Below are 57671 nucleotides of genomic sequence, written 5' to 3'. Positions count from 1 at the left end.
TGAAGGAGCAAAGGCTACAGTTAGTTAAACAGCCTGACCATCCCCCAAGCTTCACAACATCTTCTTAAAAGCCCGCAAATCGATGTGATATGCAGGCTTTTATATTTAGTAGGCTGTATTAAGCCATGGTGTATTCCCCCGGTCTTCAGGAAAAACGCATCTGATTGGGTTAACATAACTTAACACATTTCGAATAAAATATTTATAAATATTTGATAATCAATATATTGTATTTTATCATGATTAACACTAAACTGATCGCACAATTTAGGCGCATCCAAATACTTGTGCCTGTTGTTGGCCAATACAAATCCCTTCGGTAGCCGGATCATTTAACCAGGATCAGCCAATAAAAACAAGGCGTTGTTTGATGCTTATATCGCTCATTCCATTAGCTATTTAGATGCGTTCGCCCTGCCGGGTTAGTAAGAAGCCAGGCTACAGCACTAAAGATTTGCTATTTTACTCCAGTCAACAACACCCACTTTTGCTGCCCATTGAAGATACTCGTCCTTAAGCTGATTGACTAATGCCGGATATTTATCCGCTAAATTATTTATTTCAGAACGATCCGCATTTAGGTCATATAACTCCCAGGGCTGTCCCGGTTCGGCCACTAATTTCCATTTGCCTTTCCTTATGGCCCTGCTGCCTTCGTGCTCCCAAAACAGTGTTTTATTACCGGTGAAAGGTTTGCGTTTAAATGCATCAACCAAACTAACACCAGCCGGCGGCGTTAACTGCCTGTTTTTAAATTGAGCCGGATATTTTACACCTGCCAGATCAAGACAAGTGGGCATCAGATCTATCAGGTGACCGGGACTATCATTGGTACTACCTGCCCTGATGTGCCCCGGATACCAGGCTATGAGTGGTGTTGCTATACCCCCTTCGTGCGTATTTCGTTTAAACAGTTTAAACGGCGTATTACTTACATTGGCCCAGGGTATCTCATAACTATCTATAGAGTTTACCGAGCCGGGTACACCAGATTTTTGGATAACCGTTGATAAACTTTTTACTTCATCGGCGCTGCCGCCGTTGTCTGAGGCGAAAAGGATGATGGTGTTTTTATCCTTTCCCAACTGCTTCAATTTAGTCATAATTTCGCCGATACAGGCATCCATCCGGTAAACCATGGCTGCGTAAATGGCCATGCGGGTGTCCCATTTATCTTTTTCTTCAGGAGACAAAGAGTCCCAGGCCGGTGCACGCTTATCACGTGCAGATAATTGCCATTGTTTTTTAATGATACCCGCTGCCAATTGTTTTTCGTAGCGCTGCTTTCGCAACACATCCCAGCCTTTAAGGTACTGGCCCTTATATTTTGCAATATCCTGGGGCATGGCCTGGATAGGCCAGTGCGGGGCATTGTAGGCTACGTACATGAAGAAAGGTTTTTGCTGCGCTTTGATCTCATCTAAAGATTTGATAGCAAAATCTGTAATGGCCTGCGTAAGATATTTTGAAGTGTCGTTCCTGGTTACTTCTTTATCATTGAGCATAAAAGTAATCTTGCTGCCATCGTTATACAGCGGCGCCGAATTAAAGTAGCTGCTGCCGTTGTTCAACATGGTAAACGACCTATCGAACCCCCGATTATACGCCAATGCGGATTGTTGCAAACCTACATGCCATTTTCCCGAGACTATGGTATTATAACCGCCTTCATCTTTTAGCAACTCGGCAATAGTGGCGCTGTTTTCATTTAAAAATCCCTGGTATGCGGGCGAGCCTTTGTATTTTATCATATCGCCAACGCCTGCCTGGTGTGGGTACAAACCGGTTAACAGTGCCGCGCGCGACGGGCAGCACCGGCCGGCATTATAAAACTGGGTCATTTTAAGGCCTTCGCGAGCCAGCCTGTCGATATTTGGCGTGCTGATTTCGGAACCAAAACAGCCGATATCAGAAAAGCCCATATCGTCGGCCAAAATGATGACGATATTGGGCTTTTGTTTAGGGGCCTGCCCAAATGCAGGCCCCATATACAATATAGTGAGAAGTAAGCAGCAGATTCGTTTTAGCATAGCTTTGCCTTATTTACCATTGGCAGCCAGGCCTGTTTTCGCCTGTTCGGCAACGGCGGCTATTTGGGTGGTTGATGAAAAGCCCTGCTTTTTCCAAACTTCCTTTCCGTTTTTATACAGTACCAATGTTGGCAGCACGTTTACTTTTAACTCTTTGGCAAGGGCGGTGTTGTCATAAACTTCAATACTGATTACCTTGGGTGTAAAGGCAGCGTTGGCTTTCAATGAATCGAGAACCGGCACAAGTTTTTTGCAGGCGCCGCAATACCTCGATCCAAAATCAACCAAAACCAATGGCGACGAAGCGGCCAATTCGGTAAACTGGGCACTGGAAAGCGACACGCCTTTTTTTGTTGTTGAAATGATAGGGTAACCCGAGCCAATCCAGTTGGCCAACCCGCCGGGAAGCTCTTCTACATCTTTAAAGCCTTTGGCCCGCAACTCGCGCGAGAGCACAGCACTGCGGCCATTGGCTATCGAATAAACAAATGTTGGTTTAGCCTTATCCAGCCCGTCAAGTTTTTGCTGATAGTCGGCAGCTTTGGCATCAACATTTGTAGCGCCTTTAATGTGGTTTTGCGCAAACTCCTCGACAGCACGGGCATCAAGTACCTGAGGATCTTTAGTCTGCTTCAATTTAGCCGCAAAAGCCTCCAGCGATAACAAAGCAGGCGATTGCGCTTTTACCTCGCCGGTAAAAATTACCAGCAGGGCCAGTAAAATAGTTTTTAAGTTTTTCATGATGTTAATTTTTAAATGCTATCATTTTAATTGTTGTTCTCAAGGTGATGGATCCTTTTGTTGTTAATATCATCCCTATCGATAAATGGATACACGTGGTTCTTCTTAGCTTCGGCATCAAACAAATCTTTCAGCTCCTTTAGCTTTTCCGGGTATTTCTTAGCCAGGTCAACACGTTCGTTAAAATCTTCGTTCAGGTTATACAGTTTCCAAACGTCTTTATCATAATTACGCTCGGGGATAGTTTTCTCTTTCGGAAAGTTTATCAGGTCTACATTATCGGGGCGGTGCGCAGCCTCGGCCTTCCAGCCATCTTTATAGATAGACCTTGAAGTAAAAATGTAATAGTACTGTTGGGTATGCAACGATTTTGCCTGGGCGTTATTAAACGAGCTAAACAGCGATTTGCCTTGCAAAGTATCCTGTTTAATGCCCTTGATATAACCGGGGAGTTTTAAACCGGCAGCTTCGATAGTAGTAGGGAAAATATCCGAAACATGCCCGTATTGCGTACGGATACCACCCTTTTCGGTGATTCCCTTTGGATAGTAAACAATCAGCGGGTTGTGGGTTCCTCCCTCGGCATCAGCATCCGATTTCCAGTATTTAAATGGCGTGTTAGCTGCTTGTGCCCAACCCAACGGATAATTTGTTGAAGCTTCGGGTGTACCGATAGTTTCGTAATCGCTTTCGTTCTTTTTAATATAATCAGCCTCGGGAGTAGTAAGGGCGGAGTTTTTAGGGTTGATAACACCATGAACAGTTCCTTCCTTACTTGCACCGTTATCGCCTATCATCACAAAAACCAATGTATTATCAAACTGGCCCGATGCTTTCAGGTAGCTGATAACCCGGCCAACCTGGTTGTCGATATAGGTAAGGTACCCCGCATAAACTTCCATAAAACGGGCATACAGTTTCTTTTGATCGGCCGGCAGGCTGTTCCAGGCCTGGATGCGCTCGTTACGTTCGGGCAGTTTGGCATAAGCGGGGATATAGCCTGCTTTTTTCTGGTTGTCAAAAACCCGTTGACGGTATACGTCCCAACCCTCATCAAATTTGCCTTTGTAAAGGTCGCTCCATTCATGGCTTACCTGGTGCGGTGCATGTGTGGCGCCAGGGGCGTAATACAAAAAGAAAGGCTGATCGGGCGCGGCTTTATGCGCGGCATCGATATAAGCGATGGCTTTGTCGGTAATCTGCTCGTTCAGGTTACGGCCATCCGGTTTAATGTGGAAGTTATCCTCTACCAAATGCGGCGGGTTATACTGGTCTGTTGCCGATTCCAGGAAACCAAAATGATGGTCAAAACCTTTACCCGTAGGCCAGCGGTCAAACGGGCCAACTGCCGTGGTATCCTCATCGGGAGTTATCCCCCATTTACCCACCGCGAAAGTGCTGTACCCGTTGGCGCGAAGTGCTTCGGCAATGGTGCCTTTATCAGCAGGGATACGGCCATCATAACCGGGGAAACCAGCCGCTGTAGAGGCGTGTGCAAAGTTACCCATGTGTACATAATGATGATTGCGCCCGGTAAGTAATGACGACCGTGTTGGCGCGCAGATACCAGCCGTGTGGAAATTGGTATACCGCAGGCCGTTATTGGCCAGCGTATCAAAATTTGGTGTGCTGATAAGGCCGCCGAAAGTACCGGATGCACCAAAACCAACGTCATCCAGCAATATCCAAACAATATTGGGTGCGCCTTTTGGGGCTTTGAGGGGTTTGTTCCACCATTCTTTTGATTCGGCAAGCGTTTTTCCCTCCACGCCTTTGTAGGTGGAAGGGTCAATAGGTGCTATGTTTTGCGGCGTTACTGGGACCTGAGGCAACTGCGCAAAAGCAGGCACGCTAAACACAACAGCTATGGCCGATAGGGCTATAATTCGATGATAGGCGTATTTCATAATCGTACGATTTAGTTTTACTTTTTGTAATTTTTGTGGATGCGCTGGTGGTAAACATCGTACCAGTCGATAAACGGATACAGGTTGTTCTTTTTAGCCTGCTGGTCAAAAACCGCTTTAAGTTCCTTTAGCTTTTCAGGGTATTTTTTTGCCAGGTCAATGCGTTCGTTAAAATCCTGGTTCAGGTTGTATAGTTCCCATACATCTTCGTCGAAGCTTTTATCGGGCACGTTCTGGCCCACTTTAAAATCGCCCAGCTCTACATTGTCCGGGTGGTGTGCCGCCTCTGCTTTCCAGCCATCGCTGTAAACCGACCGTGAGCCAAAAATGTAATAGTGCTGCAAAACATGGCGTGTGGGCGCTTCGGGATGATCAAAGGAATATACCAGCGATGTGCCCTGCAAGGTATCCTGTTTAATACCCCTGATATATTCCGGTAGTTTGATACCTGTAAACTCCAGCGTGGTAGGCAGCACATCAATCACATGGCCATATTGAGTACGGATAGTCCCTTTATCTTTAATGCCTTTTGGATAATACACAATAAGCGGATTGCGTGTGCCGCCTTCTGAGTTGGCGTCCTGTTTCCAGTATTTAAATGGTGTATTAGCGGCCTGTGCCCAGCCCAGGGGATAATTGGTAGTGGCCTGCGGCGTGCCTATATCGGTAATATCCTCAATGTTGGTTTTCAGGTAAGTATCTTCCGCAACCAGTTTGGCCGAGTTCTTTTTAGGATTGATAACACCGTGAACCGTACCTTCTTTACTGGCCCCGTTATCGCCAATGATTACAAATACCAGGGTATTATCCAACTGACCGCTTTGTTTTAAGTGATTAATAAGCCGGCCAACCTCATGATCGGTGTAGGTAAGGTATCCGGCGTAAACTTCCATGAAACGGGCATACAGCTTTTTCTCGGCTGCAGGCAATGAGTTCCAGGCCGGGATGCGTGGGTTGCGCTCGGGCAGTTTGGCATAAGCCGGGATAATACCTAATTGCTTTTGCCTGGCGATAACTTTTTCCCTAAAATCGTCCCAGCCGCTATCAAATTGGCCCTTATATAAGTCGCTCCATTCGGTAGCTACTTGGTGCGGCGAATGGGTGGCACCCGGGGCATAGTATAAAAAGAACGGCTTATCGGGCGCTGCTTTATGCTGGCGGCTTAAGTAAAATATGGCCTTATCGGTTATCTGGTCATTAAGATGGCGGCCATCCGGTGTTACATGGGCGTTATCTTCTACCAAATCGGGCTTGTACTGATCGGTAGCCGATCCTAAAAATCCGAAGAAATGATCAAAACCTTTACCTGTAGGCCAACGGTCAAATGGGCCTGCATCGGTAGCGTCCTCATCAGGCGTAAGCCCGTATTTGCCTACTGCAAAAGTATTGTAGCCATTCTCGCGTAATATTTCGGCAATGGTTCCCTTGTCTGAGGGGATACGACCATCATAACCCGGGAAACCGGCTGACAGGGTTATGTGGGAAAAACCGCCCTCATGAACATAATGGTGGTTGCGGCCGGTAAGCAAAGCCGACCGTGTTGGCGCGCAAATACCAGCCGTATGAAAGTTGGTATAACGCAGTCCATTACTGGCCAGCGTATCAAAATTGGGGGTTTTAATGATGCCGCCAAAGGTGCTTGTTGCACCAAAGCCAACATCATCTAAAATAATCCACAGTACGTTTGGGGCGCCGGCGGGTGCTTTATGAGGCTCGGGCCACCACTCCTTTGAATCATCAAGCGTTTTGCCCACCACGCCGCCATAAGGTTGATTATTTTGGGCCTTTGCACTTTGCAACCCAATTAAACCAATGACCATTATAGCAGGCCATATCTTTTTATAGTAACCGGTTTTGGAATGCTCCGGTAGTTTTTGAATGAATTTGTTTAATATCTTCATGATATGGTTATGTTATGGTTTAAATTGAGCCTGTTGGGCAGGGAAGCCAACCTTTGTTAAGCTATCAATGGCGCCAATATTGTAGCCCAAACTATACCCCAGCGTTGCCAGGGAATCTGCGGCTCTGCCGCTGCGGTTACCAGAATGGCAATACAGGTATATGTGCTTTGTTTTGTCTAACTTTTTGACCTGATCGGCAAAATCAGCACCCTTGATATTGATATTGGCCGCATACTTTAAATGCTCCTTGTTATATTCATCCGGGGTGCGTACATCTACCAGGTAGGCTTTACCCTGCTCTACCTCGACAAGCAGTTTTTTACTTATTTCGGGTGTTACTATAATTTTAGCCGATTTTTTTTGCACGTAAGTTTGAGCCTGTATCCCTGTAACCGCCAGGAGCAGCAGAATAATGATGTTTAGTTTTTTCATAGTATTAATTTGATCTTGATATTATTCGGCATAGCTGGAGCGAAGTTTTACGCCCCAGCGACCGTTTTCTTTAGTTAATATGTACAATGATTCATATTGCCCTATCAGGCTGCCATCGGCCCGGAAGCGCGAAAACCGGGTATCCACATGCACCTTATCGGCCGATGCCTGCACAATGTTGCGATGGTCCCATTGGCTATGGTCCCAGCCTGCCTTTTGCAGCTCGCCAAAAACTTTGGCTGAGTCGCGTAAGCCGGCTTTCTCTAACACCGACATTTTTCCACCGGCCAAGCGGTAATGCGGAAACTGGTAGGTGGCCTCCCAACCCTTCAAATCTTTGGCATTAAAGGTGGCCATATACTCATCAAGCACCTGCAGCACGGCAGCACTAACCCTTGGGTCGATGCCGTGCGAGCCGCTTTCGATAGGACCGGACTGCGAGAATGCCCGGCCCGCAAAGCCTGTCAGCATCAAAAGGATAACGGTTACTTTTTTCATCGCTATTGTTTTATTGCCAGCCAGGGTTTTGGGTGAGTTTACCGTTGCTATTGTCTATTTCCTGCTGCGGTATCGGGAACAGGTAAAATTTACCCGCTGCGCCCTTGGTTACATTGGTTTTGCCAACTTTAAGCAAGCTTGCCTCCAAAATGCCCTTACCCGATGCATCCCGCTCGCGGATCAAATCAAACCAGCGTTGGTATTCAAATACAAATTCCAGTCTTCGTTCTAAATAAACCGCATCCCGGAAAGATGCCTGATCGAGCTCCGAAAGATCATCAAGGCCGGCACGTTTGCGTACCCGGTTAATTGAGGCGTAAGCTTTAGCCGTTGGCCCGTTCAGTTCATTCTCAGCCTCGGCATGAATCAACAACACCTCCGAAAAACGGATAATAGGCACATTAGCCCCCGATTCGGCTTCGTTGGCAACCACGTTTGGATCAAAGTATTTATTGAAAAAAGGGATTGAATCCTTAGCGATGGTAGCGTCATTCAGCTTACCATAATACAGGTTGGTTGTAGGGCTTTGAAAACGTGTTACAAAGCTTACCCGCTTGCGTTTATCATTGGCCGGATACAGTTTATAGATGCTAAAAAACTTATCTACGCCATTTGGTTTGGTGGCGTCAGGTACCGAATAAAATACCACCTGGTCGGCATAACTGCCTACAATGCCGGGTATGCCGTTCAGCACAGACCGCGGTGCCTGATTATTGCCCTGCCCTTGCGAGTTTGATTTAAACTGGGCCGAGAAAATGTGTTCTTTACCGTTTTTGCTTCCGGGCAAAAATACATCGGCATAATTGGCAAACAAATCGTATCCATATGGGCCGCTGATCACGGCTTCGGCCTGGGTTACGGCCTTGTCCCATTTACGCTCGGTAAGGTAAACTTTGGCCAGCAATGAATAAGCTGCGCCTGCAGTGGCCCTGCCAACATCGGCACCGGTATAGCTATTCGGCAAATCAACAGCGGCGGCAGTCAAATCGGCCTCTATCTGGCTATAAACTGTGGCGGCAGGTGTTCTTGCAACCTGCAGATCAGACAGGTTGATAGACGTTTGATCATGAAGTACCAAAGGCACATCGCCATACAAACGCACCAGGTTAAAGTAATACAATGCCCTTAAAAACTTTGCTTCGGCAACAAGCCTTTTGTTGAGCGCAGCATCAAATTTGATATGCGGTATGGTGTCAATGGCAATATTGGCCTTTTTAATACCCGCGTAATGCTGTTGCCAAATTTGCAAAACACGCAAACCCGATGCCGAATGCCCAAGTACAGCCTGCGAACGTACATCGGCATTTGTAGCGCCAGGACCGGGTCCTTCGTCATCGGCCATAAAATTCATACCGGTATTAAAAAGGGTATTATATGGCGTTTGTACACCATTTGCACCGGCATTTAACAACGAATAAGCAGCTGTAACCGTAGCCACGGCATCGGCCTGGGTTTTATAAAACTGGTTTGCCGGTATAAATGACCGGGGATCTTCATTAAGCTTGGCGCATGAAACGGCACCAAACGCTATCAGTAAGATCAGGTATTTAATATTTTTAGTTTTCATTTTTTAAAATCAAAAGTTAACTGCTACAGGGTAATCCCTATACCTACAATAAACGACTTGTTGTTTGGATACGCCCCGTTATCGACACCCGAAGTAATGGCCGACTGCTCATTACTGCTCACTTCCGGGTCGTAGCCGGTATACTTAGTCCAGGTAGCCAGGTTTTGCGCGTTTGCGTAGATCCTGATTTTCTTGATTGGCGATTTGGAAAGTACCGATTGCGGGAAAGTATATCCTAAACTGAGGCTTTTAAGGCGCAGGTATGAACCATTCTCCACAAACCTGTCAGATATGGTTGCCGCGGGGTCCTGGAAAGCGCTATGCACATCGGTATTGGTGTTTGTTGGTGTCCAGCGGTTAAGTAAAGTGGTGGTGGCGTTGGTATAACCAGTGCCCAGTTCCAATACATTACGTTGCTGATTATAAATTTTATTACCGTATGAGCCTTGCAGGAATACGCTCAGGTCGATGCCTTTATAGGAAAATGTATTGGTAATACCTCCTATAAATTTAGGTTGCGCGTTACCAATAATCACCCTATCGGCCACCTGTGTTATTTTGCCATCTCCGTTGATATCCTGGTAGTTTTGGGCTCCGGGAGCTGTGTTGGCCGCCGGGGTAAGTACCGGCCCGCCCGCCTGGATTAAACCATTGGTTTTGTAGCCGATGAATGAACCAATAGGCTGGCCAACCTTAATGATAGACGGCAGGGACGAATCTGGAATGAACTGGTTAACGCCGTTGCCGCCAAGGCTTAATACTTTATTCCGGTTAACGGCAAATACCACGTTGGTATTCCATACAAAACCGCCGGTTAGGTTATGGGAGTTTATGCCTATCTCGAACCCTTTATTTTGCACCGAGCCTACATTTTCATACTGTTGCGGGTTAGTGATTGAAGTATTGGTGATGACGGTTAAACCACTTGTTGCAGGCAGCGGCAGGTAAAGCAACAGGTTGGTAGTTTTTTTGTAGTACACATCGGCAGTTATGCTAATGCGGTCTTTAAACAGGCCCAGATCGAAACCAAAATCATATTGAGCCGTTTTTTCCCAGGTTAAGTTGGGATTATATTGGCTGTTTGGCGCAAACCCGGCAACAGTAGTATTGCCAAAGTTGTAGCGATAGTAACCCAATTGCGAATATGACTGGTATGCCGGGATATCGCTGTTGCCGGTTTGCCCGGCGCTCAGGCGTAGCTTTAACTGGCTGATGGCGGTCACGTTTTTAAGAAAATCTTCGCTCGACGCATTCCAGGCCACAGCTGCCGAAGGGAAGGACGCCCATTGATGACCTGGCGCAAATTTTGACGAACCATCGGCACGCAAGGTGAGCGTTAACAGGTATTTGCTGTTAAACCCGTAATTCACCCTGCCCAGGTATGATTTTAAGGCCCATATATTTGACGATGTAGAAGGCGCTATGGCAAAGCCGCTTCCGGATATCGAAGTAATACTACCCGAACCAAGGTTGTTATAAGTATCATAATCGCTAACAAAACCCGATGCGCCGTTGATAGAACCTTCGGCCTTGAATTGCTGCTGCGTAAAACCAGCCAGCACGTTTAAGGAGTGCTTACCAAATTTTTTATTATAGGTAAGCGTGTTCTCGTTAAGCCAGTTGAAGGAGTTAAGCGTACCTGTTTCGCCAAGGCCCGAATATCCGGAACCTTCATATACTGATGCAGGCAGGTAACGGTTTTGTTTATTGTCGATAATATCTATACCTGCCAACACCCTTGCGGTAAGATTTTCGGTAATCTTATAATCGCCTGCTATATTGCCTAAAATACGGCTTGTGGTAGTGGTGTTAATTTGGTTATACAGCGTATTGATAGGGTTGCCGTAAGTACCTTCAAATACATTTTTGATAAAAAAAGATCCATCGGTATTATAAATGGGCGTTGTAGGGGTCATCAGCAAAATAGCAGGTACCACACCGGCGGGCGCTACCTGGGCTGTAGTGCGGCTACCTGTTATAAATGACGAGATCTTAAAATTATCATTATAGTCGTGCTCAACATTTACACGGCCGGCATATCGCTCAAAGTTGGTACTTTGTAAAATACCGTCCTGTTTAAAATAGTTGCCAGAAAAGGCCAGGCGGGTTCTTTCGGTACCCGACAGTATTGAAAGGCTATGGTTTTGCGAGTTCCCTTTGCGGAAAGCAGCGTCCTGCCAATCTGTATTGGCATTGTAAGGATTAAGCTGCGCCTCGGTCTGCGTGGTTTTCCCGGTGTTGGTCAGTGCATCGTTACGCAAAGCCTCCCATTGCGGTGTGTTAAGCAGGGATAAGGTTTTTACCACTTCCTGCCTGCCGTAGCTGCCATCGTAGTTAATGGATGATACACCGGCCTTACCTTTTTTTGTGGTGATGATGATAACACCATTTGCACCCCTTGTACCATAAATAGCCGTAGCCGAAGCATCCTTTAAAACCTCGATGCTTTCAATATCAGAGGTATTGATAGATGCCAACGGGTTGATTTTAGGGCCATTGGTTACGCCCGCGTCGGTTAATGAATTACTGTTTGATGTTGGGAAACCATCTATTACATACAAAGGCTCGGCAACGGCATTAATGGAGTTTACACCACGCACCTGCACGGTAACGCCGGCACCGGGCTGCCCGGTAGCCTGCGTAACCTGTATGCCCGAAACGGCACCCTGCAAAGCCCTGTCGAGCGAGGGAACGGGTTGCTTTAAGGCCAGGGCCGGTACCGAAGCTACCGAACCGGTAATATCCTTGCGCTTTTGTGAGCCATACCCCACCACAACTACCTGGTTTAACTGGGTTTGGGCATCTTTCAGTTGTATTTCTACCGGGCTGCCATCGGCAATAAACTCCTGTTTTTCGTAACCGGTAAAAGTAATAATGAGTTTGTAAGGGAATTTTTGCCCGGTTACAAAGCTAAATTTACCTTCAATGTCGGTTGCTACTGCGTGGGTGGTGCCTTCGATACGTACCACCGCACCTGGCAGGGGTTCTTTGGTAGCACCATCAATAACACGGCCAACCAGTCTGGAGTTTATTATTGGCTCCGTTTGCTGTGCAAAGGTTAACAGCGGGGCCACAATTAGTACTAAGAGCGCGATTATTAAAGTTTTTTTCATGTCGACAGGCTTTTAAGAGATGAAAAACCGGACGACTGGGTAACCGCATAAAACGAGATGTATGAGTGCTGTTGACGAAAAACGTGGTCAACTACCTGCAGCATAAAAGATGCCGCGGGCCGGGGAGAAGGCAACGTATAGCCTTTCCCTGCTTTCGCAATATTTTGCATAAATTTGAATAGTTAAAATGACACAATTGAAACAGGCTCAACGCCAATCGATCCCTGTTTGGTTGTTTTAATGACTGGGGAAAGGCTTTGCTTTTCCCCTATTTGCTTAAGTAATAGTTCTATTTTTTCATGTTCCTTTCTCGTTTTGCCTGTTAAACAGGCAGATTATTTATTTAGGGGGTATTATTTTTCTAAGGAATCCCACGTCCACTCCATCGCACTGATTAACATTGTATTTTGTGGACATGAGCCTAAGGCCGGCGACAGCAAGTGATTTGCCGATACCTACATCCATACCAACTCCGCATAGTTGGCATGGATGTAGCCTTTGTTGGCACTAATATTATTTTATTTTTAAGCTTTTACCGGTTGCAACCTGAATGAAGCTTCGGCCGGTTCTGTTTCTGGTTCAACCAACGAGTCAGGCCTGTACAACTGGTGTGGCTGCAACGGAACATCTTGCTTAATCATGGGGCCATCCGCAGCAAGCTCGCTACCGGGTACTTTTGATTTAAATATAGGCCAGGCCAGCTGTGCGTACCATTGATCGCCTTCGTAATGTGAAATGCCGTAAGCTTTAGGGTACTGGCGAGAGATATGTGCCGTACCAAAAATAATATCCCACAAAAAGAACATGTTGCCAAAATTGCCTTTGTAGTAGCCTACCCCATCATCGGTAGTAGCCGCGTGGTGGGCGTGGTGCGTTGCCGGTGTTGATATGGTACGCTCCAAAATCCAGGCCAGGGGATGTAATATTTTGTATTGATAAAACGGCTTATCCCATGGGATGCTTGAATGAGCCAGCGTGGTAATGGTGCCTTTAATACCTTTAACAACAACAGCCGGGATACCTAAGCCGAGGTAAACCAAGGCGGTTGTTAAATAAGTTTGCGAAAAGAAAATAGTATAAATGATATTTTGCCTGCTGGCCATTGCCATACCCATGTATGACGCAGAGTGGTGCGTACGGTGAAAACGCCATAACCATGGCACTTCATGATGCAAACGGTGGTACCAGTACTGGGTAAGATCATCTGCAACTGCTATGATAGCGCAGCCCCAGAAAAACGGCACCCAGCTAAAGGTATCTTTAAAGCCTGGTAGTATGGCTGGCAGTACCTTAAGCCCGTAATAGGCAACCAGGGGTTTTACCACAAGCTTGGGAACAGTAAAGCAGGCAATATCCACCCACTTTTCGTTTTTGTTCCAACGTTTTTTATACAGGCCGAATGAAAATTCGAGTACGCCGAGCACCAGTACCAAAACGGAAAAACCATAGCCGTTAAGGTTTTCTATTACTTGTTTTATCTGTTCAATCATTGCTTTGTGGTTGTGTGTTTACATTATTGTTTTTTATTGCTTTTTGCTCTTTACGCTGCTGTTTCTTTTCCCAGGGGCGCTGGCCTGTAATATAAAATGTGGCAAACATGAGCACAATGGGCAGCGCGTAAAGTAGCAGGCTTAACAAAGCGTTTTTAACTATCCGTGTTTTAGTAGCTTGTTCCAGTTTCATAATCGGTTGCTTTTGGGTGAATCGTGAATGCTATTTTAGTTTTGGAGCTCCGCTCCAGCAGCTTGCGGGTAAGCCACAGGCCGCCGAAAATGATGATAAAAGGTATTAGTGTTACAATAACGCCAACCAATATCTTTTTCCCAAGCAGGGAAACGTCGTTAATGGTCATAATGAAAATATTAAGTGGTGAATAGTATCTGATACCGCATGATGATGTTCATACTGCCCAGGCACGTGTTAGTTAAAAAATGAATTCTGCAGTCAGCGAACCGTGTGTAAAATAACGGGGGCCGGAGGAAGGATTAAATCCTTATGATGCTATATCAACAGCTACAACAAGAAGTACAACAGCAGGTAAAAGCAATAACTGTCGATGGGTAATTAGCAAGGCCGTATTTGGGTAAAAGTTCGGGTTGCATGGTGGTTGCTTTTAATGATTTAATTGTTTGTGATTTAATTACAGGGGCAAATATAAAAAAGGATTTGATATATACTACTATTTCTATAGAAATTATATAATATAATTATTTATTTGCGTTAAAGCCCCTAAAACCAAGTATAAGCTTAAGAATATTACTCTTTCGGTCTATCGCATTCGCTCATATTAGCCAACTCCTGATGCAGGGATGGCAATGCGGCGCATCCCCCATGATAATCGTTATGAATATTACCGGAAAATAGCCACATGTTGACTGGAGCCCCTGGCATCCAAAATTGCCTTAAACAAAATTGTTTTTTTTGGGTTATTTTGGTTCACACTATAAAACATCCAGGGCCCCTCATGCAATTAACTGACGGAGAAGATTTACACAATGCTGTGCTCCATGCGCCTATTGGAATTTGCATATTAAATGCAAATTACCTTGTTGCCGAAATTGTCAACAAGAAATTCCTGGAAGTGGCCGGAAAACCTTACGAAACTATTTTCGGTCAGTTTTATTGGGATGCCTTTGCCGAGGCCCGGCCTTATTACGAAGCCGCTCTGGCGGGAGTAGTTAAAACCGGCGAGGCTTATTATGCAGATGAAGTGGAAATTATGCTGATTAGGCATGGCCGCGAGGAAATGATCTTTGTTACTTTTGTTTATGCTCCAATAAAAGATAAAGCGGGTAAAGTAAAAAAAGTAGCGGTTTGGGTGCTTGAAAATACCAAACAGGTAAATGAACGGCAAAGGATAGAAGCAGCGCGGACAGCTTTTAAACGGGAGCGCGACCGCCTTAAGAACTTTTTCATGCAGGCCCCGGCAGGTATTTGCATCCTTGACGGTCCGGACTTAGTTTACGAATTGGTTAACCCCGCATACCAGGAATTATTGCCCGGCCGAGAATTATTGAACAGGCCTATTTTTGAAGCGTTGCCGGAGTTGGTAGGCACTCCATTACAGGAGGTGCTATTGAATGTTTACCGTACAGGAGAAGCCTATGAAATAAACGAACTGCTGATACCGGTAGCAGAATACGAAGGCGGACCTACAAACGACCGTTATTTTAGTTTTATTTACCAGGCACGCCGCGATGAAAATGAGCAGATAGACGGCATCATGGCTTTTGTATTCGAGGTAACCGGGATGATAAAAGTACAGCAGGGTTTGCGGCAGGCAAGGGAGCAATCCGAGCAGCAAAAAAGGGTATATGAAACAATCACTTCTGGTACACCCGACCTGATATACGTATTTGATTTAAACTATCGCTTTATATACGCAAATCAGGCTTTGCTTTCCATGTGGGGCAAAACCTGGGAAAATGCTGTAGGCAAAGGCCTGCTCGACAATGGCTACGAACCCTGGCACGCCGAAATGCATGAACGGGAGATAGACCAGGTTAAAGCAACCAAACAACCTATACGCGGCGAGGTATCTTTTCCGCATGTTATCTTAGGCCGCCGGGTATATGATTACATTTTAACTCCGGTAATTAATGCATATGGCGAAGTAGAAGCGGTTGCCGGCACCACCCGGGATGTTACAGAACGCAAACTTACAGAGCAACAGCAAGTTGAATATACCAGTAAACTGCAAGCGGTAAACGAAGAAATAGCGGCATCAAACGAGGAACTCATTACTACCAACGAGGAGTTAATGGTGACACAGCAACGGCTGGAAGATACCAACCAGGAATTGGCGGCCAGCGCCCAGCGCCTGCGTATGGCTATTGAATCAACCAGCCTGGGCACCTGGGATTATAATCCGCAAACGGGGGAACTTTACTGGTCTAAAGAATGCCGCGACATCTATGGTGCGCCTCCGGATATACCGGTTACTTTCGCTTTATTTTCGGAACACATCCACCCAAACGACCGTGATTGGGTGCAAAAGGAGATAGAAAAAGCCATCAATCCTGAAAAGGGCGGCCAGTATGACATCAATTTCCGGATCAATCGGTTTAATAATGGTGAAACACGCTGGGTGAAAGTACACGGCTCGGTTTATTTTGGATCGGGCCTGGCGATCCGTTTTATTGGCACCGTTCTGGATATTACAGATATGAAAGATGCTGAAAAGCAAAGCGCCAGGTTGGCCGCCATCATCCAGTCTTCAGATGATGCCATCATCAGTAAAACGTTGGATAGTGTAATCACCAGCTGGAACGCAGGTGCCGAACGTATATTTGGTTATCATGCCGAAGAAATGATTGGGGAAACCATTTATAAACTGATCCCGGAAGACCGGCAGGATGAAGAACCGCAGATTCTTGCGCGCTTAAAATCCGGTGAACGCGTGCAGCATTTTGAAACAAAACGGCAAACCAAAGATGGCCGCCTCATTGATGTATCCCTGACCATCTCCCCCGTCAAAGACCCGCAGGGCAATATCATTGGCCTATCAAAGATTGCCCGGGATATCACCGAAAAGAAACTGGACGAGACCCGTAAGAGCGATTTTATAGGCATGGTTAGCCATGAGCTAAAAACACCATTGACTTCGCTGGGCGCCATTATACAGGTAGCCAACGCCAAACTCGGGAATAGCGAAGATAGTTTCCTGGTGGGCGCCATGCAAAAGGCAAACCTGCAGGTAAAGCGTATGACGGCCATGATCAACGGCTTCCTGAACGTCTCCCGGCTGGAGTCGGGAAAAATCCACATCGAGAAGCAGGATTTTGATATGGAAACGCTCATTGCTGATGTGATTGAAGAAGCTAACTTAACAACGAGCACGCATGTAATCAATTTTGACCAGGGCCAGCCTGTACCGGTGAGCGCCGACCGGGACAAAATAGGCTCTGTGATTTCGAATTTTATCAGCAATGCAATCAAATATTCGCCAGGGGGTAAATATATTGAAGTTGCCTGCACTACAAAGGACGGCGAAGTTATGGTCAGCGTTAAAGATGAAGGCATGGGCATTAAACCGGAGGATCTCGGCAAAATTTTCGATCGTTACTATCGTGTGGAAACCAACCATACCCGGCATATATCCGGTTTCGGGATTGGGTTATACCTGAGTTCGGAGATTATTGAACGTCATGGCGGGAAGGTTTGGGCAGAGAGCGAAAGCGGAAAGGGATCTACTTTTTATTTCAGTTTGCCCCTGGAAACTTCCTGATGCGTTTAATGTGATAGAAGCCAGGCATCCTTAAATCATGAGATATGGGAATGAATTTAACCAATGGTTGTAGTAATATAAAAAGGAGAGGTTTTACCCCCTCCTTTCTGTTTTTATTAATAACCCGGATTTTGGTACATCTTAACAGGGTTAAGTTTATACTCATCAAACGGAATAGGATAATAACGGTCTTTTGTACTAAAGTTGGCTAGCTGGGCCAAACCAAAATCGGTTTGTTTTTTGGCTTTAAAGTAAGCTACCAACTCATCTGTAGTAAATGTACGCAGCAGATCAAACCAGCGGTGATGCTCAAAGGCCAGTTCAACACGGCGCTCATGTAAAATAGCCAGCTTAAGTGTTGGGTATCTTGAAGCGTAATCGCTATTGGTCATTGATACGGCATAGGTTGGCATACCTGCACGGGTGCGCACCTGGTCTAAGAAACTTGTAGCAGTTACTGCATCACCCAGGTAATTGTTTACTTCGGCAAGCGACAGGATCACATCAGCATAACGCATCAAAATCCAGTCGTTACCACCATAGCCATTAACACCTGCAGCGTTACTAACATCCCTGAATTTGGTAACAAACCAATCTTTAACAATAGGGTCGTTAGCGTATTTAACAGAGAAGGTCATACGCGGATCGTTAGTTTCGTACTCATTGATCAAATCATGGGTAACATTATAACCCGCGCCAGATGATGGTTTTTGCGAGTTGATGGTTTCGCCTTTCGCCTGGAAATTGGCAGCTATTGCTGAACTGTAGTTAAGATCACCCTGGATGTTCACAATCTGGAAGATCAGTTCCGGGCAGGTTGTTTTCTTGCTTACATCAAAAACATCGGTGTAAGGAATGCTGTTTAGCGCGCCAAAATTACGCATGTTGTAAGCAGCCATTAAGGCTGTTTTGGCGTTGTTTAAATTAGTGGTGCGGTTAGCCTGATCTAAAGTAGTAGCCATGGTAAGGTATGCCTGGCCCATCAGGAAATTAGCCGCTGCTTTTGATGCCCTGCCGGTTGATGCCTGCAAATTTGGAAGCGGGCTGTTAACAACGTCTGTTAAATCGGCTATTATTTGCTGGTAAACCGCATCCTGCTTTACCCTGAAAGTTGATGCCGCCACATTGGCTGCAGATGACAGTTGTTTGGTTACCAACGGCACATCGCCCCAAAGCCGCACCAATTCAAAATAAGTAAAGGCACGCAAAAATTTAGCTTCGGCAGCGTATTTCAACTTTAAGTTATTATCCGGAAAGCTAACCTGGTCAATGTGCGATAATACCACATTGGCGCGGCTAACTGTAGTATACAATGATACCCAGTGGCTTTTAAGATAGGTATTGCTTGGCAGGATAGAAAAGTTGTTGAACTGGAAGGGCTCGCCGGCGTTTGACTGGTTGTCGTTAGTACCGGTATCATCAGAGCGTTGATCTGTCCACAAATCGCTTCCCTCGCCAACATTGTTACCGCTGCGCATTGATTGATAAATGCCGTTTACAGCCAGCAACACGTCGTTGGGTGTTTTATAGCTTGCGTCAACGGTTACCGCGTTGGGGTCGCTTTCATTTAAAAAGTCTTTTTTACAAGACGGGCTTATGGCCACAACCGCAGCAAGGCAGGCAATGGCTAAAAATTTCTTATTCATTTTATATCTCTTAAAAAATTTATCAAAAAGTAACGTTTACACCTAAGTTGTATGACCTAACCAGCGGGTAGGTACCGTAATCGATACCAGGCGCAAGGTTGGCAGGCTGCGTGCTGTTTGATGCGGCACCAGAGTAGTTATAATCTACATCGGGGTTATAGCCTTTATATTTGGTTATAGTAAACGCATTAACTACGCTTGCAAAAACACGTGCCTTGGTAAGGCCCAAAGTATTTTGCAAAAAGCCCGGCAGGGTGTAACCTAATGTTAAGTTGGTACAACGCAGGTACGAGCCGCTTTGCAGGTAAAAGGTTGATAAACGGGTACTGTTACTTTGCGTACCGGCACGTGAAGCGCGGTAAAAAGAGCCATCGCCCGGGTTTTCTGCATTCCTGTACCTGTTGGCTACGTTGGCGTATTGATTGCCCGAGCCCTCGCCATTATACAGGTAATAGTCCTGTCCGTCCAGAATCTGGTTTCCGTACGATCCGTTGAAGGCAGCGCTTAAATCAAAATGTTTATAAGTACTGTTTAAGGCAAAGCCGTAAGTAAATTTGGCATATGGCGAACCGATAATACCTTTATCCGCATCGTTTACAATCCCATCGTGATTGGTATCAACAAACCAAAGGTCTCCTATTTTAGCAGGGTTGGTTTGTGAGGCAGACGGCGCGGTTTTACCTAAATTATCGGCAGTAATTATACCGCCAACTTTAAAGCCATAAAACATACCAATTGGCTGCCCTTGCGTAGTTATGCTGGTAAGGTATGAGCGCTCGGCACCGTTAATAATCAGGGTGTTGTTTGATGGCAGTTTAACAACTTTATTCCGGTTTAATGAAATATTACCGCTTGCACCAAAAGTAAAATCCTTACTGTTAATTATTCTGCCATCTACCTGGAAATCAAAACCGCTGTTACGGATTTTGGAATCGCGCAGGTTGGTTAGTATCGTTGTACTGCCCGATATTGCCGAAATTGGCTGGTTATACAGCAGGTTGTATGAATAACTCAGGTAATAGTTGGCAATAATTGAAAGGCGGCCTTTAAACAAAGAGATATCGGTACCAAAGTTATACTGCGAAGTAGTTTCCCAACTCAGCGTGTTATCTTTAATCCCACCCGGATAAGTTGCAGTTACGGCGCTGTTACCATCAAGCACTGTACCTGTTGGCGCTGCCAATGTTTGTTGTATGGCGTAGTTAGGGATATTGAAGTTACCGCTTTTGCCCCAGCTTGCGCGGATTTTAACAGTTGATTGATCGCCAAGGAAGTTATGGTAAAAGTCCTCGTCGGACAGGTTCCAGCCGGCAGCAACCGATGGGAAGTAACCATACTTATTTGCCGGCCCAAAACGTGATGAACCATCGGCACGGAACGATGCGGTTAAAAAGTATTTACCTGCGTAGTTATAGTTAGCACGGCCAAGGTATGATAACAGGGTATATTCACTCTTATAAGCAGAGTTTAAAGCAAAGTTAGCTGCCAGGGCGCCCCTGTTTGATATTTCGGGAATCGCATCATTTTGGAAGCCGTTTGCTTTTACGCTGATATAATCGGCAGAGGTAATTTGCGCGGTGTAACCTGCCAGGGCGTCAAAGTGGTGTTTGCCAATTTGCTTATTGTAATTTAAGGTAAACTCGGCAAGCCTATCAACAGTTACCAGGTTTGAAGCCTGCGCGTTAGCCGCCAAAATTGACTGCTGTGAACCCGGAGGGAAAGCACCACTGCTTAGCGTGGTGGGGTAGTAATAATCATACTTCTCTGTATAGGTTTCGGTACCCAGGTTAGTTTTAAAGTCAAGATCTTTCGATATATGGTATATAGCGGCCGCGTTGTAATGGCCACGGTACCCTTTCCTGTTAATTTTAATACGCTCGGCAAGTGCAACCGGGTTTTCAATACCCTGGTAACCATATTGGGTTGAGCCGGCAGCTTCGGCATTGGTTGCTAATGAACCATCGGCATTATAGGCGGGCAGGTAAGGCATATAAATAAGCGCGCCAAGAATTGGGCTGTGGTCAAAACGACCTTCCTGTATTTCCTGGTTGGTGTTTTGGGTGTAAGCTACATTGGCCGCTATGTGGATGCGTTTGCTTACATCGCCATCAATATTTGCACGGAAGTTATAGCGCTGCTGGCCGGTACTTTGAATAATACCCGGCTGGTTTTGGTATGAGCCGCTCACATAGTAACGGATATCGCTTGATGCGCCCGAAAACGACAGCGTATGCTTTTGCATAAATGTGTTGCGGTACAACTCATCCTGCCAATCGGTATTTACGGTTTGCTTAATAGGGGTTTGCGTAGCGAAATTATACAAGCCATCGGGGATACTTACGCTGCCGGTATTACCTACATTGGTTACACGGGTTGCATTCGGGTCAGAATACATGGCATCATTCCAGGTATGGCCGGTGTTTACCCAAAGGTCATGATAGGCGTTGTTACGGCCATCTATTACCAACTGGGCAGCCTGGTCGGCATTCAGCAGTTTTACTTTGTGGGCCAGCTGGTCAATCCCGGTTTGCACATCGTATTCAAAACGGCCTTTACCTAATTTACCTTTTTTAGTGGTGATTAATACCACGCCGCCAGATGCCCGCGAACCGTAAATAGCGGCCGATGCAGCATCTTTTAATACGTCGATACTTTCCACATCTTCCGGGTTAATGTAGATGTCATTTGATGGGTAACCGTCGATAACGTACAACGGATCAGAACTGGCATTAAACGAGCCTATACCCCTAACCCTGATTTTTGGGCTGGTATATGGCGCACCGCTCGTTTGCGATACCTGTACACCCGATACCTTACCAACAAGAGCCTGCCCCAATGAAGGAGAAGAAAGATTTAAATCGCTTGATTTTACGCTGGCAACCGAACCGGTAACATCGCTTTTACGGATGGTTTGGTAGCCAATGGCTACAACCTCATTAAGCATGTTGGCCTGTGGCACCAGTTTAACATTTATATTGGCCTGGTCGCCAACGGTTATTTCCTTTGGCAGGTACCCAATAAATTTAAAAACAAGCACAGCACCTGGTTCTGCTGATATACTATATTTTCCGCTCACATCTGTTGATGTACCTTTATTGGTGTTTTTGATCATTACTGATACGCCAGGCAGCGGTTGGTTGGTTTCATCGGTTACGGTACCGGATACTTGAGTTGCCTGGTTAACCGCAATTTTAATAAGGGTTGCAGCGTTTGAGTTAAACGCGGTTGCCATGATCATGAGGCAGGTAAAAGGTTTTAGCAAAAACCTTCCAAAAAGATCACGGATAATCTTTTTATTCATATTTTTAAAAGTTGATTGTTAGGAAATGACAGTAAAGCTTTCGACCGCTTTTTTAGTTTTTTGACAATTATTCCGGGAACCGTGTGAATGTTAGCGCATTCACCGGTTTCTATGTTTTATCGCCGGCTATCGATGTTAAGTTTAAATTAATGTTACATAGGCATTTAAATTAAAATACATGGCAGATTTTAATATTATCACAATAATTATTGCCTTGTGATAATATAATATTAATTATAGATTATTAATATTGCAGTAATGGCAACAAAATTAAACCAGCTATCTTAACACCGGGCTACTTAAACGTTAAGTTTGTATTAATAAAAAAGGCAACCGGGTGTATGCCGGCGCCTGTAAGCTGGTACATTTCACCGGTTTTTACCAGGTTGTTTTAGTGAAATTTACATTGCCTTTTCGTGATGATGTTACCGCAATTCCCCTTTCATCGTTGCCAATAAATGAAAATCCTTCCAGCTCATCGGCCCGGTTAATATCATCAACCTGGCTAATTACTACCTGCTTACCAGCTTCTATCGATTTTTTGAGGTCGACGTAGGTAAAACGCCATTGCCGTCCCTCAATTTTATTTTGGATAAGCACCAGCACGCCTTTATCGGCTATCCAGTGCAGGTTTTGCACCCAGGGCGTGCACGTAAATTTTTTGTAAAGCACACCCGCCTCTTTTGTGTTTGCTGCTTTTGCCAGCTTCTGCGGATCATATAATCTTACCTCGTTTCCATGGTCGCCATAATCGGCGGTGGCCACATACCACTTATTATTATATTTAACATACTCGGGGCGGGTGCCTTGTATACAGGCGTCATCATCAATGGTATTGAGCAGGCTGGCATCAAGCGTACCGGTGCTCAACAGTGCTTTCCAATCAACACAATAAATAACAGCTTTCCATTTGGTACCCTCGGCGTTAAGGCGGATGGAGTTACCTATAAAAGTTGGGCCCACGCCGTTATAGGCTATCCCGGTAGGGTGGTTAATTACATCCTGCCCGTTTTTGGTAAGCTTTACTTCTTTATGCTGATAAACCAGGCTATCGCCCTCCATTTTAAACTCACGGATTATGCCTGCTTCGCGGTCACCGTATAAAAATATGCGGCCGTTTTGGTACGATATCCCCTGACAAGCGCCCAAAGAATCGATAGTGATTGAGCGTTGGAACTGATGATCAATATTGCCGGTTGTCAGGCTCCCGATACCTAATATTACAGCAACTATGGTTAAAGTAATTTTTTGCATATGTTGAATGTTTATCGTGGGTCAAGTGGTTCGTCGGGATCGATTTGTTTGGCATCTTCAACCGGGTAGTATTCAACCTCGGTTTCCGAGTTACGTTTGGCCAGTTTGTAAGGCACGTAGTTCAGTTCCTTTTGACAGCGGGCATCCATCGTCATAATAAAATCGGTTTGCGATTTATCTGTTACCACAATACCGGGCTTATTGGCCGGAATGCCGTATTTATAAATAAGCCGGGCGCTGTTACGCATATTGGTAGTAGTATGGCGGGCGTGTGGCTCAATGATGATGGCATTTTCGGGGATGTGCAGGGTTTTCATCAGGTAAACCTTCATCTCCTCGGCCTCGTTATATTTTGTTTTGTATGGATGCACTTTGCCGCCAGATACGATGATGAACGGAGCTTTACCCAATTTATATTGCTGAACGGCCAGCCTGCAGCGCAGCATGCCTTCGCCGCTTAAAGGCGATGTTAAATTGTCGGGCCCTGCGCCGGGTACCAGGATGTTTGAGTACGGATAAGCAGACCATTTAATACTTTTTATCCTGTTGACTGCAGCCTTATTCGCCCCAAATTCCATAGGCTCGTAGTTGGCAGGATCCTGCCGTTCATTTATCTGCAGATAAAGCAGCGCAGCCTGCATCGACGGCTCAAAAAACAAACGCGTGTTTTTAACGTCACCAATCAAAGTAGTAGTAACATCATACATCAACGTACGATAAGCCTTTGCATGAACATTGTAACTGATAGAATCTATTTGCGGGTAGTTAGGTTTTTTGCCTTCGGCATATACCGCAATGGTATAATTAACACTGCCGGCATCCTGTTCCCAGGCTTTCTGCAAGAGCTCGACATCGGGTAGTTTTTTATATAAACTATACGCACCGGATGGAATCAGCTTTGTTTTTACCAACTTATCCAAAGCGTTGCCTGGTTTATAAAGCGCAGCAAGGCGTTCGGTAACTAAACTGATCTCTTCGTCTGTAAGTTTAACAGCAGCCGTTAAGCACGATGCATCGCTACAATCGGTAAGGGACGTATTGAGCTTGCTTAATTTTTGTTGAGTGAGCTGCGCCAGTTGGGCATCGCCGTTAAGTAATAAACCAACTTCGTTATCCTGCTCAAAAAGCGAGAGCAAGTAGTAATTTTTAACCTCCACATAGTCCGTTGATACTTTTTTTTCGCCGGCTGCCAGGGGCGCCTGGGCATAGTTGCTTAACCAACTAAGGCACAGCACCAATAATACTATAAATTTTTTCATAGGCGTTTTTTAACAAAGCGTAAAGAAACCCCTCTTAATTAAACTTAAGATTAACTCCAGGTAACAATCTCATAGATGGTGCGGCCACAGAAGGCAAGTAAAGTACTACGAATGTAAAACTTACCAGATTTGCGAGGCAGGCGATTGCCGGATAGCGCAAGTGAATCAACCGGTTTTCATTAAATTTTGGAACTTGATGGCGTAGAGCAGTAACCAGGTTTGGTTGCTGTTGATATGGAGAGACGGATATTAAAGAGAACCGGCAGTGGTTATTCATCCCCAATAAAACACTTTTAAAATTCAATGTGTTCACTTTTCAAGGGAACATCAGTTTATAGTATACTAATCGTTTAACCCCTTTCCATCCAGAATTTGGGGTATATATTTTTCAATCCTTGCATCGCGGGTTTTGGATTGTTTGGGTGCAGCAAAATATAACAGGTACGCCCTTTGCCGCCCGGGTGTTAATGCATCAAATGCCGTTTTCAGCATCGGCATTTCATCTAATTTATTTTTAAACTCTTCGGCCATTGCAAATTCGGTTGTCTTTTTCAAACTCACTTTCAAACCTGCTTTTTCGGCTTCAATGGCTTCATAAATGTAGGCTTTAAGGGTGGCTTTCAACTCTATTATTTCCCGCACGTTGGTAAACCGCACCTGGCGCGCTGCCTGTACATTTTCTGATTGCTGAATCAAAATAACGGTGGCATCATTAAGCAACGCTCCTTTGAAAAATAAAACCGCGCAGTATTCTTTAAACACATGTATCAGTACGATATTACTTTTCTGATAAGTATAACAAGGACAGCCCCACTTCAATTCTTCGGTAAGCCCGCAATCCAAAATAATCAATCTTAATTGTTCCAGTTCTTCGTGCCACTTTTCGGCCTTGTCAAAATAAAAATCAACCTTCGGATTCATGGTATATGCTCAATATTGGTTATCAGTTGCTATACAAAATTCACACCTTTAACGAGCTGCGAAAACCCCTTGCGGCATAGTAGGATTCGGCTCCGTTATGATAAAGAAACACGGTATCGTATCGCCGATCGCAAAATACAGCCCCGCCAAGTTTCCTGATCTCCGCTGGCGTTTTTATCCAGCTCGATGTTTTCAAATCAAACTTGCCAAGCTTCTGTAATTCTCTGTATTGGTCTTCTGTTAAAATCTCAACACCCATGGCAGCAGCAATGTCAATAGCAGTATTTTCCGGCTTAAATTCTTTCCGTGCATCATGCGCCGCTCTATCATAACAAAGGCTTCTGCGACCTTTAGGGCTTTCGGCCGAGCAATCGTAAAAAATGTATTCGCCTGTGTTTTTATCAAGGCCAATAATATCCGGCTCGCCGCCGGTTATTTCCATTTCATTAAGCGACCATAATTTCCCAGCATTAGCCTGCAGTTTTGCTTGCACAGCGCCCCATTCAATGCCTTCATGGCGGTTCATATTTTTTTCAAAGCGGGCTTTCAATAATGCGAGTAATTCATCGCTCTTTTCTGCTGATAGTTTAGGGTTCATACCATTCTTTTTTATGAGTTAACTGAAATCATCTTCCTATCTGCAGGCCTGAAATACCACGATACTATCGTTAACGCCAACAGTAGTAACGACGGGAATATTTCCTTAACAGTATCGCCAGATGCCACATGCGAAAATATTGCGCCTGTCATTACAAAAAAAAAGCCTGCATAAGCCCATTCCTTTATCAAAGGCAATTTAGGAATAAGCACCGTTACAACGCCCAAAAATTTCCATACGCCTAATATTGTTAATAAATAAACAGGATAACCCAGGTGTGTTATACTGTCTGCTCCCCCCTGCCCTTCTTTCATCTTAAATAACTGCACTATTCCGGTTGATATCATCCCTAATGCAAGCCAGATGGTAGCAACCCAATAGATAATTTTATTGCGCTTTGTCATGATATATTATTTAATTTTTTTAACGTGTCTTCTAACCGGTTATGCGCCATATTAAGGCCCTGGGCAAATGGCAGCTTTAGCATTTGGTCTCTGTCTTCAACTGATTTATATACAATACGTATGTTGATTTTACTGGTTGCACTGGTGAGTTGTTCAAATTCCAGAAACTCAAGCTGGACAGGGAAAGGCGTGTTTTCCATTTCAAAAGTCCGGGTGATTTTCTGGTTCGGCACAAACTCGTGAATTACCCCGTTGGCCCTAAAAACTACGTTTCCTTTTGCATCTGATGTTTCAAACTGCCAGCTGCCGTGCTTTTTTCCTTCGAGTTTCAGCACTTTAGTCCCCATCCATTGTTCCACTATTTCGGGCTCAATGTGGGCCTTAAAAAGCATTTCCAACGGTAAATCAAACTCCCTTGTAATTACCAGATACTGTTTGTCGTCTTCGGCGTTAATCTTCGTTTTAAGTTCCATAATATGCTATTTTTTTTGTTGATAGTTTTTCATGATCTCTTCCAGTTTGTTAAACCTGTCATCCCACATCTGGCGGAACGGTTCAATAAAATCGGCTATGGCTTTCATCTTTTTCGCGTTAATATGATAGTAAATTTCCCGGCCGGTTTGCTGCTGGCCAAGCAGTTCGCACTCGGTGAGTATTTGTAAATGTTTTGAAACTGTTGGCCTTGCCGTGTTAAAGTTTGAAGCTATTGCACCGGCAGTCATCGATTGTGTGGCAACCAACAAAAGTATAGCTCTTCTTGTCGGGTCGGCTATGGCCTGGAATACATCTCGTCTTAAATTCATTGCGTAGCTATTTGACTACAAATATAAGTGTAGTTATTTAACTACGCAAATTTTTCTCTTTTTTTTTGGTACTTGTTTGGGATAAAACCTGTTTTGCCAAAACATAACCTTGATAGCTCATTATGCGTTAAACACCAATAAGTTAAATAAGCACCGCTAATAAATTGGTTTATACATGGAAAATGTTTCTTTCGTAAATACGCCTATAGGCGATAATGGAATACAAACAACAATCAACGGTAGCCTGGAGATCAGGGATTCCGTAGAAATGAAAAATGAGTTTTTGTTGCTTCTTGCCAATCATGACCATGTTGAGCTACATTTTAAAAATATCGATAAAATAGACCTCACAGCATTACAACTGCTGATGGCCTTATCCCGGAGCGCATCTGACCAGGGGAAAAACGTTCATTATGTTTTTGAGCCAACGGCGTACATCAGCGAAGTGTTAAATAATTCGGGCTTTAATAAATTTATATCTGTTTAATGAACGGTGGAAGCAAAACAGTGTTATTGGTTGATGACTCTGAAATGGTGTTAAGGCTGATAAGCTCCATGCTAAAAAAAGCAGGCTACCAGGTTTTAACCGGTTGCGATGGCGAAGATGCTTTAACTCAATTTGATAAAAAAAATATCGACCTGGTTATTACAGATCTGAACATGCCCAATAAGGATGGCTTGCAGCTAATTAACGAGATAAGGAACATGCAGTATTATAGATTTTTACCCGTTGTGCTATTTGTTTCGGATAGTACGATCAGCATCCGGGACTACATCAAAACGTCTGGCGCAACGGTATTATTAAGTAAAGATGCTATTAAAGAAAAATTGGTTTCCACGGTTAAAAAAATGATAGGATAATGGACCAATACCAACAAAACTTTAGCGATGATGCCATGGAAGTGATAGCCGACATGGAAAAGAGCCTGCTTTTAATGGAAACCAGCCCCGGCGATCCTGCACTAATACAACAGGTTTTCAGGGCTATGCATACATTAAAAGGAAACAGCTCGATGTTTGGTTTTAAAGCAATTACAGAATTTACCCACCACCTTGAATCAATATACGAGCACGTACGCAGCGGGCAGAAAAAAATCACTAAAGAAATTATTGATGTTACCCTCGATTCGCTTGACCACTTAACTTACCTGGCTAAAAACCAGGGCGAATTGGATATTCAGCATCAAAAAACACACGATAGCCTTACTGCAAGGGTAGTGAAAATTTTGAAGGATATTTTGGCCGGAGTAAATATGGAAGGCAACCCCCTTGCCCCGGTTGCTCAAACAGCAACATATGAAAATAACGGGTTAAAAAATTATCACATCATTTTTGCGCCCGATAAAGAGATATTTTATAATGGCACTAATCCCGTTTACCTGTTAGAGGAATTGCAAACACTTGGTAACTGTACAGTTATTCCAAATATTGACCATATCCCTTCGCTGCAGGATATCGAGCCAACATATTGTTACACCTCCTGGGATATTTACCTGGCTACCGGCGTTGATATCGATACCATCAGGGAGGTATTTGTTTTCGTTGAAGGCCGGTGCAAGCTCGAAATTAATTTAATGCCCCAGTCCGAAGAGCCCCTGCCGCAGCAAAATGAGAGCGCCGGCTATGCCGAAGAAGCTAACGATGTTGCGCCGCAGGTTTCAAAAACGGGAGCCACAGAACCAGCCAAAAAAAATGTGATATCGAGCATCAGGGTGCCCTCCGAAAGATTGGACAACCTCATGAGCCTTGTAAGCGAGTTAATGACCTTACAGGCCAAACTGGGCACACTTACCGACCAAAACCCACAATCGGAGTTATTGGCGGTTACCGAAAACCTCGAGAAAATATCAACCAGGCTTCGGGATAACGCATTTAGTATGTGCCTTGTGCCTATTAAAAATATGCTCAACCCGTTTAACCGCCTGGTTAGGGACCTGGCCAGCGAGTTGAATAAAGAAATAGACTTTGTTACTGAGGGTACCGATACCGAACTGGATAAAAACATTATGGAGGGCCTGGCCGACCCAATCATGCACCTCCTCAGAAACAGCATCGATCATGGCATCGAGTACCCGGATGACAGGGTTAAGGCAGGTAAAAAAAGGCATGGCAAAATTTTATTCAAGGCCTTTTGTGCCGGGGTTAATGTTTACATCGAAATTCAGGATGACGGAAAAGGCATCGATCCGCAAAAAATAAGGGATAAGGCCATACAAAAAGGAATTATTGGCAAAGATGAAGTACTGAGTGAAAAAGAAATTTTCAACCTTATTTTCCTCCCCGGATTTTCAACTGCAGAACAGGTAAGCGAAATTTCGGGCCGGGGTGTGGGTATGGATGTTGTAAAACGCAGGATTGAAGATATCAGGGGGCAGATTAAAATAAGCTCTCAGCCAAATATCGGCACAACAATTACTATAAAATTACCAATCACCGTATCTATAATTGATGGCCTGCTGGTAAAAATTAACGATGTTTCATTTGTTATCCCGCTGGCCGCCGTCGATCGCTGTTTTGAAGCGCCTGCGGTTCAGCAACTAAACCGCTTCAATAACCTCATCATACTCGACGGTGAACAAATCCCATTCATCAGCTTAAGCGAGGAATTTGATGGCAAAGAAAACCTGTCGGGCTCGCAGGAAATCATATTGGTATACTACGATGAAAAAAGGGTAGCCTTAATTGTCGATAATATCGTAGGGAAATTTCAGGCCGTTTTAAAACCGCTTGGAAGATATTTCCAGAATATGGACCACATTTCGGGGGCAACCATATTGGGGGATGGCAAAATTGCCCTTGTGTTAGATACCAATAAAGTTGTTGAAGAATACTTACACCAAAAACGCCTTGCAATATGTCAATAAAACTGCAAACACAATCTTACTTAACGTTTAAGCTTCAAAACGAGCTTTTTGCTATCAACGTGGGCGATGTATTAGAAATTTTAGAAATGAGCCCTATTACCAAAGTGCCCAAATCGCCGGCATTTATGAAAGGGGTAATTAATTTACGGGGCAATATTTTACCCGTAATGGATGCCCGCAACAAGTTTGCCATGCCCGATGCCGAATTTACCATTGATACCTGTATTGTGGTATTGAATATCGATAGCGGAAAAGAACCATTACTGGTGGGCGCCATTGTTGATTCGGTTCAAAAAGTAATTGATATCCCCGATGAGGACATCCAGATTTCGGCAAGCATGGGTGCCATGTACCGCGAAGATTTTATAACCGGCATTGGAAAGATAGAGGATAATTTTGTCATGATATTAAATATCGATAAAGTTTTCTCGGCCGACGATGTGTATGCTATTACTGAAAGTTAATATTTAAACATGATATGATGTTACACAACATGAAAGTTTCAACCAAACTTTACATCCTGGTTGGCGTGCTGTTCCTCACCATTGGGGCAATAGGCATTACCGGGCAGCTTAATTTAAAAGAAGTAAACGGATCGCTCCAAACGGTATTTGAAGACCGGGTAGTATGCCTTAAACAATTAAAAATTGTTTCGGACATGTACCTAATCAATATCAAAGGTGTTAGCCAGCAAATAAAAGAGGGTAGTATTAGTTTTAAAGCGGGTAAAAAGAAAATTACCAGGGCGCAAAAAGAAATTAAAAGTAATTGGGCGGCCTATGTAGCTACCGGCGCTATTCCCGAAGAAAAAAAACTATCCGCCGAAACCGCTGAGCTGATGAGCAACACCGACGAATCGTTAGAGTCTCTTAAAGCGATCATGGACAAAGAGGATAAACCCGCATTCGCAGCCCTTGCCCTTAGCGATGTTAACCCCAAAGTTGATTCTATCCTCAACAATATTAACGCCCTTGTTGATATCCAGATTTCAGTGGCCAATGATGAATATAAAAACGGCGAAAACGTATATGCAACGGCTAAAATTCACGCCTATGTTGTTATATCTTCGGGCGTAATCATCTCATTATTATTGGCCTTCGTTATCATTAAAAACATCAACGGTATTGTTGCAAAGCTTAAAGACCTGGTTTCGTACGCTCAGGTAGCTTCAGAAAATATTTCATCGGCCAGCTCGCAAATGAGTTCATCGGCGCAGCAAATGTCTGAGGGCGCTACAGAACAGGCGGCATCGGCCGAAGAGGTTTCGTCGTCAATGGAAGAAATAGTATCCAGCATACAGCAAAACACCGAAAACGCTTTGCAAACCGAAAAAATAGCCCTAAAGGTTGTTGAAGATATTGTTGAAGGCAACAAGGCGGTTAATATTACCGTACAATCCATGAAAGAGATTGCAGACCGGATTTCAATTATTGGTGATATTGCCCGCCAAACCAATCTTTTAGCGTTAAATGCCGCAGTTGAGGCCGCAAGGGCCGGCGATAACGGGCGCGGCTTTGCAGTGGTAGCTGCCGAAGTAAGGAAACTTGCCGAACGTTGCCAAACAGCAGCCCATGAAATTAACAACCTGTCTAAATCGGGTGTAACTATAGCCGAAAGATCAGGAAAGCTGCTTGATATGATTGTGCCCGAAGTACAAAAAACGTGCAAGCTGGTGCAGGAAATTAGCATATCCAGTATGGAGCAAAATACCGGCGCCAATGAAATTAATAACGCCTTGCAGCAATTGAACCAGGTTATACAGCAAAATGCTGCAATTTCTGAAGAGATGGCTGCGAGCTCGGAAGAGCTTTCGGGCCAGGCAGATCAGTTGAAGGATATTGTAAATTTTGACATCGGAAACGATGTTAAATCAAACGCAGAAATACGGCGTATGCCGGCTAACAAGCCATATCAGAAAACATTTGCCGGGAGCCATCATCCTGTTAAGAAGAAACCTGTAACCGGGCGTTTTCCTAAAGGCATCAACATAGATATGAACGGGAAAGACCCAATAGACGAAAAATATGAGAAATATTAAACCGAACTTAAACGACCAAATGTTATGAACAATATTAAAATTTCGACAAAACTATTTGTCATGGTTTTCCTCACTTCATTTACCCTTGTGGCAATAGGTTTATATGGGCTGAACAATTTAAGCAACGTAAACGGATCGCTGGAAACAGTGTTTAAGGACCGCGTAGTATGCCTTAAACAGCTAACTTTAATTGACGAAATGTACGCTATAAATATTGAAGGCGTTACTCAAAAAATGAAGGACGGTTTTATTGATTTAAAAGCGGGTAAAAGAAAAATCATCAGGGCCCAGGAAGAAATTGATAACAACTGGAAAGCCTATAACGCCACGTATGCAACACCCGAAGAGAAAAAACTGGCTGCACAAACCGAAGAGCTGATGCGCAGTTCCGACGAATCATTGGAGTCGCTCCAGTCGATTATAGACAAAGAGGATAAAGTTGCCCTGTCAGCTTTTGCCCAAAATGAGCTATCTCAGAAAATAGATCCTATTATAAGCAATATCAACGCATTGATTGACCTACAGGTAGCGGTATCTAAAGAGGAGTATGACAAAGGCCAGGAAATATATTCAGACGCAAAAGTGCACTCTTATATTATTATATTATTTGGCATAGCCATTTCACTATCAATATCATTACTTATTGTATACAGCATCAAAAAAGCCATTTTAAATGCAACAACAGTAGTATCAAAACTTGCCGAAGGGGATTTAACCGTTGATATTAACGTGGCTAACAATGATGAGATTGGCTTTTTGCTGGAAGATTTAAAAGGCATGATCAATAAGTTTAAAAATGTTATTTCGTACGTAAGCTCGGCTTCTGATAATATTGTGGCGGCAAGCCAGGAGTTAAGCTCATCGTCGCAGCAAATGTCTGAAGGGGCTACCGAACAGGCTGCCGCTACCGAACAGGTTTCGTCATCTATGGAAGAGATGGTGGCAAGCGTACAGCAAAACACCAACAACGCCCATCAAACAGAAAAAATAGCCATTAAGGCCTCGGCCGATGCCCAGGATGGCAGTGTTGCTGTTAATGAAGCCGTTAGCTCGATGAAGCTTATTGCCGAGAAAATTACCATTATAAGCGATATAGCGCGGCAAACAAATATACTTGCCCTTAACGCTGCCGTTGAGGCCGCGCGCGCCGGCGACCAGGGACGGGGCTTTGCCGTTGTTGCAGCCGAGGTAAGGAAACTGGCAGAAAAATCGCAGGTTGCAGCAACCGAGATTAATGAACTTTCAAAATCGAGCGTTACCATTGCCGAAAAATCGGGCAGGCTCCTGGGCGAAATCGTGCCTAATATTCAGCATACGGCCAAACTGGTTGAAGAAATTAACGCGTCAAGTTCTGAACAGAACCTGGGCGCGGGCCAAATTAATAGCGCCTTACAACAGCTTAACCAGGTTACCCAGCAAAATGCCGCTACCTCCGAAGAGATGGCTGCCAGCGCCGAAGAGCTTTCATCCCAGGCCGATCAGTTAAAGGAAATTATCTCATTTTTCAGGTTCGAAAACGGCTCAAAATACAAAGCGTCAATTGCCCAGCCTAACTCATTAATAAGGCCCAGGCGGAATACGGCAAAGGTGAGCCATTTGCCAAAATACAAATCATCATCAAACGGGGTTAGCCTGAACATGGATAGCCTTGATGCCGATTATGAAAAATTTTAACATACTATCCTGAGTTACCCTGTTATGGTGTATTTTAACATTGATAGTTTTGATAATTCCAAAATGACCGACCTGGACTTTAACAGGCTAAGTACATTTATATATACCAATTATGGAATTAAGTTGCCGCCATCAAAGAAAATAATGCTGGAGGGACGTTTGCTTAAACGGCTCAGAACTTTAAATATGCCATCATATAAAAAATATTGCGAGTTTATATTCAGCAACGAAGGCCAGCGTTCTGAACTTATTCACATGATTGATGTGGTGACTACCAATAAAACCGATTTTTTCAGGGAATCTGTACATTTTGATTATTTATCAAATAATATATTGCCCGGGGTTTTTCGCGATTATTCCCCCGCAAAGCCCTTCAAGGTTTGGAGCGCCGGCTGCTCTACCGGCGAAGAGCCCTATACATTGGCCATGGTTTTAAGCCTGTTTGCCGAAACACATATGGGGTTTAGCTTTAATATATGGGGTACCGATATTTCGAGCAGGGTTTTGCAGGCTGCGGCATTAGCGGTATATACCGAAGATAAAGTGGCCCCCGTGCCAATTGCATTAAAACGCCAGTTCCTGCTTAAAAGCAAGGATATGCATAACAAAACTGTGCGCATTGTACCACAGTTACGGGAAAAAGTAAAGTTTGGCCGTTTAAATTTCATCGACGAAGATTTTGGTCCGATAGCAAATTTCAATGTCATTTTCTGCCGCAATGTTTTGATTTATTTTGACCGGCCAACACAGGAAAAAGTGATCCTGAAGCTATGTTCGAAATTAGAGCCGGGGGGGTATCTGTTCCTGGGCCATTCAGAATCCGTGTCGAATATGAATTTACCATTAACGCAAATACGGCCCAATATTTTTAGAAGAAAATAAACAGTCACTATTATTTTATAATGGACAGATATTATTTATACCCGGGGTCGATTTTTGCGAGCAGAAAGCCTCACATTGTCGATACTATTTTAGGCTCATGTGTAGCAGTGGCCCTTTGGGACCCCGTATTGGAATTTGGAAGTATTAACCATTATATGCTGCCGTACTGGAATGGCGAGGGCTCTCCATCAAATAAATATGGCGACATTGCCATACCGGCTATCATTAATAAAATGCTGGCCTTGGGCAGCAATAAAAGCAATTTAAAGGCCAAGGTATTCGGGGGCTGCGAAACAGGCGCCCCCAATGGCGTATTCCATATTGGCGAACGCAATATCGGGCTGGCTATCGAGGTGTTAAAAAAGGAGCAAATACCGATTTTAAGCCATAATGTTGGAGGATACCGTGGGCGGAAGGTTTTATTTTACTCGGAAAGTGGTAAGGTAATGATCAAATATATTAAACAAAACTTTCCTGATCAGCAAATAGATACCAAGGGCTAATACCTCACCCGTATGAAGAATAAAATTAAAGTTCTTATTGTTGACGACTCTGCCATATTCAGGCAATTGCTGGGCAAAATTTTAAGCGCCGACCCGGTAATTGAAGTTATGGCCACGGCAGCCGACCCATATATTGCAGCAAGCAAAATGACTATGCAGGTTCCGGATGTTATTACCCTTGATTTGGAAATGCCCCGCATGGATGGGATTACCTTTCTCAAAAAAATAATGTCCCAGCACCCAATTCCGGTCATTATCATAACCGGGCGCAGCGGGAGGGATATGGAAGTAACGCTGAAAGCGTTAGAATATGGCGCTGTTGAGGTACTTACAAAAGAAATGTTTGAAGAGTCGGCACTTACAAATGAGGCCAGGAGCAGGATTTGCGAAATTGTTAAATCGGCAGCGCTTACCAAACTTGCCAGGAAATCCATTGCCGAAAAACCTACGGTGGTACCTAAATTATCAGCCGATGCCGTACTGCAATATGTTAAACCTAAAAATCAAAGTATTATTAGTGATAAAGTAATTGCAGTAGGTGCATCAACCGGTGGTACCGAAGCAATAAGGGTATTTTTAGAAGCCCTCCCCGTTGATATTCCGGGTATTGTAATAGTACAGCACATGCCAGAAAACTTTACCCGCCTGTTTGCCGAGCGGCTGGACAGTTTGTGTAAAATAGGCGTTAAGGAAGCAGAAGACGGAGACCTGGTTAAGCCAGGCACGGCCTTAATAGCCCCTGGCAATCGCCACCTTTTACTTAAAAGAAGAGGATCGCAATATTATGTTGAACTGAATGATAGTCCGCTGGTAAACCGTCATCGCCCGGCTGTGGATGTATTGTTCCGCTCTACAGCTATTTATGCCGGGCAAAATGGCATCGGAATAATTTTAACAGGCATGGGCGATGATGGCGCCCGGGGCTTACTTGAAATAAAGCAGGCCGGCGGCCGGACCATAGCACAGGATGAAAGTTCCTGCGTTGTTTTCGGCATGCCAAAAGAAGCCATTATGCTGAATGCAGCAGACAAGATTTTACCGTTGAAAGAAATCTCGAGATATGTAGTTCACCTCGTAAATGATAAGAGGTTTGTTTAACAAGCTGTTGAAATTCTCATTTAATTTCTTCTAAATGCATCGCCTCGCCTCCTGATGGTTGCAGGTTAATGGTTAAAACAGTTTTACTGTTAACCAAACTGCTGCTAACCCGCACGTGCGTAGTGGTAGCCACCCCGGCATCATCGCTATATATTTTGGCCCGGTATTTTTTGCCCGGCTTCAAAAAGGTGAGCGCCATTTTTAACGTCCTGGCTTCATTATTGGTAACGGTCCCTACAAACCACCCGGTTCCTTTGCGCCTTGCGGTTGTAATATATTGCCCCGGCGCTCCCTGTATTACCCTTGTTTCGTCCCAGGTAGTGGGAATATTGTCCCAAAACTCCAGTTCAGGTTCGTTAGGCGCTGCCGATGGCTTATCATACCAATACAGCGTTTGCAAAGGGCTATAGTAAATAGCCGCCAATGCCAGTTGGTGGGCATGGGTGGTTTTTATACGCTTATCAAAATAACAGATGGTATAATCAGCAGGGCCGGCTAAATAGCGGGTAAAAGGCAATATGGTATTGTGCGTAGCATCAGGCATTTCTTCGTTACCGCGTACCCCTTCGGCTGTCATCAGGTTGGGCCAGGTACGTTGCTCGCCGGTAAGGCGCCAGTCGTCGTGAATGTTAACCATTATGTGGCTGGCCGCCGCCTGATGTATGGCTTTCTCCACCCAGGTGGTCCAGCGGTGCGAGCCTACCTGCACAAAGCCAAATTTTACGCCTTTTACCCCCCACTTGCTATATACGGCAAACAGGCTGTCGCTTTGCGCCATTAATGCCTGCTGGTTAACGTATAGCCATACGCCAATACATTTATCCTTACCATATTGAATAATCCCCAGTAAATCAAAATCGGGGATAGCCACTTTTGCAGCATCCGAGTTAAAGCTGAAGGCTGGCCCGTACCATTTCCAATCAAATAGTATGTATTGGAGTTTATGTTTTACCGCAAAATCGATATTGTTTTTGGCATCGGCAGTGGTTTGGGTCATCACACGCATAATTTTACCTGGTTTTATCCAATCGGCATTGGCTATTCGTGATGGTTCATTCAGGTTAAGTATCATATAATCATGCGCTATTAAATCACCGGGCGTTCCGGCCACCATAATTGCACGCCATGGCGTACCTACCGGAGATACAAGCTGCGCCCCTCCAAACATCGCCGTTACTATGGTATTCGGCTTATCATCGCTTAACTTAAATTTGGTGCGGGCATAATCAACCAACTGCGCTTCGCCAAGCGCTACAAACAGCCCGTTGGGTAGCTCTAAAGTAAGCGGACGTTCGCTTTCTCCGGGCCAGCCGGCCAGTGGAAGCTTATAATAAGGTGCCTGAGCCCAGTTGGCAAACCAGGCCTGGGTACCTGCCGGGAAACTAAATTCGGTATTTTCGGCGGCGACGTTGTAATACGTCCCTTTTTCGTTTTCTGGGAAGTAATACCGGATGGCAGCACCTTCGTCATAAACCCGCACTTGTACCTGCATCACATACATTGGGTTATCATCCTTCACCAGCGTGATATCGCAAGCATTATAGTGGTCCCTGATCTGGCTGCGTTCGCCATTTACCGGTATCCAGCTGGTATCATGCGTAGTGGTTTTTATATCCTTTATTACCAGGTTTTCGCACCAGTTTTTATGCTGATCTATCTTCAGCGCCATCGCCTTTTCAGATAACTGGTTATCCAGCTGAATATCCAGAACCGACTCGCTGATAACCTGTTTATCCTTATAAGTTACCTGGTAATACATAACCCGCTTGTTACCGGCCGACTGCTTTTGATAAAACTTCAGACTCAGATTTTTATCAGGCGATTGAATTACAAGCGGCGTACCTGTTGCAGAGCCTTGCCCTTTGGCCACTAAAACGATAAACGAAACTATAGTTAATAGCAAATACCTCATTTAGTTTGATTTATGTTGATAATGAGCGGCTTTGCCATGTTGTAATCTATCCAACCTCAACAGGGCTTCCAAATAATAGTAATCGGCATAAATAATAGATGCATCAATTTCTGTTCCAGCGGGGTGATGCCCGGTAGAATGAAGTAAAAAGGCATTGTTTACCTGATGGCTCTGGTAGGCGGGAGAAGAAAGTGTTTGCAACATAGCTTCAGCCTTCTGCCGGTAAATTTGTGCCTTGTGTTTGTCGGTTACAAAGCCAGACAGTTCCAGCAATGCCGAAGCGGTTACGCAGGCCGCCGAAGCGTCTTTAGGCGCATTGGGGATAGCAGGATCATCAAAGTCCCAAAAAGGGATCAAATCTGCCGGCAGGCGGCTCAGGTATACATCTGCTACTTTTTGTGCAAAGTTTAAAAATTCTGGCTTGCCGGTTTCGCGGTAGCACATAGTAAAACCATATATTGCCCATGATTGCCCCCTGGCCCACATGCTGTTATCCGCATAGCCCTGGTGAGTTATGCCTTTTATCTTTTTCCCGGTAATGGTATCATATACCACTACGTGGTAAGACGTATAATCGGGCCTGAAATGATTGTGCATGGTGGTTTCAGCATGTTTAACCGCGATATCGTATAAGTGCCGGTTGCCGCCATTTTTTGACGCCCAGAATAAAAGTTCGAGGTTAATCATGTTATCGATAATGGTATTGTGAGGCCAGCCCATTTTTTTAACCATTGACGGCCACGACAATATGGTACCTACTTTGGGATTAAACAAAGTGGCCAATGAATCTGCCGAACGCAGTACAACCCGTTTATATCCGGGATTCCCTGTTAGCCGGTAACCGTTACCAAAACTGTTAAATATCATGAAACCCAAATCATGGTCAAAACCACTATGCTCAGAAAGCGGCTGCAATTCCTTTGTGAAACGATCAGCAGCTGTTTTCCATTTTTCATTATGGGTTCCTTCATATAAGTACCATAAAATACCAGGCCAGAAACCACTGCACCAGTCCTTGTAATTTACATATCGCCAGTCTGTTTTGCCTTTAACTATATTACGGGGCAGGTTATTGCCATTTGCCGGAATATTAGTTAACGTTTTTTGCGCTTGCTCGGCGCAATAGTTTATATTGGGTAATACCTGCAAGCCTTTTTGAGCATGGGCCTGAAATCCACCACCCAAAAGTTTCAGAACGATTAAAACTTTGTACAGCGCTTTGGTATTGAAACGATTTTTTAGATAATTTCTTTTCATAAGATTTTATTGATTCTCTATTTTGTACTTCGCCTCCCCGCAGACACCTATGTTGTTAATTGTAAAAACGGCCGATCTGCTAATTGCTAAAACGATCTACCGCCGGGCGCAAACAAAATTGGAGCAACCATTTATAATTGAGTTTCGAAAGTAGCTTAAAACAAAAACCCGCAGGGGGGAGCATTAGGTCAAATAAGGGGGATAGGAAGTCAATTTGGCAAAAAACACGATTATCAGGAATGCGACCCGGCTTAAATACATAGGCTTTAGTTTATGTTAACCATAAATTCACAACATACTAATTATCATCTACTTACAACAATAAATTAAAATATGTTAAGTTATGTTAACCCAATTTAGATGCGATTGCCCCGCCTTTCTTTACTTCAGATCCAGGGCATGGTCGGCTTTTACATCTTCTCCGCTCCAGATTTTAACTGCCGTCCATTTGAGGGGTGGGGCGCTCCAGAATTCGTCCGTTTCGGGCAAACCAAGCGGTACAAAAACATTACTGCAAATGTATAAGCTGCCGGTTGTAATATAAAAATCGGCCAGGCCGGGCTGCTTGCCATAAAGGCCAATATTAAGCCATCCATCCGGCGTAAATGTAGCGGGCGACTCCAATGTCTTTTTGATAACAGCAGTTAAAGCACAACGTACCTGTGCAGGTGGTAATGAGGCCGGGAGTTGTTTAATATAAGCCATATTGGCCAAATGATGGAAAACCCCTGCCCTGTAAACTATTGAGCGGCCCGTTGCCGGGTAACTGCCATCCGCATTAATTAAACGCTCCAATATTTCGGCATAGCGTTGGCCAATGGCTTTTACGCGTTCCTGTTCGTGTTGATAATTCTTCTTTTTTTCGCCTTGCACCTGTAACATGGCGTTTAAATTGGGCTGTATCACTATGCTGTTGTAGTAATCCAAATGAAAGGTCATCCCGTCAGAAAACATCCCGTCGCCAACATACCAGTGCTGCATAAACTCGCGGATGCCAAATTCGGTGCGTACAGGGTCGTCCCCTAAATCGTATTTACAAAAGAAGGCTTCTATCATCCCCGAAAACAGGATCCAGTTGGAGTAAACCGGCACGGTATTACGGGTTACCTTCATGGCATCAACCACCTGTTTTTTTACATCAGCATCCAGGTGTTCCCATAACCAGGGGCTGCGGACGAGCGCGAAGGCTACATACGATGCATCAACCAAAGGCTGCCCGCCATTCCATTGCAGGTAATCTTTAGCCTGCGGATTAACCGCGTTGGCTATCGCCTTTAATGCCCATGCGCGGTACTGATTGCGTAACTTAATTTCGGCGGCATCGCCACCTTCCAGGTTAAGCCAGGGGGCAATTCCGCTTAGGGTACGGCCAAACGCTTCAAGATAAGCTACTTTTGAACGCCCTTCCTTATTGTCTATACGATCAGATAAACTCACCGGCATGTTTTGCTTCAGCTTATCTTCGGCCAGGTTTGATATTACGGGCCGGGCTATTTTGTCCATATAAGCCAGCCACAGCTTCCTGTCGACAAGGCCATTTGATGCATTTTTTTGTGCCCACGTATTAAGCGCGGGCAGCATAACACAAAGTAAAAACAGTACTTTTTTCATAGTTATTTCAATAATTGATGTAGATACTCCAACTGACTACCGATATACAATATCAATCCGACAGTTTACAACTTGCACGCGGCAGCCCTGCTAAAAATCAGCAGTATAAGGCTACTTCATGCATTTTTAATTTTCATGTTTTTCTGTTTTAATTACCGGCCGGTTTCCATTCCAGCACCTGTACCGGCTGGGCGGCAATATTGGCCTGGCCTTCCCCATCTACCTGTACTACATTTTGTATAAACAGGTTAAGTGTCTTTTTATCCTTCCATAGTTCGGTATCATAAGTTGGTTCCCAGGCGCCAACAGCAAATGCCGACAAATCATTAACCGTCCATTTATTCCCGGCCAGGTTACCGGTAACTGCAACAGAAACTTTATCCTCCCGCTCTTTATCCCTGAATATTAAGGCCGCGGCCGTATTTTTACCCTGTTTCCAGGCTATAATTTGCGGGCGTGAAACCGGAATACTCTTGGTGCCCATTCCGCTTAAACTAAAAGGTGTTTTGCGAAAACCGAGACTGTTGCTTGTCCACTGGCCATTGTTTTTATAAATGATGTGGTATTGTGGGGCCGACTCTCCTGCCTCCCGCCAGTAGCTGGCTATAAACGGGGTACCATCATCCTCAATAACCATAGATGTTTGATTAATGAGCTCGCTTTTTTGTGGAATTTCGCAGGCGTATTCGGCGGTGGCGGCAGTTATCGGCAAATTGTAGGTTTGTCCGGTCGATCTTTCCCAGTTTATTCCGCCATCTTTTGAAACTGCATAACACATATCATGGTTACTGGCTACATCGGGGCTTTCGCGCCAAACCCATGACAGGTGTATAAAACCTTTTTTATCAATGGCCATTTGCCAGTAGGCATTGCGTTTGCCTTCGCCATCAATAAGATTGTGTTGTATGTTTACCCATTTTTTTTTCGATACGTTGTACCTGTTAAGCACAAGGTTGCCATTACCTGATGCACCGTCCCGGTAAAGGAATAGCAGATCGCCTTGGGGAAGCCTGTAAAATTCAGGGTAACTTACGCGGTCTTCGGCAACTCCCGTCATTGATTTTAGTGCCGATAATATAAGGCTACCGGGCGCAATGCCCATTGCGTAGTTTAATGGCTGATTGTGTAAGCCCCAGGCCACATGCAGGTAGCCGGCTCCATCAACCATAATGCTGATGGTTTTATGTGCATCAGTAGCATCGCCTTTGAAGGCGGTGACAGCAATTTGCCATTCATTTGAACCGCCTTTTCTTTTGGCCAGGGTTAAAACCTGCTGCTGATTATAGTAAGCGGCATATTGTTGGCCTTTAAAAGTAACCAGCGAGTTTTTGCGAAAAACAACTGTATTCACCGAGTTATTAGCCCATCCGGGACCAATGGTGCTAATTTTTACCGGGTAAGTTTGCGCACCTGCATGCAGGAAGCTACCTATCAATAAAGCTATAAACAGGGAATGTTTGAGGCGGTTAAAAAGCATAAGTAGTAAAGTGTGTGGCAATATACGCTGCCACACACTATGAATTATATTAATAACCTGGATTTTGTTCTAAAACAGCATCCTTATTCAATTGAATTTCTGATAACGGGATGGGCAACAACAGGTTTTTTGCTGCCAGGCCGGTTGTTGCGTGCTGAACATCATTTGAATTGAGGCGTAGCGCGCGATCAACCAGGGTGCCGGTACGCATCAATGTCATCCTCCGGTTTTCCTCGCCAATCAGTTCGCGGGCACGCTCATCAAGTACAAAATCAAGGGTCATCTTATCGGCGGTAACCAATGGCGCCTGCGCCCTTGTACGCAACGCATTAATAGTATTTGCCGCCTCGGCGGTTTTGCCTTGTTTCACTTGTGCTTCAGCAAGTAACAGGTAGGTTTCGCCTAAGCGCATCATCATAAAATCTTTGATCATGGCATAACCAAAAGTGTCGTTAGGGTCAAACGCTCCCCATTTGGTTATGCTTGGGCATATTTTATATAAGGTGTCCGGGCCGGTAAATGGTACTTGCTTGCCATAGTTGGCGGCAGTTGGGTTGTTGATATAATAACGCCTCCTGATACTGTATTGTGAGTTGCGTAAATCTCCGGCTGGATATAGGCCGTACAACACCCAGTTACTTAACCTTAACCGGGCAATGCTACGCCCGCCAAGCGAGTCACAAATTACCATGCCGCTGATATTGTAATAGGCGGCTCCCCACACACGGCGTTGCTGGGCATTATCTGTATTACCCCCAACTACCGAATTTGGATTTTCCTGCTCAATAACCCATATAGCTTCAGAGTTGCCCTGGCTGCGCCGCTGGTTACCATACACAAACATATCTGAGTAATAATCGCCGGCGCCGCTTGCCCTTACACCGTAACGGCTGCTTATCAGGCTAAATTTACCGCTGCTGATAACTGCCTGCGCCTGTTGCTCGGCCAGGTCGTTTTTACCCATGCGCAGGTAGGCTTCGGCCAATAGCTGCATGGCCATGTATTTATTAGCCCTATCTACAGGCTTGCCTTGCACGTTTAGTTTTGAGGTACCAGCATTTAAATCAGACAGGTTTGTACTTGCAAACGTTAGATCGCTTATTATAAGATTGTTGACCTGATCAAGTGGAGCACGCACAAAATCTGTTTTTGGCGCCGCAAGCGGGGCCGTTACCAATGGCACTTTGCCAAACAAGGTAGCCAGGCTATTGTAAGCATATGCCCTAAAAAACTTAGCTTCGGCATCTATCATGTTTTTGCCTTTGGCTGTAAGTTTGGTGTTCGACGGATCTTCAACGGCCTTGATAATAATGTTGGCGTTGTTAATTAAAGCGTAATATTTGCCCCATATATATGAAGCTGCCCCATCTGTTGGGGTAAGCTGCGCGTAATTATAATACGGCACTTCAATACCTTGCTGGTTTGCTGTAGCATTGGCCACATCGGTGCCTACCTGCCAAACACTTGGCCAGCCCTGCGCGCTTGAATAGGTTAAAATGGTACTTTCATAATTGTAAAGGCCCACAGCAGCGGCTTCAAAACCCAATGAATCGTTAAGCGTGAGCGGGGTGTATGAGGAGTAAGGCTTTTCGGCCAGGTATGACTTTTTACAGGATGCAAATGCAATTATTAGCACTGATACAGAAGCCACTATAATTGAATACTTTTTCATGTCGTTTATCTTTTATCAGTTTATTTTAATGAGATGTTGGCACCAAAAACAAATGTGCGGGTAGTTGGATAGTTGTTTGTCCAGTCGCCAGATCCCCTGGTCGAATAATTATTTTCAGGATCCCAGCCAATCCACTTGGTAAAAGTGTGCAGGTTTCGGCCGCTTACGTAAAACGTTAAACCATTTAAGTGCGCTTTATCTAACAGTACCTGCGGTACAACATAGCTAAATGTTACATCCTTAATACGGGTATAGCTGGCATCACGCGGATAGCCATAGCCCCGGGTATTGGTATAAGATAAAGACTGGAACGAATTGTTGCCATTTGATGGTGTCCAGTATTCTATGGCCGCCGGTGTATTCCTCCTGCCCGATTCATCAGCATAGTTTAAATCGGCATTGTTTTTAAGCATGCCTTGTGCTGTTTGTATGAATATGCTCAGGTTAAACTGCTTATAGTGAAAGGCATTGGTGATACCACCGGTCCATTTTGGCGTAGTTTGCCCCTGTATAACCCTGTCATCGGAAGTAATTTTGCCATCGCCATTGGTATCGGCAAATTTCAGGTCGCCTGGTTTTGCTCCCGGGTCTTGTTTGGAGGCATCCTCGCCTGTTTGCCAAACGCCGGTCATTTTGTAATCATATATTACGCTGATAGGCTTACCTATAAACCACCTGTTGCCTATATCATCTTTCCCGTCGCCATAAAGGCTCACAATTTTATTCCTGTTGATGGCATATACAATGTTTGATTCCCAACGAAAATCCCTGCCATCAATGTTTTTTGTATTCAGGGTAACCTCGAGGCCTTTGTTGGCCACTTTACCAATATTATCCCATACTGATGAATAACCGGTAATTGCCGGCAAACTCCGTTTTAACAGCAACCCAGATGTGCGCGTTTTGTAAGCATCAACCGATCCGTTAATTCGGCTGTTAAATAATGAGAAATCGGCCCCGATATTGGTTCCCACCGTGGTTTCCCAAAGCAGGTTGGCATTACCCAGGTTACTGGCCTGTACCCCAATAGTGCTTACCCCATTAAACGGCGACCGCACAGTACCATCTGTGGTGATGGTTTGATAAACACTAATGGCCTCGTTACCGGTTTTTCCGTATGAGCCCCTCAACTTTAAGCTACTAACTATTTTTGAATCCTTCAAAAAGTCTTCCTGGCTAATGTTCCAGCCAAGGGCTGCCGATGGAAACACACCATACTTGGTAGTATTAGCGCCAAAAACCGACGATCCATCGCGGCGGGCGGTAACAGTGAACAGGTAACGGCTATTATAGGAATAGTTGACACGCCCCATCTGCGAGTTAAGCGCATACCTGTCTGAATATGACGACGAGGTTTGCGTTGCGCCTGCACCAATATTGTTAAATGAAAGTTCATCGTTTACGAAACCAGTAGCGGCGGCTGTCGAAGTAAAATACCTGCGGCGCTGCGCGCTGTATAAACCCGTAAAATCAAAGTGGTGCTTGCCGATGTCCTTGTTGTAGTACAACAGATTTTCAATAGTATAGGCCGTTGTTTCGGAGCTTGCAGCGCTGGCCGAGCCTAAAGGCGTATTTGCCAAACGGCCGCTGTAGCTATCAACACGGGTTGGCAAATAGGTGTAACCGGCATTTACCCGGTATTTCAGCCCTTTAAGTACGCCGCCAAATTTAATCTCGGCGTAGCCGTTGCCATTTAAGTTCACACTGCGGTTTACCTGGTCGGTAGTTAAACCCAATAAGGGATTGGTATACAACAATTCGGGCGCCATAGGGTAAATGGTATAAGTACCATCGGCATTATATAAATTACCATAGGGGCTCATGGCTGTAGCGAATAACAGGTTGGCCCTGCCGCCATCGTAATTATTGTTGGAAAAAAAGGATGACATACCAACAGTTAAAAAATTGGTAACATTCACATCAAGGTTTGAGCGGATGCTTACCCGGTTATACTGGTAACCTTTTACCACGCCTTTTTGCTTCATGTAATCGCCCGATATAAAATATTTAACATCGGGGCTACCACCAGAAACGCTGAGGTTATGATCTTGCATTACCCCTTGCTGGGTAGTTTCTTTAACCCAATCAATGGTTTTACCTGCCTGGTAATTAGGCAGCTCGGAGCTGTTTGGCACCGGGCTGGTTTGTGTTTGGCCTGTTTGCGAAAGGTAATCGGCATACTTTTGAATATAAGATGCCGGGTCGCGCGGCTCCAGGATATGCGCAAGATTTTCTATACCGGCATAACCGCTATAACGGATAACGGGTTTGCCGCTGTTCCCTCTTTTGGTAGTGATCAGGATAACCCCGTTGGAGCCATTGGTTCCGTAAATGGCCACTGCCGATGCATCCTTTAATATTTCCATCGAAGCGATATCATTGGGATTAATATCGTTAAGCGAACCGCCGGTTTTACTCAGCGGGATACCGTCGACAACAACATACGGGCCGGTGCCTGCGTTGATAGAGTTTTGCCCCCTTACAATTGAGCCGGGCACCGCGCCTGGTACAGACGATGTATTGGTTATGGTAACGCCTGCAACTGCTCCTTCTAAAGCCTGCAGTACGTTGGTAACCGGTAACTCCGATAAACGGGCCTTGGGCACTGATGCAACAGCGCCTGTTATATCTGATCGTTTTTGGGTACCATAGCCAACCACAACCACCTCTGTCAAATCCCTGGATGCCGGCTCTAAAGAGATATTTATTAGCGACTCGTTATTGATAAGCCTTTTTACAGTTTTATAACCAATAAAAGAGAATACCAGGGTTTGCCCGGCATCTGCCTTAATGGTATACTTACCATTATAATCTGTTGATGTGGCGTTGGCAACGCCCTCAACCGCAACGGTAACACCGGGTAAAGGTTCGCCTTTTTCGTCTTTAACGGTACCTGTAATGGTTATTATTGCATTACTGGTTTCCTGGTTATCCTTTTCCTTAATTACAATGGTGTTATTACTGATGGTGTAGGAAAGCGGCTGATCATGAAATACCTTATCGAGGATAACATCGATAGAAGCATTACTAACATGAATGTTAACCGGCCTGGTATCCTTCATCATACCTTCGGTATAAATAAAGTTGTAGCCGCTTTGCTTTCTGATCTCTTTAAAGAGTTTTTTTAATGGTGCGTTTGTTGCCGAAAGATTAATGTTTTGCGCATAAGATGAAGCGCTGACATGCATAATAGCGACAAAAAAAAGGAGTACAGTTATTTTCACAACTAATAATAACTTTTGAGGTATGCATAGTTTGGGCATACCTATGTTAAAAGTAGATATTTTCATACTTTTGAATAGTTTGGGTTAAAACAAGATTTATTGACAAATAATTTTTCTATCCGCCGGAACGGCGAACAGATTAACGGGTTAACTCAAATTTTTGGCGTGGAAGTGGTGGTACACTTTCACGTTTTTTTTAAGTCCCGTTTTCAGGGTTACGTTCGTAGTTTTCTTTTCATTTTTTTCTCGGTTTTTTAGATTATAATATTGGTTGTTTATTGGCTTGGTTGTAATTTATTCTGATACGGATATTTTTTTACCCGATACTTTAAAATGCACTTTCCGGGTAAGTTGCAGCGTGTTCAGCACTTCAGATACATTGCTAAACCTGGATACCGAGCCGCTGAATTTGTCGGTTGGTAAGGTACCCGCGTATGCCACATCTACATCATACCACCTGGATACCATCCGCATAATTTGTTGTATATCATTGCTTTCAAATACAAACAACCCGTTTTTCCAGGCAGTGGCCTCGTCTACATCCACTTCGCTTACATTAAATGCCAGTGCATTTAATAAGGCCTGCTGGCCCGGCTGCAAAATTCTGGTTTGATTTTTAGTGGTTGAAGTTACTTTTACCCTCCCTTCAAGCAGCGTGGTTTTAACGGCCGGCTCATCATCGTAGGTATTGATGTTAAAATGTGTACCCAGCACCTCTACTATTTGCGATTTACTGTAAACCCTGAACGGTCTGGCCACATTATGCGCCACTTCAAAATAAGCCTCGCCGGTAAGTTCAACTTTACGCTCGTTGCCGTTAAATATGGTTGGATAGGTTAACGAAGAAGCCGCATTTAACAACACCCGGCTGCCGTCGGGCAAAACAACCCAATATTGGCCGCCGCGGGGCGTAGTCATGGTGTTGTACGCAGTTAACTTTACATCATCAGATGCTGATTTTTCGGATGAATCATAAACAATTCTTCCGTCGGCGGTTTTATTAATTGCTACCGCGCCCTGTACGGCAAGGGTTCCGTTGCGGGCGCCGGTTAAGGTAATCTGTTTGCCATTGGCCAGGGTCAGGATAGCTTTGTTGCCACCCGGCAAAATATCATTTTTAGGGTTAGACTGATGGACAAGCTGTTTAGGGGCCTGCCGGTTTTTAATAAACAGGTATGCACCAAATGAAACAAAAACAAGGATGGCAGCAGCCGAAGCAATGGAGTACCATTTTTTAAAGTACCGGATTTTGGCAGGTTCGGAAATTTCATCAACTATCCTGTTCCATATCAACTCCTCTTCTATTAACGGATCGGCAGGGCCGTTGGGCGCAGGCTGCTTAGCGGCTTCATTCAAATACCAGCTATCCAGCATTTGCTGCTCTTCTGGTGTACAGGTGCCGAGTTGGTGTTTAGTTAATAGTTCCTGTGCTTGTTCCCTGGTCATGGTTTATTCTGGCTGTTATTAATGAAACGGCCAGCCAGGGAGGAAGTAGTAGATGAAATGAAAAAAAAAGTGAAAAAATTATAATCCTGACAATATTAAAACGATTGCCGAAAGATGATTAAGCTTAGGCCTGATTATCCTGATAGCGTTGCTGATTTGTTTTTTAACCGTTTTATCGGATATATCGAGTTCGTCGGCAATTTCTTTATAAGTGAAATGCTGATGGATCCGCATTTCAAATATTTGCTTCATTTTGAGGGGAAGCCGCGCAATTTCTTTTTCCAGCGCTTCCATTATTTCTTTTTCTTCTATCCGCTCCAGTGTCTGGTTGCTGTTTGCTTCGGCAAAGGCGGCTAACGAATCGAGGTAATCCAACCGTACCCGCTTTCGCGCAACCAGGTCAAGCACCTTATTTTTTGTCGATATAAAAAGATAACCGGCTAAATTAGCGTCTGAACTTATGCATTCCCTTTTGAGCCATAATGAAGTGAAAGTTTCCTGTATAATATCCCTGGCGTCATCTTCGTCCCGAAGCATTTTCAGCGCATGCATATACATTACTGTCCAGTACCGTTTATAAATTTCGGCAAAGGCCTCCCTGTCGTCGTTTTTTAACAACGCTATCAACTCCTGGTCAATAAGCAACCGTTTTAGGGGCATAACTGGTTTAATTAACGAATGTAATGCATTTTTTACAAAAATTGCAATACGTGTAAACCATCGTGACCTTCCCCGTCTTTTTACAAGAAGGTTCTTTTTTTCCATGCCGGCAAGGCTCAACCTATCGGTTTTCACAAACGCCTGGCTTAAAGTAGTAAGTAGTATTCCACTCTATCACCAGATGAGAAATGAAACTGGAACCGGATATTGCTTTAAAACAAAAAATTGTAGTTAAGTAGTATTGTTATTTAAAATCGGCCGCGATAGTTGTGGATTTCCACTGTTCTAATTCTGCAGACATGGCGGCCAGTTTTTCTGATGCCCTATTATAGGCATCGTTCCCCAGAAACAGGTGCATCGGCGGCTGCGGAGTTTCGGCTAATTCAATAAATATCTCCGCGGCGCGATCTGGATCCCCGGCCTGCTGTCCGTTCATGGACAGGTAACGGTCCTGCGTATTTCTTACGGCTTCATAGCCTTCTATCTTGCTGACTGTTAGGGAAAGTGAGTTTTTGGTTAAAAAACCTGTGCGGAAGCCTGATGGTTCGGCTACCGTAACCTTTATTCCAAATTCTCTTACATCAAGCGCAATCACTTCCGAAAAAGCGGCCACCGCAGCTTTGGTGGCCGAATAAACAGACCAGCCTGGGGCACCCACAAAACCGGCCACCGAACCGATATTTATAATATAGCCCGATTTTTGACTACGCATTACCGGCAGTACCGCCCGTACCACATTTATGGTTGCCAGCACGTTAACATTAAAAATATTCCTGATCTCCTGTTCGGCTATTTCTTCCACGGTTCCGGCCATTCCGTAGCCGGCATTGTTAACTACTACATCAATCCGCCCAAATGCGGCCAGCGTTTGCTGTACAGATTCATCAATACAATCCGGGTTATTTAAATCAACAGCCAGCGCAAGAAAACGCTCCCTGTCTACCAACCCAATTGCCTGACTTAACGCCCTGGCGTCGCGGGAACTTGCGGCAACGCGGTAACCGCGATCAAGCAGTTTTTTTACGAGGGTCAGCCCCAATCCCTGGGAGGCCCCGGTTACATACCATACTTTTGAAATGTTCATGATATTATGCTTTTAAATGGTCAAAATACACTGTGGTTTCTTCCAATATAGACTTCATCAGTTCGGCGGCCTTTGGATGTTTCAGCAACGGCGCTATCTGCCCGCCCCAGAACATGATCATATCCCATTTTTCCTGTTCGATAGCGGCTTTGCGTAAATGCGACATAAACTGTGTTTGTAGCGGGAAGGGAAGAAAACCTTTTTCCTTATGCACCAGGTCTTTTGCAATGCGACTGGTTATGCCTCTGCCCAACCTCCCGGTAAATGCCGTCGATAAGGTGGTGTACTTAGCCGCATCAGAAAACAGCATTTGCCGGTGGATTGCAGTAGCATTCGATTCATCGGTTGCCAGGAACGCGGTACCAATTTGTGCGGCATCCGCTCCAAGTGCCAACGCGGCGGCAACACCTTTTCCATTGGCAATACCACCTGCAGCTATAACCGGTTTTTTTACCTTCTCCTTAATCAGTTGAAGCAAAACAAAAGTCCCGGTGGTAGATGATTCTGCAGCCGCCAGGAATGATGGCCGGTGCCCACCGGCTTCAAAACCTGAAGCGATAATGAGGTCGACCCCGGCTGATTCCAGCACTATGGCTTCATCCAGCGTAGTTGCCGCGCCTACGGTAACAATGCCCAGCCGGCGGCATTGTTCAAGAATATCGGCAGATGGGATGCCAAACATAAAGCTAAATACCGGCGGCTTCCGGTGCAGGATCACTTCTACCTGGTTTTCAAAACGGGATGTAAACACCGCAGGCTTTTCGGGCAAGGCGATTCCCAGCTCATCAAAATAAGGCTTGAATAATTCTTCGGCCTGTTTAAACTGCTCGTCCGAAACAGTACCGTTCACGGCATCTGTATCCGAAACCCACAGGTTAATATTGTAGGGCTTATTGGTTGCCGTTTTGATTTGCTTATCTACTTCGATTATTTCCTGCGGACTTAACGTGTAAGCTCCGTAACCACCAAGCCCGCCGGCGTTAGATACTGTTGACACCAGCTCAACAGACGACAGGTTGCCGCCGAACGGCCCTTGCAGGATAGGGTATTGGATACCCAGTATTTGGGATGCTTTTGTTTGGTACCACATCATCTTTAAAATTTATTGAGCTACATCGCTAATCATTTTATTAACGATAAGCCAGCAGTTATCAATTTTATGAAACGACAGGAACTCATCATAATTAAAATCGTACATTTTAACATGCACCCTGGCCACCGCTATTGAATTGACCACATTAATTGAGATGATTGTCCCCTTAAAAGGCTTGCCGGAATCTTTCGGGCTTTGACGATGAGCGACGCCATCCAGATATTCATCGAGCGTTTTGGCATATGGCTGCCCCTTAACATCGCCGAATAATAAAGTGCCGGGATTGTAAATCTGTTTCAGTGTATTAATATCACCTTCGTAGATGCCTTTGAAGTAATAATTTTCCAGCACCTGGGTGATGGCTAATGAATCTTGATTATTAGTTTCCATTTTCTTTGAATTTTGCGCTTTTAATACCAGCAAGGTGCATGACAAAAAAGCGGTCAATAAAAGCGTTTTCATATTAATTCAAATTGTGACCGGCTCCCATACCACCGTCTACGTTGATGATGGCACCGTTTATAAAGTTGCTTTTAGCAACGGTATAAACCATTTGAGCGATATCTTCCACCTCGCCAACGCGGTTCACCAGGTGCAATCCCGCGCCTTTATCAACCTCGGCGCCGTGCATAGGTGTACGGATAACGCCAGGCGCAATTGTATTAACCCTGATGTTATCTTTGCCAAATTCGGCCGCAAGTTGTAAGGTGAGCGAATGGATTGCCCCCTTTGATGCAACGGGTGCGGTGGAGGGAGCACCTCCAAGAGCATGGACTACCAGCGGTGTGCCGATATTGATAACTACCCCATCACGCTGTTTAAGCATTTGCGGAATAACAGCCTGGGTGGTGAAGAATGTACCCTTCAGGTTGGTATCCAAAAAGCGGTCGAGGTAGGCTTCATCCACTTCAAGGAAGGGCCTGGTTTCATAGATGCCTGCGTTGTTCACCAGTACATCTGCCGAGCCAAATTTTTCAAGTGCGATTGCCAGGAGTTTCTCCCCGGTACTTTTGTATTTCACATCACCGGCTACCATAGCCAGGTTTTCGCCACCGCCCAGTTCCTGGTAAACCTGTTCTAATTTTTCGGCAGTTGCCGAATTGATCACTACATTGTCGCCGTTGGCCAAAAAGTGGCGGGCTACTTCTTTACCTATGCCAGATGAGGCACCTGTAACTATTATTGTTTGCTTCTTCATTTTCTTATTTTCTATCAGCAGTTATGCCTCTTTCTCTCAACACAGATACCTGCTCTCCGGCATGGCCCCAGTTGTCAAGGTCAACCTCCTGGATAACTACAAAGGTTAATTGCGGGTCTTTGTTCAATACATCACTCAACAGATCGGTAACCCCTTTTATCAGTTGCTGTTTTTGTTCTCTTGTAACGCCTTCACGGGTTACTTCAATTTTTACGTATGGCATGGTTTTAATTTTTATGCTAAAACTGCATTTCAGGCAGCTTTAGCGGTTACATTTACATTCAGTTCAAAATCATTATAAATCAGCGTATCGCCCAAATCCTTAAAGAAATTACCTGAGCGGAATTTTATTCCATATTTAGTACGGTCAATTACCAGTTTTCCGGTAGTGGTTAACAGATCGCCATTTACATTGATCGCTGCATCAAAACCAACAGGATGTGTAATGCCTTTGATCGTCAGATTACCTTCAACATGGTTACCTGAAACTGAAGTAATTTCCAAAGTTGCTTCGGGATATTTTTCAATTGAGAAAAAATCATCAGAAGCCAGGTGACCAGCAAACTGCGCATTTGTTGCTGGGTCTGTTACATCCAGTATTTTGATGGATGTGGTATCGATAGTGAATTTACCACCGGCAAGTTTACCATCGTTTAAAATAAATTCACCCTCTTTAACGGCTATGGTACCATTGTGTGCCCCTGTTACCTTACGGCCCACCCAATCAATATTGCTTTGGGTACTTACGATTTCAAATTTTTGAGTTTCCATTTTATTTGTGTTTTTAATTACACAACAAAGTACGGCAGGAAATTTCAGGGGCCCGTGTGACCTACATCACATTTAAAATGAATCGATATTTATGTGATATACATCACTTTCAAGTGTTATAAAGCCGGCTCAGGGTTTCTCTCGAGACACCTAAGTATGCTGCAATCAGATTTTTAGGGACAATATTATAAAGCTCCGGATAAAGCTTCAAAAGCTCTTCATACCGGTATTTCACATTATTATTCATGAACGATAACAGCCTTTTTTGAGCAGCCACGTATCCTTTATTAGTCCTCCACCTAAAAAAATGTTCGGCATTGTGGAGCTCATTACATAGCTTCTCCCTATCGTCATTGCTAAGACAGAGCACTACTGCATCGGTAATACAATCTACGTTGATGGTAGCCTTGGTATTGTTATATAACGCGTTATAATCTGATGCCCACCAGGTGGGCATGGCAAATTGCAGGATAAACATTTTGAGATCGTCGTTGATAAAGAAGGATTTTAAGCAGCCGGATAGCACGAAATATTCGCAATCTACCTTATCACCCCCGGTAATAAGGGCCTGCCCTTTTTGAAAACGCTGTTGTTTAAAATGCGAAAAGAAATAGTCAAACTGCGCGTCGGTCAACGTGGCTATTTTAGCTACATGGGCTTTTAAAATTTCTTTGGCTTCCATTGGCAGTTATAACTGATGCGCTAACAATTTAAAGTTAGGAATTAATTATAAATTCCAAATCAGCTGGCAATGTGCTTCAGGGAATAACTTTTGAAATCTTCTGTTATATAGCCACCGTTTATAGTTTCTCATACAAGGTGCTGAGGAAAAACAAGCCATTTATTTTGCTTCTTAGTGTCTTCGCGTGAAGTAAAGGTCATAATTGATTTCGCTGCTTATTCATAACTATAAAGCTTAATACGCTGGATGCCATATTCGCCCGTCGGGATCCTGAGGTGCCGGCCCTGGTGGTCTTCATCGCCGTTTAAACGACGGCCTGCCTGCCATTTACCATTAACAAAATGGCCCTCATCAACACTCTGTATACCTGTCCGCTGCGCCTGATTTTTGGGTTTAAAACTTATTACCAGCCCGGTACCGCCTACGTAAAACTCATCTTTTGATAAAGCGATGATGATGCCACCCGTTAGCGGCCATGTTGCTTCTTTGGCGTTTGGCGACCAACCTAAGGTTAAATCGTGCGCAACGGTTAATATATAATCGCCCATTTCCAGTTTAACCGTATCCGCAGTCTTACTTAACAACACCCCTTCCATCAAACCTTGTTTTTTGGCTTTGCTGATCTCGCCCGATAACTGGTTGATGATATCATAGCATTTGCCCAACGATTCCGTTTCGGACCTTTTGCCTGATTCAATAGAAAAAGGAGAAAAACCCAGGGCCTTGTAGTGCCCAATTGCGTAAAACGCTTTTGCATCCACGCCTTCTTCAAAACGATGTTCGGGAATCAGCAAGGCATTATCCGGCCGGGTATAGCGGTCATTCCAATACTTAAAATTGGGGTTATAAAAATCGGGCGAAAGCAGGTCGATATCCGGGGCGGCGGCTTTCCAAACATCAATTAAATGCGGCAGCGGGCCACCGCTTGGGTATTGCCCGGGTTGCTTACCGGGCGCGTTAAGGGCAGCGTTTACATACATTGGCAGCGGGTAAACCGCCTTGCCTGCCCTAGCCACCTCATTAGCATAGGTAGCAAAATACCAGGCTATAAACATTTCATCGGTAGCCGCGCTTTTACCAAAAACAGCTTCCCAATTACCTGCTTTTTTATAGCCATTGCCCTCCCAGGCCTTTTGAAATTCGGGTACCAGTTTATCCCGATGTAAATTCAAATAAGCGATTAGCTTTTCCGGAACAGCCTGGCTAAAAGCCGCATCAGCCGGCTTTGAATGGTCGCGGGCACTGGGCAGCATACCTATTTCATTTTCTACCTGTATCATTACCACGGTATGCTGCCGGCTATCCGTTTGTTTTAAGTGCTGCATAAGTGCGGCAAAAGCTTTACAATCTGCCTTCAATGCGTTTTCAGAAAAGGGAGTAATGATCTCCTCAGATCGGCCTTCGCTGTTTTGCACACGTGGAAACCGCTTTTGATCTGTTTTAACCCATGCGGGTGCGTAACAGCTCATGCTGTTTTTCCAGGTGCCAAACCAAAGTAATACCAATTTAATTTGATGTTCCCTGGCGCTTTTTATAAGGTAATCAACCAGCGTAAAGTTATATACGCTTTCCTTTGGCTCCATCAACTCCCAATATACCGGGGCTATCAGGGTATTCAGGTGCATTTTTTTGAGTTTGGGCCAGATAGGGGCCATGTAAACCGTGCTTGAAGCGCTTGAGTTTCCTAATTCCCCGGCAGTCATCAGTAAGGATTTGCCATTAACAAGCAATTCGGCATTATCACCCCAGTATTTAATTTGCGGCATTGCCGGGCTGCTGTTTTGCGCTTTAACCTCAAAAGCGATTAAACAATACAAAATGAATACGAAATACTTCATGGCAATTGTATTAATTAAGGTTGAACAGAAACTAAGTCCCGATACCCTGGCTCTAATTGAAAACAGCAAACCCTACCAATCTCGCCGGTTTACAAAAATGGATCGATTAGTTTAATAGAGCCATCTGTATTATGCTGCAGCTCCGTCACCTTTACATTACGCAGGTGGGTTTTACCCGATATTTGGGTATCATGGTAAAATATATACCATTTGCCTTTTATTTCGATAATGGAGTGATGGGTAGTCCATCCTTGTACCGGTTTCATAAATACGCCTTTGTAGGTGAATGGCCCAATCGGTTTATCGCCTATCGCGTAGCAAAGCAAATGGGTATCGCCTGTTGAGTAAGTGAAATAATATTTACCATTGTATTTGTGCATCCATGAGCCTTCAAAAAACCGTCGGTCATGATCTTTAGTTAATAACGGTTTGCCCAGGCTATCTAAAATAACAACATCCTTTACCGCACCGTCAAAGCTTTTCATATCAGGTGTTAACAGGGCTACACGGCAACTGATGGCCGGGGCATCTTCCTGTTTCGAATCGGTTTTTGAGCCATCTGCCTCATATTTTCCGGTCGACCAGCGCTGCAATTGTCCGCCCCAGATACCGCCAAAATACATGTAGGTTTTACCGTCGGTATCGGTAAATACAGCCGGATCAATGCTGTAGCTTCCGGCAATAGGTTCAGGCTCTGCCTTAAACGGCCCAATGGGGCTGGCCGAGGTAGCCACGCCGATATGGAAAACGTCTTTTTTATCCTTTACCGGGAAGTATAAATAATAGGTGCCATTTTTATACGCGGCATCGGGCGCCCAAAGCTGGCGGCCGGCCCAGGGAATATCTTTAATATCAAACCCTACCCCGTTATCGGTAACTTTACCACCAATACTATCCATCGAAAGAATATGATAATCTTTCATGGCAAAATGGTCGCCATTGTCATTTTCGGGGATACCCGCATTGATATCATGCGATGGATAAATATAAATTTTCCCATTAAACACATGCGCCGATGGATCGGCGGTGTAAATGGAGCTGATAAGCGGTTGCGAAAGGAATTTTACCTTTTTGCCGGTATCAGC

Annotated in this window: 49 protein-coding genes (2 of these 49 only partly in view); 11 read left to right on the top strand and 38 right to left on the bottom strand. The window is 44.6% G+C overall.

Annotation, left to right across the window (positions count from 1 at the left end):
• Nucleotides 1-68 carry the 3' portion of a cation:proton antiporter gene (locus AC1RM2_RS19015; RefSeq protein WP_492986746.1) on the top strand. 1222 nt of this gene lie to the left of the window's left edge, so the window shows 68 of its 1290 coding nt (coding positions 1223-1290); its start codon lies beyond the left edge, outside the window; it ends in the stop codon at nt 66-68.
• Nucleotides 69-446: 378 nt separating this feature from the next.
• Here AC1RM2_RS19015 and AC1RM2_RS19010 read toward each other — a convergent pair whose 3' ends face one another.
• The 12 genes from AC1RM2_RS19010 to AC1RM2_RS18955 all read right to left on the bottom strand — a co-directional run bounded on the left by AC1RM2_RS19010 (nt 447) and on the right by AC1RM2_RS18955 (nt 14041).
• Nucleotides 447-1988 carry an arylsulfatase gene (locus tag AC1RM2_RS19010; RefSeq protein WP_492986745.1) on the bottom strand — a complete coding sequence of 514 codons (1542 nt, stop codon included), beginning with the start codon at nt 1986-1988 and terminating at the stop codon, nt 447-449.
• A gap of 51 nt (nt 1989-2039) precedes the next feature.
• Nucleotides 2040-2771 (bottom strand): thioredoxin domain-containing protein, encoded by a 732-nt coding sequence (locus AC1RM2_RS19005; RefSeq protein WP_492986744.1) that lies wholly within the window; start codon nt 2769-2771, stop codon nt 2040-2042.
• Between the two features lie 26 nt (nt 2772-2797).
• The gene (locus AC1RM2_RS19000; protein WP_492986743.1) at nt 2798-4678 is read right to left on the bottom strand and encodes an arylsulfatase; all 1881 of its coding nucleotides are present in this window, start codon (nt 4676-4678) and stop codon (nt 2798-2800) included.
• 17 nt (nt 4679-4695) lie between these two features.
• The gene (locus AC1RM2_RS18995) at nt 4696-6498 is read right to left on the bottom strand and encodes an arylsulfatase (protein ID WP_492988260.1); all 1803 of its coding nucleotides are present in this window, start codon (nt 6496-6498) and stop codon (nt 4696-4698) included.
• Between the two features lie 93 nt (nt 6499-6591).
• Entirely contained in the window at nt 6592-7011 is a 420-nt protein-coding gene (locus AC1RM2_RS18990) for a rhodanese-like domain-containing protein (RefSeq protein WP_492986742.1), read from the bottom strand.
• Nucleotides 7012-7032: 21 nt separating this feature from the next.
• Complete coding sequence (locus AC1RM2_RS18985) at nt 7033-7509, bottom strand: DUF6841 family protein (protein WP_492986741.1); 477 nt, start codon at nt 7507-7509, stop codon at nt 7033-7035.
• 10 nt (nt 7510-7519) lie between these two features.
• Nucleotides 7520-9076 (bottom strand): RagB/SusD family nutrient uptake outer membrane protein, encoded by a 1557-nt coding sequence (locus AC1RM2_RS18980; RefSeq protein ID WP_492986740.1) that lies wholly within the window; start codon nt 9074-9076, stop codon nt 7520-7522.
• Nucleotides 9077-9099: 23 nt separating this feature from the next.
• Nucleotides 9100-12189, bottom strand: a complete 3090-nt coding sequence (locus AC1RM2_RS18975) for a SusC/RagA family TonB-linked outer membrane protein (protein WP_492986739.1) — start codon at nt 12187-12189, stop codon at nt 9100-9102.
• Nucleotides 12186-12359, bottom strand: a complete 174-nt coding sequence (locus AC1RM2_RS18970; RefSeq protein ID WP_492986738.1) for a hypothetical protein — start codon at nt 12357-12359, stop codon at nt 12186-12188. The genes AC1RM2_RS18975 and AC1RM2_RS18970 overlap by 4 nt, the downstream gene beginning before the upstream one ends.
• Before the next feature lie 354 nt (nt 12360-12713).
• Nucleotides 12714-13679: a sterol desaturase family protein gene (locus AC1RM2_RS18965; RefSeq protein WP_492986737.1), complete on the bottom strand. Its 966-nt coding sequence runs from the start codon at nt 13677-13679 to the stop codon at nt 12714-12716.
• Nucleotides 13672-13872, bottom strand: coding sequence for a hypothetical protein (locus AC1RM2_RS18960; RefSeq protein ID WP_492986736.1), 201 nt, complete (start codon nt 13870-13872; stop codon nt 13672-13674). The genes AC1RM2_RS18965 and AC1RM2_RS18960 overlap by 8 nt, the downstream gene beginning before the upstream one ends.
• Nucleotides 13850-14041 (bottom strand): hypothetical protein, encoded by a 192-nt coding sequence (locus AC1RM2_RS18955; RefSeq protein WP_492986735.1) that lies wholly within the window; start codon nt 14039-14041, stop codon nt 13850-13852. The genes AC1RM2_RS18960 and AC1RM2_RS18955 overlap by 23 nt, the downstream gene beginning before the upstream one ends.
• A 612-nt stretch (nt 14042-14653) precedes the next feature.
• Here AC1RM2_RS18955 and AC1RM2_RS18950 point away from each other — a divergent pair.
• A complete protein-coding gene (locus AC1RM2_RS18950) occupies nt 14654-17416 on the top strand; it encodes a PAS domain S-box protein (protein ID WP_492986734.1) in 2763 nt (920 codons plus the stop codon).
• A 116-nt stretch (nt 17417-17532) separates the two neighbouring features.
• On the opposite strand, the gene AC1RM2_RS18945 is transcribed toward AC1RM2_RS18950, so the two are convergent.
• From AC1RM2_RS18945 to AC1RM2_RS18905, 9 genes are all read right to left on the bottom strand, one after another.
• Entirely contained in the window at nt 17533-19062 is a 1530-nt protein-coding gene (locus tag AC1RM2_RS18945; RefSeq protein WP_492986733.1) for a RagB/SusD family nutrient uptake outer membrane protein, read from the bottom strand.
• Between the two features lie 22 nt (nt 19063-19084).
• Entirely contained in the window at nt 19085-22363 is a 3279-nt protein-coding gene (locus tag AC1RM2_RS18940) for a SusC/RagA family TonB-linked outer membrane protein (protein ID WP_492986732.1), read from the bottom strand.
• Nucleotides 22364-22741: 378 nt separating this feature from the next.
• Nucleotides 22742-23617: a hypothetical protein gene (locus AC1RM2_RS18935; protein ID WP_492986731.1), complete on the bottom strand. Its 876-nt coding sequence runs from the start codon at nt 23615-23617 to the stop codon at nt 22742-22744.
• 11 nt (nt 23618-23628) lie between these two features.
• Nucleotides 23629-24876: a YdcF family protein gene (locus AC1RM2_RS18930; RefSeq protein WP_492986730.1), complete on the bottom strand. Its 1248-nt coding sequence runs from the start codon at nt 24874-24876 to the stop codon at nt 23629-23631.
• 342 nt (nt 24877-25218) lie between these two features.
• On the bottom strand, nt 25219-25797 hold the full coding sequence (locus tag AC1RM2_RS18925) for a YdeI/OmpD-associated family protein (RefSeq protein WP_492986729.1): 579 nt from the start codon (nt 25795-25797) through the stop codon (nt 25219-25221).
• Between the two features lie 40 nt (nt 25798-25837).
• Nucleotides 25838-26395, bottom strand: coding sequence for a DUF4256 domain-containing protein (locus tag AC1RM2_RS18920; protein ID WP_492986728.1), 558 nt, complete (start codon nt 26393-26395; stop codon nt 25838-25840).
• Between the two features lie 11 nt (nt 26396-26406).
• Entirely contained in the window at nt 26407-26799 is a 393-nt protein-coding gene (locus AC1RM2_RS18915; protein WP_492986727.1) for a DoxX family protein, read from the bottom strand.
• Nucleotides 26796-27272 (bottom strand): SRPBCC family protein, encoded by a 477-nt coding sequence (locus AC1RM2_RS18910; RefSeq protein ID WP_492986726.1) that lies wholly within the window; start codon nt 27270-27272, stop codon nt 26796-26798. The genes AC1RM2_RS18915 and AC1RM2_RS18910 overlap by 4 nt, the downstream gene beginning before the upstream one ends.
• A 6-nt stretch (nt 27273-27278) precedes the next feature.
• Complete coding sequence (locus tag AC1RM2_RS18905) at nt 27279-27602, bottom strand: ArsR/SmtB family transcription factor (protein WP_492986725.1); 324 nt, start codon at nt 27600-27602, stop codon at nt 27279-27281.
• Nucleotides 27603-27777: 175 nt separating this feature from the next.
• On the opposite strand from AC1RM2_RS18905, the gene AC1RM2_RS18900 reads away from it, so the two are divergent.
• The 9 genes from AC1RM2_RS18900 to AC1RM2_RS18860 are packed head-to-tail and all read left to right on the top strand — an operon-like array spanning nt 27778 to nt 36661.
• Nucleotides 27778-28089, top strand: a complete 312-nt coding sequence (locus AC1RM2_RS18900; protein ID WP_492986724.1) for an STAS domain-containing protein — start codon at nt 27778-27780, stop codon at nt 28087-28089.
• Nucleotides 28089-28463, top strand: a complete 375-nt coding sequence (locus AC1RM2_RS18895; protein ID WP_492986723.1) for a response regulator — start codon at nt 28089-28091, stop codon at nt 28461-28463. The genes AC1RM2_RS18900 and AC1RM2_RS18895 overlap by 1 nt, the downstream gene beginning before the upstream one ends.
• Nucleotides 28463-30466 carry a chemotaxis protein CheA gene (locus tag AC1RM2_RS18890; RefSeq protein WP_492986722.1) on the top strand — a complete coding sequence of 668 codons (2004 nt, stop codon included), beginning with the start codon at nt 28463-28465 and terminating at the stop codon, nt 30464-30466. Before AC1RM2_RS18895 ends, AC1RM2_RS18890 begins: the two co-directional genes overlap by 1 nt.
• Nucleotides 30457-30930 (top strand): chemotaxis protein CheW, encoded by a 474-nt coding sequence (locus AC1RM2_RS18885; protein WP_492986721.1) that lies wholly within the window; start codon nt 30457-30459, stop codon nt 30928-30930. Before AC1RM2_RS18890 ends, AC1RM2_RS18885 begins: the two co-directional genes overlap by 10 nt.
• Before the next feature lie 29 nt (nt 30931-30959).
• Nucleotides 30960-32504 (top strand): HAMP domain-containing methyl-accepting chemotaxis protein, encoded by a 1545-nt coding sequence (locus AC1RM2_RS18880; protein WP_492986720.1) that lies wholly within the window; start codon nt 30960-30962, stop codon nt 32502-32504.
• A gap of 24 nt (nt 32505-32528) precedes the next feature.
• Nucleotides 32529-34178: a methyl-accepting chemotaxis protein gene (locus AC1RM2_RS18875; protein ID WP_492986719.1), complete on the top strand. Its 1650-nt coding sequence runs from the start codon at nt 32529-32531 to the stop codon at nt 34176-34178.
• 24 nt (nt 34179-34202) lie between these two features.
• Nucleotides 34203-35060, top strand: coding sequence for a CheR family methyltransferase (locus tag AC1RM2_RS18870; protein WP_492986718.1), 858 nt, complete (start codon nt 34203-34205; stop codon nt 35058-35060).
• Nucleotides 35061-35080: 20 nt separating this feature from the next.
• Entirely contained in the window at nt 35081-35563 is a 483-nt protein-coding gene (locus tag AC1RM2_RS18865) for a chemotaxis protein CheD (protein WP_492986717.1), read from the top strand.
• Nucleotides 35564-35575: 12 nt separating this feature from the next.
• Nucleotides 35576-36661 carry a protein-glutamate methylesterase/protein-glutamine glutaminase gene (locus AC1RM2_RS18860; protein WP_492986716.1) on the top strand — a complete coding sequence of 362 codons (1086 nt, stop codon included), beginning with the start codon at nt 35576-35578 and terminating at the stop codon, nt 36659-36661.
• A 16-nt stretch (nt 36662-36677) separates the two neighbouring features.
• Here the strand turns inward: AC1RM2_RS18860 and AC1RM2_RS18855 are convergent, their stop codons facing one another.
• The 17 genes from AC1RM2_RS18855 to AC1RM2_RS18775 form a co-directional block, all read right to left on the bottom strand.
• A complete protein-coding gene (locus AC1RM2_RS18855) occupies nt 36678-38573 on the bottom strand; it encodes a glycoside hydrolase family 97 protein (RefSeq protein ID WP_492986715.1) in 1896 nt (631 codons plus the stop codon).
• Nucleotides 38574-39830 (bottom strand): glycoside hydrolase family 88 protein, encoded by a 1257-nt coding sequence (locus tag AC1RM2_RS18850; protein WP_492986714.1) that lies wholly within the window; start codon nt 39828-39830, stop codon nt 38574-38576.
• A 381-nt stretch (nt 39831-40211) separates the two neighbouring features.
• Nucleotides 40212-41441, bottom strand: a complete 1230-nt coding sequence (locus AC1RM2_RS18845; RefSeq protein ID WP_492986713.1) for a DUF2264 domain-containing protein — start codon at nt 41439-41441, stop codon at nt 40212-40214.
• 148 nt (nt 41442-41589) lie between these two features.
• Nucleotides 41590-42918, bottom strand: coding sequence for a BNR repeat-containing protein (locus tag AC1RM2_RS18840; RefSeq protein WP_492986712.1), 1329 nt, complete (start codon nt 42916-42918; stop codon nt 41590-41592).
• Nucleotides 42919-42967: 49 nt separating this feature from the next.
• Complete coding sequence (locus AC1RM2_RS18835; RefSeq protein ID WP_492986711.1) at nt 42968-44590, bottom strand: RagB/SusD family nutrient uptake outer membrane protein; 1623 nt, start codon at nt 44588-44590, stop codon at nt 42968-42970.
• A gap of 20 nt (nt 44591-44610) precedes the next feature.
• On the bottom strand, nt 44611-47880 hold the full coding sequence (locus tag AC1RM2_RS18830) for a TonB-dependent receptor (RefSeq protein WP_492986710.1): 3270 nt from the start codon (nt 47878-47880) through the stop codon (nt 44611-44613).
• A gap of 228 nt (nt 47881-48108) precedes the next feature.
• Nucleotides 48109-49260: a FecR family protein gene (locus AC1RM2_RS18825; protein WP_492986709.1), complete on the bottom strand. Its 1152-nt coding sequence runs from the start codon at nt 49258-49260 to the stop codon at nt 48109-48111.
• 78 nt (nt 49261-49338) lie between these two features.
• A complete protein-coding gene (locus AC1RM2_RS18820; protein ID WP_492986708.1) occupies nt 49339-49920 on the bottom strand; it encodes an RNA polymerase sigma factor in 582 nt (193 codons plus the stop codon).
• A gap of 244 nt (nt 49921-50164) precedes the next feature.
• A complete protein-coding gene (locus AC1RM2_RS18815; RefSeq protein ID WP_492986707.1) occupies nt 50165-51004 on the bottom strand; it encodes an SDR family oxidoreductase in 840 nt (279 codons plus the stop codon).
• A gap of 4 nt (nt 51005-51008) precedes the next feature.
• A complete protein-coding gene (locus AC1RM2_RS18810; RefSeq protein ID WP_492986706.1) occupies nt 51009-52097 on the bottom strand; it encodes an NAD(P)H-dependent flavin oxidoreductase in 1089 nt (362 codons plus the stop codon).
• Between the two features lie 9 nt (nt 52098-52106).
• On the bottom strand, nt 52107-52487 hold the full coding sequence (locus AC1RM2_RS18805; RefSeq protein WP_492986705.1) for a nuclear transport factor 2 family protein: 381 nt from the start codon (nt 52485-52487) through the stop codon (nt 52107-52109).
• Between the two features lie 73 nt (nt 52488-52560).
• The gene (locus AC1RM2_RS18800; RefSeq protein ID WP_274211410.1) at nt 52561-53295 is read right to left on the bottom strand and encodes an SDR family NAD(P)-dependent oxidoreductase; all 735 of its coding nucleotides are present in this window, start codon (nt 53293-53295) and stop codon (nt 52561-52563) included.
• A gap of 4 nt (nt 53296-53299) precedes the next feature.
• Entirely contained in the window at nt 53300-53518 is a 219-nt protein-coding gene (locus AC1RM2_RS18795) for a tautomerase family protein (protein ID WP_090641102.1), read from the bottom strand.
• 29 nt (nt 53519-53547) lie between these two features.
• Nucleotides 53548-54066, bottom strand: coding sequence for a YceI family protein (locus AC1RM2_RS18790; protein WP_492986704.1), 519 nt, complete (start codon nt 54064-54066; stop codon nt 53548-53550).
• A gap of 109 nt (nt 54067-54175) precedes the next feature.
• Complete coding sequence (locus tag AC1RM2_RS18785; RefSeq protein WP_492986703.1) at nt 54176-54748, bottom strand: Crp/Fnr family transcriptional regulator; 573 nt, start codon at nt 54746-54748, stop codon at nt 54176-54178.
• A gap of 215 nt (nt 54749-54963) precedes the next feature.
• The gene (locus AC1RM2_RS18780) at nt 54964-56586 is read right to left on the bottom strand and encodes a GH35 family beta-galactosidase (RefSeq protein ID WP_492986702.1); all 1623 of its coding nucleotides are present in this window, start codon (nt 56584-56586) and stop codon (nt 54964-54966) included.
• 89 nt (nt 56587-56675) lie between these two features.
• Nucleotides 56676-57671: the 3' portion of a glycoside hydrolase family 43 protein gene (locus AC1RM2_RS18775; protein WP_492986701.1), read on the bottom strand. Its footprint extends 114 nt past the window's final position; the window shows 996 of its 1110 coding nt (coding positions 115-1110); its start codon lies beyond the right edge, outside the window; its stop codon occupies nt 56676-56678.

This window comes from Mucilaginibacter sp. GW822-FHT03E02 (assembly GCF_058801545.1).
The sequence above is the reverse complement of the archived record's forward strand: the minus strand, read 5'-3'. Positions and strand labels throughout refer to the sequence as shown.

Coding starts and splice junctions, on each gene's coding strand:
- AC1RM2_RS18820 (WP_492986708.1), bottom strand. CDS start 49,920: ATGCCCCTAAAACGGTTGCTTATTGACCAGGAGTTGATAGCGTTGTTA.
- AC1RM2_RS18995 (WP_492988260.1), bottom strand. CDS start 6,498: ATGGTCATTGGTTTAATTGGGTTGCAAAGTGCAAAGGCCCAAAATAAT.
- AC1RM2_RS18940 (WP_492986732.1), bottom strand. CDS start 22,363: ATGAATAAAAAGATTATCCGTGATCTTTTTGGAAGGTTTTTGCTAAAA.
- AC1RM2_RS18880 (WP_492986720.1), top strand. CDS start 30,960: ATGAAAGTTTCAACCAAACTTTACATCCTGGTTGGCGTGCTGTTCCTC.
- AC1RM2_RS19000 (WP_492986743.1), bottom strand. CDS start 4,678: ATGAAATACGCCTATCATCGAATTATAGCCCTATCGGCCATAGCTGTT.
- AC1RM2_RS18930 (WP_492986730.1), bottom strand. CDS start 24,876: ATGAAAAAATTTATAGTATTATTGGTGCTGTGCCTTAGTTGGTTAAGC.
- AC1RM2_RS18795 (WP_090641102.1), bottom strand. CDS start 53,518: ATGCCATACGTAAAAATTGAAGTAACCCGTGAAGGCGTTACAAGAGAA.
- AC1RM2_RS18885 (WP_492986721.1), top strand. CDS start 30,457: ATGTCAATAAAACTGCAAACACAATCTTACTTAACGTTTAAGCTTCAA.
- AC1RM2_RS18850 (WP_492986714.1), bottom strand. CDS start 39,830: ATGAAAAGAAATTATCTAAAAAATCGTTTCAATACCAAAGCGCTGTAC.
- AC1RM2_RS18955 (WP_492986735.1), bottom strand. CDS start 14,041: ATGACCATTAACGACGTTTCCCTGCTTGGGAAAAAGATATTGGTTGGC.
- AC1RM2_RS18990 (WP_492986742.1), bottom strand. CDS start 7,011: ATGAAAAAACTAAACATCATTATTCTGCTGCTCCTGGCGGTTACAGGG.
- AC1RM2_RS18925 (WP_492986729.1), bottom strand. CDS start 25,797: ATGAATCCGAAGGTTGATTTTTATTTTGACAAGGCCGAAAAGTGGCAC.
- AC1RM2_RS18785 (WP_492986703.1), bottom strand. CDS start 54,748: ATGGAAGCCAAAGAAATTTTAAAAGCCCATGTAGCTAAAATAGCCACG.
- AC1RM2_RS18970 (WP_492986738.1), bottom strand. CDS start 12,359: ATGCAAAATATTGCGAAAGCAGGGAAAGGCTATACGTTGCCTTCTCCC.
- AC1RM2_RS18875 (WP_492986719.1), top strand. CDS start 32,529: ATGAACAATATTAAAATTTCGACAAAACTATTTGTCATGGTTTTCCTC.
- AC1RM2_RS18960 (WP_492986736.1), bottom strand. CDS start 13,872: ATGAAACTGGAACAAGCTACTAAAACACGGATAGTTAAAAACGCTTTG.
- AC1RM2_RS18985 (WP_492986741.1), bottom strand. CDS start 7,509: ATGAAAAAAGTAACCGTTATCCTTTTGATGCTGACAGGCTTTGCGGGC.
- AC1RM2_RS19005 (WP_492986744.1), bottom strand. CDS start 2,771: ATGAAAAACTTAAAAACTATTTTACTGGCCCTGCTGGTAATTTTTACC.
- AC1RM2_RS18895 (WP_492986723.1), top strand. CDS start 28,089: ATGAACGGTGGAAGCAAAACAGTGTTATTGGTTGATGACTCTGAAATG.
- AC1RM2_RS18855 (WP_492986715.1), bottom strand. CDS start 38,573: ATGAGGTATTTGCTATTAACTATAGTTTCGTTTATCGTTTTAGTGGCC.
- AC1RM2_RS18780 (WP_492986702.1), bottom strand. CDS start 56,586: ATGAAGTATTTCGTATTCATTTTGTATTGTTTAATCGCTTTTGAGGTT.
- AC1RM2_RS18865 (WP_492986717.1), top strand. CDS start 35,081: ATGGACAGATATTATTTATACCCGGGGTCGATTTTTGCGAGCAGAAAG.
- AC1RM2_RS18790 (WP_492986704.1), bottom strand. CDS start 54,066: ATGGAAACTCAAAAATTTGAAATCGTAAGTACCCAAAGCAATATTGAT.
- AC1RM2_RS18965 (WP_492986737.1), bottom strand. CDS start 13,679: ATGATTGAACAGATAAAACAAGTAATAGAAAACCTTAACGGCTATGGT.
- AC1RM2_RS18805 (WP_492986705.1), bottom strand. CDS start 52,487: ATGGAAACTAATAATCAAGATTCATTAGCCATCACCCAGGTGCTGGAA.
- AC1RM2_RS19010 (WP_492986745.1), bottom strand. CDS start 1,988: ATGGGGCCTGCATTTGGGCAGGCCCCTAAACAAAAGCCCAATATCGTC.
- AC1RM2_RS18945 (WP_492986733.1), bottom strand. CDS start 19,062: ATGAATAAGAAATTTTTAGCCATTGCCTGCCTTGCTGCGGTTGTGGCC.
- AC1RM2_RS18935 (WP_492986731.1), bottom strand. CDS start 23,617: ATGCAAAAAATTACTTTAACCATAGTTGCTGTAATATTAGGTATCGGG.
- AC1RM2_RS18830 (WP_492986710.1), bottom strand. CDS start 47,880: ATGAAAATATCTACTTTTAACATAGGTATGCCCAAACTATGCATACCT.
- AC1RM2_RS18950 (WP_492986734.1), top strand. CDS start 14,654: ATGCAATTAACTGACGGAGAAGATTTACACAATGCTGTGCTCCATGCG.
- AC1RM2_RS18905 (WP_492986725.1), bottom strand. CDS start 27,602: ATGAATTTAAGACGAGATGTATTCCAGGCCATAGCCGACCCGACAAGA.
- AC1RM2_RS18975 (WP_492986739.1), bottom strand. CDS start 12,189: ATGAAAAAAACTTTAATAATCGCGCTCTTAGTACTAATTGTGGCCCCG.
- AC1RM2_RS18815 (WP_492986707.1), bottom strand. CDS start 51,004: ATGAACATTTCAAAAGTATGGTATGTAACCGGGGCCTCCCAGGGATTG.
- AC1RM2_RS18910 (WP_492986726.1), bottom strand. CDS start 27,272: ATGGAACTTAAAACGAAGATTAACGCCGAAGACGACAAACAGTATCTG.
- AC1RM2_RS18915 (WP_492986727.1), bottom strand. CDS start 26,799: ATGACAAAGCGCAATAAAATTATCTATTGGGTTGCTACCATCTGGCTT.
- AC1RM2_RS18825 (WP_492986709.1), bottom strand. CDS start 49,260: ATGACCAGGGAACAAGCACAGGAACTATTAACTAAACACCAACTCGGC.
- AC1RM2_RS18810 (WP_492986706.1), bottom strand. CDS start 52,097: ATGATGTGGTACCAAACAAAAGCATCCCAAATACTGGGTATCCAATAC.
- AC1RM2_RS18890 (WP_492986722.1), top strand. CDS start 28,463: ATGGACCAATACCAACAAAACTTTAGCGATGATGCCATGGAAGTGATA.
- AC1RM2_RS18870 (WP_492986718.1), top strand. CDS start 34,203: ATGGTGTATTTTAACATTGATAGTTTTGATAATTCCAAAATGACCGAC.
- AC1RM2_RS18980 (WP_492986740.1), bottom strand. CDS start 9,076: ATGAAAACTAAAAATATTAAATACCTGATCTTACTGATAGCGTTTGGT.
- AC1RM2_RS18920 (WP_492986728.1), bottom strand. CDS start 26,395: ATGAACCCTAAACTATCAGCAGAAAAGAGCGATGAATTACTCGCATTA.
- AC1RM2_RS18840 (WP_492986712.1), bottom strand. CDS start 42,918: ATGCTTTTTAACCGCCTCAAACATTCCCTGTTTATAGCTTTATTGATA.
- AC1RM2_RS18835 (WP_492986711.1), bottom strand. CDS start 44,590: ATGAAAAAGTATTCAATTATAGTGGCTTCTGTATCAGTGCTAATAATT.
- AC1RM2_RS18845 (WP_492986713.1), bottom strand. CDS start 41,441: ATGAAAAAAGTACTGTTTTTACTTTGTGTTATGCTGCCCGCGCTTAAT.
- AC1RM2_RS18800 (WP_274211410.1), bottom strand. CDS start 53,295: ATGAAGAAGCAAACAATAATAGTTACAGGTGCCTCATCTGGCATAGGT.
- AC1RM2_RS18900 (WP_492986724.1), top strand. CDS start 27,778: ATGGAAAATGTTTCTTTCGTAAATACGCCTATAGGCGATAATGGAATA.
- AC1RM2_RS18860 (WP_492986716.1), top strand. CDS start 35,576: ATGAAGAATAAAATTAAAGTTCTTATTGTTGACGACTCTGCCATATTC.